The following is a 57671-nucleotide window of genomic DNA, read 5'->3' as shown; positions in this document are numbered from 1 at the left end:
ATCTGGCATCAATCGCCCGGAAAGTGGCCGGTTCGAGCGATAGCCCTCAAGGTATTTCCACCCAAGGTCCGACATCTTTCCATCTCGGTGCGAAATCGGGAAGCGGGAACGAAGGGGATACCGTTACACTTGATTTGACGGGTAAAAACGTTCGGGATTTGTACGCCTATGAAGTAAACTTAAGCTTTGATCCAGAATATTTGGAATTTGTCGAAGCGGCGCCTGGACTCGAAGGATTCACTGTTTCCCCGATCGTGAAGGACGGGGTAATTACATTCCTTCATACGAAGACGGGCAATATTCCCGGGGAAGAGGGCGATACTGAAATCGGCAGTTTTACGTTTAAAGTGAAAAAGGCCGGAGCATCCGAAGTTCGTTGGGACAGCCTGACCGCTGTCGACCACAAGCTTACGGCGCAAGACATCGCTATTGATAAGTCCGTACGAATCGGGAAATCGGTGGATAAACCAACCGCGGCCTTCAGCGATACTCAGGGACACTGGTCTCAAGCAAAAATTGAGGATGCGGTGCGAAAAGGTTTGATCCAAGGGTATCCGGACGGAACGTTCGGTCCCGACAAGCCGATCACCCGTGCTGAGTTTACCGCATTACTGGCCAGAGGACTCGATTTGCGCGAGGAAGCGGAGCTTACATTCGCGGATGCCGACCTTCTTCCGCAGTGGGCGAAATCCGAAATCGCCAAGGCTGTTCATCAAGGATGGATTACGGGCTATGCCGATCATACATTCCGTGCCAACGACAAATTGACTCGTATGGAGCTCGCAACGATGGCAGCCAAGGCTCTCGGCCTTGCCGAAGGAGCGACGACCGGATTGGCATTTGCCGATGCCGGAGAGATCCCGGACTGGGCACAAGGCTGGATCGCAGCCGCCGTGAACGAAGGTCTTCTCCAAGGTCGCGGCAATCATCGCTTCGCTCCGACAGAGCAGGCAACCCGTGCCGAAGCGGTAGTCGTCCTGTTGAACATGCTTCAAGCGGAGTCGTCCAGATAAAAATTTCTAATGCAACGCTCTCAGGCAGCGTAATGAATGCCGGTTGACGTGAATGATACGTTGACCGGCATTTTTTATATAATAGAAGTTCAGGGGACCAGGCCCTCGGGTTAGATGAGGATAATTAACTTTATTATGAATTGGACGAATGTTTTGCAATGATCCTGTTGACCTTAACGTTACGTTAAGGTGTAAGTTTAAGATGTCAGGAGGTGAAACCATGGAATATACCGTACAGAAGCTTGGACGGCTGGCTGGAATCAGCAACCGGACGCTTCGATATTATGATGAGATTGGCATTCTGAAGCCGGCCAGAATCAGCTCGTCAGGATATCGAATCTACGGGGAGGAGGAAGTGAACCGGCTGCAGCAGATTTTGTTTTACCGGGAGCTGGGGCTTCAGCTGGAAGACATTAAGGCGATCATGGCCTCGCCATCCTTTGACCGGGTCCGGGCGCTGAAGGAGCACCATGTGCAGCTTCTTGACAAGAGACGGCAGCTCGATCTGCTGATTGCGAATGTGGAGAAGTCGATTGCCTCCACTGAAGGGAGAATAACCATGAGCGATCAAGAGAAATTCGAAGGCTTTAAGCAGAAGATGATTGACGACAATGAGCAACAATACGGCAAGGAAATCCGTGAAAAATATGGTGACGAGACGGTAGACCGGTCCAATGCGAAATTGAAGGGCATGACGCAGGAGCAGTACGAGGAAGTGACCCGTCTGGCTGACGATCTGTATGCAACGCTTGCCGAAGCGTTCAAACAGGGGGATCCGGCCGGGGAGCTGGCACAGCGTGCGGCGGATTTGCATAAGCAGTGGCTCACGTATTATTGGAGCGATTACAGCAAGGAGGCCCATGCGGGGCTTGCCCAGATGTATATGGATGATGAGCGGTTTACGGCACATTATGATGCGAAGCAGCCGGGAACGGCGGCGTTTCTGCGCGACGCGATATTGATTTACACTGGCATGAAATCTTAAGGACCCATCGCCATGACACGAAGCCAAGTCATCCGCTTCGAAAATCTCCCCTCTGCTTGCGGTTAACCCGCAGTAGAGGGGTTTTCGTTATGTCCGGATATACAGTCCCATAGGCTCCTATTCCCCTAATCCCCGGTCCAACAAGGGCCGATCAATTTCCACAATCTGTTCCTTGTCACCCGCAGGGTAAAAATGGTTAGATGATCTTTGGACTAATTTTCACAAATACTGCACCATAGGTGTTTATCTCATATAAAACGGGGGGAATTATGGAGCTGTTTATTCAACATGCGGTGGATATCATCAATGATTTTCTATGGTCCAAGCTGCTCATTGTACTGCTTATTGCCGGAGGGCTGTATTTCACGTTCGGCACCAAGTTTTTGCAGTTCCGTCTGCTGGGTGAAATGTTCCGGGTGATCCGGGAATCCAAACCGAAAGCCAAAGGCAGCATCTCTCCCTTCCAAGCATTTGCCATCAGTATGGCGGCGCGGGTCGGAACCGGAAATATTACGGGGGTAGCGATCGCGATATCGCTTGGAGGGCCGGGCGCCGTGTTCTGGATGTGGGTCATTGCCATTATCGGATCGGCATCAAGCTTTATTGAAAGCACTTTGGCGCAGATTTATAAGGTAAGGGACGGCGCAGGGGGCTTCCGCGGTGGTCCGGCGTACTACATTCAGCAAGGCCTGAAGAAGCGCTGGATGGGCGCATTGTTTGCCGTGCTGATCACATTATCCTTCGGACTGGTGTTTAATGCCGTTCAGTCGAATACGATCACGATCGCCTTTGAAAATTCATTCGGCTCGAGCCGTTTAACGGTGGGCCTTGTGATGGCTGCCATCTTCGCCGTTATTATTTTTGGCGGTGTGAAGAGAATTGCGAAAATGTCGGAGCTGATCGTTGTCGTGCTGGCTGTTCTGTATGTCGGTGCCGCGCTGTATATCATTCTGGCCAACATTACGAAGCTGCCGGAGGTGCTCACGCTGATTGTGAAAGGCGCGTTCGGTTATGAGCAAATTGCCGGCGGCACCCTCGGGGCTGCCCTAATGAACGGCATCAAAAGGGGACTGTTCTCCAATGAAGCGGGGATGGGAAGCGCCCCGAACGCTGCCGCAACCGCAACGACGAGCCATCCTGCGAAGCAGGGGCTCGTGCAATCACTTGGCGTGCTGATCGACACGCTCGTTATCTGCACAAGCACGGCATTCATCATTTTGTTTACCGGCGCATACAAACAGACCGGACTGGATGGCGTTGCACTGACGCAGGCGGCGCTCGGTATGGAGATGGGGGCATGGGCGTCGGATTTTCTGGCGATCATGATTTTCCTGTTTGCGTTCAGCACGCTTCTGGGCAATTATTATTATGGCGAAACCAATATCGAATTTTTGAAATCGAATCGGGCCTGGATATGGCTCTATCGTGCCTGTGTGCTGGCCATGGTGATCTTTGGCTCCGTCACCAGCGTCAAGCTGGTATGGGACCTTGCCGATTTGTTCATGGGGCTGATGGCTATTGTGAATCTGATTGCGATAACGCTGCTTTCCAAGGTGGCTTTTGCCGCCTTAAAGGATTACTTGAAGCAGCGGCGGGAAGGGCTGGATCCGGTCTTTACCAAAGCGAGCATCAAGGGATTGGAAGATGTAGAGTGCTGGGATGGAAAGCCCGGTTCGCCATGAACGGATGTACTCATTTGATATAAATACAGGATTAATTCGTTACGGTTTGCAGCGGGAAGCTGCAGCCGTAGCGTTTTTTTTTATGTTTTTTCGTAACATTAAGCGAATACTCCCGTTGTCTATATGAGTAGAAGGAGGGAGGTCTGGTGTTTTATGAGCGATCATAGGGGAACCGACGGGGAAGAGCAGGTGCTCTTTGTTGACGAGAAAGGGCAGGAAGAGCCCGGAAAACGGTTCGAGGATCGGCGTAACCGCATGATTTGGCGGACAAGGGTGAAGTTTCTGACGAACGTGCTTGGCGCAGCTATCCTGTTGTTATTGCTTTATAGCATTTATATTTCAGTAATTCACATCTACTTTAATACATCGGAGAGGAATGGGAAGTTTATCCGGTCTGTCATATCGGTTGTCGAGCTTCACGAGGATGGCCTTCGGGTGGAGAAGTCGGGCCATCCATCTACTGAGGTTACCCCGTTCCTTGCCCAGAAAGCAACACTAAAACTGTATCGGGATGTGGGGAAATGGCAGGTGATCACCGGAGAGGTTCACGCGAAACTAAGCATCTCCGGCAAGCTGACCTATTCGGTCGAGAGAACAAGTCCCTATCTTAATCAGGATGACCGGCCTGCATTTATCCTCCCCTATTCCGTTATGTTTGAGGAGACGATGGAGGCAAACCCGAAGACGGAAAGCGATCTTAAACTCCTGGATCAGATCGGAGAAGGTCATGTTGCGCAGCTGTCATTCTCAACGAAAACATTAATGCCGCCGGAGGAGCTGCTCAAGCTTCTTGCGGATTATGATCTTGCCATAACGGGGATGCCGGTATATGCAGGGGAGCTTAAAGAGTTTGAGGTTGGTTATTCGCTGGGCGACAGCAAGGATTACTATGTTTCGCATTTGTCGCTAAAGCCCAGATACGGCTTTAGGGAGGATAACAGCCTGTCCATGTGGCAGATTTATTTTAAGCCGGAAGAAGATCAACATAACATGTCTGAGCATGTGGAGCTTATGAAGTCGGACATCGAATGGATGATCGACAATGTTTCGTATTACGGGGAGGATGAGGATAAACAGCGGCTTGCCTATATTCAGAAAAACGGGGTTCAGGTGTACGGGGCAACGGTCACGGGACCGGTGAAGGAACTGCAGCGGCTTAAAGAGCGTCCAGAGTTTCGCGAATTCCGGCTGGGCCGCATCGAGGTATGGAATTGGGATTGACCAGCAACGGCATTATGGAAGAGGAAGACAGCATGTTAACAAGAGAATCGAAGGGTCTGCCACAAGGGCGTCTAACAGGACGGCGGCAGGCCTCTTTTTTCTGTCTCGGTATTCAGCGAAAGCATGAACCGTAATTATTATTATATCTTTGATATTACTTTGACACGCATAGTAGTGTGTGTTATATTGTTCCCATTCCATCCGTCAGAGGAGGTTCGGAAACGTTGCTTGAATCATTACATAACAGCGATTTGATACGGGGAAACATCGATACGTTTATTCTTCGTGTGCTCATGGACGGAGACAACTACGGATATCAAATCATTAAAGAAATCGCAAGGCGAAGCGGCCAACGATTCGAGCTTAAGGAGCCAACGTTGTACTCCAGTCTGCGAAGGCTAGAGAAGCAGGAGCTCATTCGTTCGTATTGGGGGGAGGAGACCCAAGGAGGACGACGTAAGTATTATCATCTTACACCGCAAGGGCGTGAGCGGTTTTTGCGAAACAGGAGTGAATGGAAGGCTGCGCGGATCGTTATCGATGACTTGATCGGATATGGAGAGGAGCTGAATGACAATGTCGAATGAACATGAACTGGAGGTTTACGTTAATCGGTTATTTGCGAATCATCGGAAGACAAGGGAGACGCTGGAGCTGCAACAGGAGATTCTTAGTAATCTGGAGGCGAGGGTTGCCGATGAAATGGCTCATGGAATGGACCGTCAAGCGGCAATCCGTTTAGCGATCGATGGTATCGAGGGAATCGATGACCTGCTCGATGACAACCCAAGGATGTATGTTACCCGATATCGTTATGAGCTTCTGCAAAGTGCCCTGATCTATATTCTGCTGGCATGGATACTGACTCTGCCTGCACGCATTTTGCCTAGCGGGGTGATGATTCATTCCCTGCTGCTGTGCTTGGTCGCCATCGTTGGCATCATGTATTTGATCGTGTCCTCGCATCTAAAACGAGATGACACGCAAACGGCTGTCGTCCATTCGGCCGGACGGTCGCACTGGCCCAAGACGGCGTGGGCGATCTGGGGGATATTCATGATTGTCGTCTCCGCGTATACGTTTATTTTGCAATTCGGCAGTGATATCTGGTTTGGCCGCCCCCTCAAGGTGGATGGACCCTATTCGCTGTATGTCATCGCAATGCAGCTCGCCCTTCCCTTGACATCGGTGATCGTCCCGATGCTGGTTCATCGGGCCTCCAGATTAACCGACAAACATGAGGTGAAGGAAGCATGAGCAGAAAAAATGTATGGATCGTTGTACTGTTGATTATCGGCATCAGCGGCCTGATCGCGCTGGAAGGCTTCATCAAGCCCAGGGCGAATGCGCAGGCGGTTCGATACGAGGCCGAGCAAAACGATCCGTTAACGCATGACATCCGTCAATCGATACCGTATTTGAACAAGTATATGGGGAATGCGGTGAACTTCGCCAATCTGAACGCATCCCTGCCTTTTCGCAGCATCGGAAGAACCATTCAAATGTACCCTGACCGGCTGACGGCCGAGATTCTGTATCAGGCAAGAGCAGGGGAGCTTGCCCCTGATAAGCTGAATGCATTTTTCATGTATAATTCAACGGCGAATTTTGCGTTGATCGATAACCTCGAGGAGCTGATATTCACTTTTGAAGATCAGAGCTTTACGATTCGGCGAGATGAGGTTGAGACATGGTACCGGGAAGTAGGAAGCGTTGCGCTTCTGCGCGATGCCGACTTATGGAGGGCACACGTCCAGTCCCGCATAGCTGATGAAGACCAAGTCACCGACTTTGTTACGAGTGTTGTGAGGTCAAGTTCGCAAAACAATGATAGATCTTCTATATAGAAGTGCGTAAGGCCCCAGTGTCAGAACTTTTGGAGGAATAACAATGAGCCAAGATGAGAGACGATTGAGCCTCGGTGCTTTTCTGATGAATTACGGTCATCATATCGCGGCATGGCGTCATCCGGAGTCGTCAAAAGTCCGGCCGATCGATTTAGCCTTTTACAAAGATTGCGCTCTTGCCGCTGAGCGCGGAAAATTCGATATGATATTCCTTGCGGACAACAACTCGATTCCACTAATAGAGGATTTAAGAACAAATGTCAGCTTTCTTCAACCTGAAGCCTTAACAATGCTCAGCGCTTTGGCGGGCGTGACCTCACATATCGGCCTGGCGGGGACCGCTTCAACCACCTTCAGCGAGCCCTATAGCTTGGCCAGAAGGCTCTCAACACTGGACCATATTAGCGGTGGGAGGGCGGCTTGGAATGTTGTCACCTCCACAAAGGATGCGGAAGCGAGGAATTTCGGATCAACTGTACTGATGGAGCATGGGAAGCGGTATAAACGGGCGGAAGAATTTATGCGGGCGGTTACCGGACTGTGGGACAGCTGGGAAGAAGATGCTGTAGTGGAGGATCGGGAAGGAGTCGTATTTGCCGCCGATACGGACAAAATCCACCGAGTTCATCACCAAGGAGAATATTTTCGTATCGAAGGACCGTTGAACATGCCAAGGTCGCCGCAAGGCAAACCCGTCATTATCGAAGCAGGCACCTCAGCCGCAGGACAACGGCTGGCTGCGCAAACGGCGGATGTTGTGTTTACGGCTTGCGAGGATAAGGCGGAAGCCATCAGGTACTATCAACGGTTTAAAAGCCTGCTGACCGAGTATGGGCGTGAACCGGATGACGTAAAAGTGATGCCGGGTCTGCTCGTATTCATTGGGGAGAACGAAGAGGAAGCCTGGGAATCCAGGCAGATGTGGAGTGAACTTATTTTGCCAGAGGCTGCGGTTAAATATCTGTCACAGCTATTGAATACCGATCTGAGCGGGTACCCGGCCGATGGGCCATTACCCGACCTTCCTAAGGAAGGAAACAGCAGCCGGGCAGTCATGATTATAGAGTCGGCTAAGCGTAGCGGAATGACCATTCAGGAGCTGGGACGGCATTATGCAGTGGCACGAGGTCATATGACCGTAACTGGAAGTCCTGAACAGATCGCGGATATGATCGAGGACTGGTTCAGGAGCGGAGCCTGCGACGGCTTTAATGTTATGGCGCCTTTATTGCCAAGCGGGCTTGAGCGATTCGTGGATTCGGTGGTGCCTTTGCTGCAGCGAAGGGAAATATTCCGTACGGAATATTCGGGGCGCACATTAAGAGAACATCTTGGGATCGGACTTCGATAGGCGGAAGACCTATCAGGATGATCTCGACATTTATATGAAAAAGGGCATCCGGCACCGGAACGTTGGCGATTCCAGTGCCGATGCCCTTTTTCATTCATGACCTTAAATATTTATCGCGAATCAAATTCATATGGTGAATTTCGTGACCGGCAATGATATAAGCGGCGGCTCGGGCGGAGAGGGGGTAGTTGTTAAAGCTGCCTTGCGCAAGCATCCCTTTCTCCGTCAGACTTCCCACGAGCGTTAAGGTCGACATCCTGACCGCGGAGTAATCACGCAGCACTTCCTTCAGCGGCAGGCTGGCAAAGGGTGAGTTTTGAACGAATGCCTCCCGGTCATAGCCGGAAAATTCCCGGGCGTCCCCGCGGGCTATATGAAGCAGACGATAACTCCATAGACGCTCCCCATCCGCGATGTGGCCCATCACCTGCTTCAAGCTCCATTTTCCCTCGGCATACCGGTACTCTGCTTGCTCCTCCGTTAGATCGCTCAGCGTCTTTAATGTATCGTCATGCAGCTCGTGCAGCACATCCACTATGTTTCCGTCAGGCACCAGGCTGATGTACTTCTCAGCCAAAGGCAAATATTCTGTTGGATCCGGTCTTGTATTCATAACGATCCCCCCGATTTAAGAATTTACTGTCTCATACACAGACTCATATGCAGATAGAGCCGCCAGAATGATGATTCGTTAGGAAGGCTTAGATGTTGTGCTCAATCAAGCGCCTGAATGATCAGTACGCCATTAGGTTGCTTGCGCCCAGATCAAGTGGACGATGCCGTTCCAATAGCGTTCGGATCGAAGCACCTTCAGCGGTGAGTCCTTCACGATGCGAAGGATATCGCGGTTGAAGTGACAGCCGGATATCCGCCGGGCTGCAGGATTGGCCAGATGCTGGGCGAGGCCGATAAGCCGGTTGGCGCTGACCCCATGCTCCAGCAGATAGACGCGGCCGCCGGGTTTGGCCCAGCGGTTCATTCGGCGCAATGCTTCCAAGGGATCCTCGTAGCCGCATAGCGACAGCGTGGACACCACGCAGTCAAAAGACCGCTCCGGAAGCTCCAGCGTCTCGATATCATGCTCAAGAAAAGCCGCCTGAATGCCAAGCTCCACCGCAAATTGCCGCGCGCGGCTCAGCATTTCCGTCGAGAAGTCGACCGCGGTCAACTCGACCTTGTCCCGCTGATAGAACGGAAGGTTCGCACCGGCGCCGACGGCGACCTCAAGCACTTGTCCTGAGACGTCCTGAAGCAGCCGCTGCCGCCATCTCCCGATATAACGCTGCCTGGAGTTTCTTTCGTACATGGCGGCTTGCTTGTTGAACTTCCGGATCAGCGCCCCTTTATTCACGCGGAATTCTCCGTGCTACGCCGGTTTTGATCGCAGCCTTTACAACAAGCTCACGGATAGCCTTTACGACGTTTTGATTGAATACGCTCGGAATAATGTAGGAAGGGTTCCGTTCATCATCCGGTACAGCCGACGCGATAGCCTCCGCTGCTGCAAGCTTCATTTCCTCGTTAATCGTGGTCGCTCTGCAGTCGAGCGCCGCGCGGAAAATTCCCGGAAAGCAGAGCACGTTGTTGATTTGGTTCGGATAATCCGAGCGTCCGGTAGCGATGACGCCAACGATGTCTTCCACCTCTTCGGGCCGGATCTCCGGCGTTGGATTGGCCATGGCGAAGACGATCGGGTCGTCGGCCATCGCCAGTACGTCCTCGCGGCGGAGCAGGCCGCCTGCAGACAATCCGATGAACACGTCGGCACCGCGAATGACTTCCTGCAGCGAGCCTTGCACCTTGTCCGGATTCGTATGCTCCGCATACCACTGCCACATCGAATTGTTGTAATTGCCACCGGCAACTAATGCCCCTTCGCGGTCGACGCCGATGAGATTTTTGACTCCGGCCGAGAGGAGAATTTTACTGCAAGCGACCCCGGCGGCACCGATTCCGCAGACGACCACCTTGATCTGATCAATCGATTTTCCGACGATTTTCAAGGCATTGATGAGCGCCGCATATAATACGACGGCTGTGCCGTGCTGATCGTCATGGAACACGGGGATATCGAGCTCATCCCGCAGCCGCTGCTCGATTTCAAAACAGCGCGGAGACGAAATGTCCTCCAGATTGATGCCCCCGAAGGCAGGTGCCAATGCTTTGATGCAGGAGATGATCTCCTCGGTATCCTGGGTGTCCAGACAGATCGGGAACGAATCCACGCCCGCCAGCTGCTTGAACAGCATGGACTTGCCTTCCATGACCGGCATCGCTGCATAAGGACCGATATTGCCGAGTCCCAATACAGCGCTTCCATCGGAAATGACGGCGACCGTGTTTCTTTTGATTGTCAGGGTATAGGCCTTCTTGGGGTCTTCCTGTATGGCTGCGCAGACACGGGCGACATCTGGCGTATAGACTCGGGAGAGATCATCGCGGTTCTGGATTGGAACTTTGGGCTGTGTCTCGATCTTGCCGCCGAGATGCATAAGGAACGTGCGGTCGGATACGTTGACGAGTTTAACGCCCTTCAAATTTTTGACGGTATGCGTGATCTTGCCGATGTCGACGCTGTCAGTAACCGTAATCGTAATATCGCGGACGGTGATATGGCCGCTGGACTGGATGACGTCGATGGCCACCATATCTCCCCCGGCTTCGAAAATTGCGGATGCAACCTGGCCGAATTTGATGTCCTGCGTGTTCATTTCCAGTCTGAGAATAATGCTCTTTCCTCCGAGTCCGTTTTTTTCCATTGCTACCTCCATGTGTGTTTAATCATTGACATGATTGTTAGTGGGTGTAACGGTGTATAATGTTAACAATAAGATCTTTCGCTAAACGCTGGTCAATTTCCTGTTTCCCGGATCGAACAATCCCGGATCCGCATAAAGAAATTAATGGCAGGGAGCAGCGTATACGGGGATTGGATCCAAATCATTATACGGTGAAGGAGAGAAGACGATGAATGCCCGAATCGAGGAACTCGAGAAACGCCTGGAGAGCAAGCACCATAAAGACCTGTTTCTTCAAATGAAGCATACGCTTCAGGCCGTGGACGATCTGGCTGAAGAGCACCGAAGGTACCAAGCGGTTCAAGCGCTCAGCGGGGTACGGATCGTCGGCTCCGAAGAGAGTGTCTATTTTGATACCCTTAACCAGGTGAAGGAGCTGATCGTGCACACGCTGGAGATGACGATCGAAGACCTGGAGCACAAAGGGGATAAGCGGTACGAGAAGAACTTCAAGGATGGCGTTGAGTGATCTCCTGAAGACGGCCGGCTCGCTTTCGGCACGGCAAGCGTACAAGAGAACTGTTTCATAAGTAGATTTTTCTACTATGGGCAGTTCTTTTTTTGATTTATACCGTGAAAAACGGAAGCCGGGATCGCGCGCACTTGCTTGCTAACCTGTCAGCTGTTGTCGTGGACGAGCTAAGTTTGTCTAATGTGGGATACAATATTATCCAATTCCCATTGGATTGTGTAAAAAATCGTTGTTTTCTATTATGGGATACCGGAAGCAGATCCATTAAAATGATGATAGGGATGGTAAAGCTTGGACATTATAATGATTCTTCCAAGCTTGACAGAACTTAGGTGACGGCTCTGGGCTCGGAGCTACGGACAAAGGAGGGGTGCCAAGGAAGAGGTAAACGACAATCGCTTGCGGCAGTTGTTTGAATTTTACAATTAAAAGGAGGAACATTGTATGACATTAAGTTTGCCGAACAAATCTTGGCTCAAGCATGTAATCATTGCAGGCTCCACGATGCTGTTGATGGCTTTATTCATGGTTTTATTTGCGGATAAGGCGTTTGCCCACGGATATGTTGAATCCCCGGCGAGCCGCGCGCTTCTGTGTAAGCAAGGGGTTAACTCCGATTGCGGCGCGATCGTTTACGAGCCGCAGAGCTTGGAAGCTCCTAAAGGCTGGCCGGCAGCAGGTCCTGCCGACGGCAAGATTGCAAGTGCAGGCGGCGCATTCCCTAAGCTTGACGAGCAGTCCGCTACACGCTGGAGCAAAGTCAGCATTTCCCCAGGAACGACGACGTTCAAATGGCATTTGACAGCTCCGCATGCGTCGGCAAGCTGGAAGTACTACATTACGAAGGACGGCTGGGATCAAAATGCTCCACTGAGCAGAGCTTCCTTCGACCTGACGCCGTTCTGCTCGATTAACTACGGAGGCGTAAAACCGCCAACCGATTACACATCAACCTGTAACGTTCCGGCAAAATCCGGATATCACGTCATTCTGGCTGTATGGGAAGTAGCTGATACGGCGAATGCATTCTACAACGTCATCGATGTCGACTTTGGCGGCGGTAACGGTAACCCGAATCCGAGCGTACCAGCTCCGACAGGTCTGACCTCTCCATCCCAAACGAGCAGCAGCGTTTCCCTGGCTTGGACAGCTTCCACTGGAGCTTCCAGCTACGAGGTTTATCGTAATGGAACACTTGTGGGTACATCCGCAACAACCTCTTATAATGATACGGGCCTGACGGCTGGAACGTCCTACACGTACACCGTGGTCGCTGTCAGCAGCAACGGTAGCAAATCCGCGGCATCTGCACCGCTCTCGGTGTCGACATCCGGCAGCTCCGCGACCTACCCTGCTTGGAGCGCAAGCACCGTGTATCTGGGCGGCGACAAGGTTTCGTACAACGGGAAGAACTATGAAGCAAGATGGTGGACGCTTGGTGAGACTCCGGGATCTGCCGAAGTGTGGAAGCTTCTCCCATAAGCATTTCCTTCGATTATCAAGGATTCTCTAATGTGAATGAATAATGAACTGTCCTTAAGTAGATTTCTCTACTGCGGGACAGTCTTTTTTTATGGATTGTGATGAAAAGCGAAAGCGTTAGGACTCCCTAGCGTTCCATCTTCGATGGGAGGAACGATTCATACATAACACATTTCGGGACGTTCCATGCGACAATAATGAAACAAGAAGGGGCCTCCCGCAGGGTCCCTTCTTGTATTTTCATCGAGCAGTCAAGATAGGCCGTTGCCTTAAGTCTAATCCCCTTACGCCCGGTACACCGTGATGCCCCGTTCCTGGAACGGCCGAATATCGGCATCGGACGCTTCGGTTCCCGTGACGAGGGTGTGAATTGCGCTGTTTGGGGCTACGGTATGCAGAGACAGCTTTCCGATCTTGGAATGGTCGGTAACAACGACGATTTCGCCTGCGGCGCGGATCATGCCCTGTTTGGCAGGAACAAGCAGCGCTTCCGGGTGCATCAGCCCATGCTGCGGGTGCAAGGCAGGCGTTCCGATGAAGGCCTTTTCCACATGCAGCGAACCAAGCACGTGATCGGTAAACATGCCGTTCAGCATATAGCTGGAGGGGTACAGCTCCCCGCCGGTCAGAATGACCTTAATGCCGGGAGCATCCCGCAGCTCAACGGCTACGTTCATATCGTTGGTTATAACGGTAATGTCGGACCGATGAATCAAATGGGTAGCAATATGCAGCGTTGTTGTACCTGAATCGATAATGATATTCTCCCCGTCTTCGACAAGGGAGGCCGCCAGCTGGCCAATTCGGATTTTCTCCTCACGGTGAACGTGGGCACGTTCATTAAAGGACGGCTCGTTCCGCGTCCACTGCTCCATGATGACCCCGCCATGAGTGCGCTTCAGGGCGCCTTCCTGTTCAATCTCCGCCAGGTCCCGGCGGATGGTTGCGGTATGAACGCCGAATTCCTGCGCAAGCTGGGCGACCGTAGCCGTTCGATATTGCCTTACATAATCAATGATTCTTCGCTTTCTTTCATGTGCCAGCAACCAATCATATCTCCCTTCCTGAATCGAGCATAGGCTCACGGCATTTTTATATACAATGCGCATTATTGCTCTTTTATGCTCACCGTTTTAGTCCCCTCTCATTGTACCCTTCTAACGTTAAGCCAATGTTAAAACTGCAGGAGCCGCGCGAATTTACACAAACCGAACCCCAAGCTAACACTCTCCTAATAAAGCGGATCTACAATCAATTTGAATAAAAATGAACAAAAATGATCATTATCTGCTCATTTTATGCGTACAAATAAGCAGGGATTGAAAGGGATTTCATGCATGATGCTTTGTTCATTACGCTGTACAGCATGATCAGATTATTACACAGGTGAGGGGGATCGCATTTGGCATCCATTGAATTCGTGAAGGTAAGCAAATACTTCGACCGTCAGCCCGTCATACAGGATCTGGATCTCAAAATCGAAGACGGCACGTTCACCGTCCTCGTCGGCCCGTCCGGCTGCGGAAAGACCACGCTGCTGCGCATGATTGCAGGGATTGATCCGCAAACCTCCGGAACCGTGCTCATCGATGGCAAGGACGTGACGCGCATTGCTCCAGGCAAACGCGGAGTGGCGATGGTGTTCCAGAATTATGCCATTTACCCGACGATGTCGGTCCGGGAGAACATTGAGTTCGGGCTGGTCAATAACAAGGTACCGAAGGCGGAACGGACCCGGCTTGTCGAGACGATCGGAGAAACGGTCGGCCTCGCCGATTACCTGGACCGAAAGCCTTCCACGCTGTCCGGGGGACAGCGCCAGCGGGTCGCGCTTGCACGGGCGATGGTAAAGAATCCGTCCGTCTTTCTTATGGACGAACCGCTGTCGAATCTGGATGCGAAGCTGAGAGTGCAGATGCGCATCGAGCTGATCGAGCTGCACAAGAAGCTGGGCACCACCTTTGTCTATGTGACGCATGATCAGGTAGAAGCGATGTCTATGGCCGATACGATCGTGCTGATGAATAAGGGAGTCATTCAGCAGGAAGCGCCGCCGGAAGTGGTGTACCGGAAGCCGAGCAATCTGTTCGCCGCCCAGTTCATCGGCGTGCCGCCGATGAATATCGCTCCGCTCGGCGAAGACCGGAGCACATTCGGCTTCCGTCCGGAGAATGCCGTCCTTGCCGCCGAGCCGGGATCGTTCCATTTTTCTGCCAAAGGGGAGATTGCCACGCGCGAAATGCTTGGCTCCGAGACGATCTACCAGGTGAAGACGGGGGATGGGCGGTCCTTTATGGTGAAGTGCCCGGACGATATATTCCATGTCGATCAGGAGGTATACCTTGGCGTGCCGGCCGATAAGCTGTTCTTCTTCGGGGCGGATGGCAACCGCATTGAGGAGCGGGACGCGCGCTACCTGGATTTCCTGGAGCGGCTGCGGGGGCAAAGTCATGGATAAGAAGCGGATTTGGGAAGGATTTCGTCCATACGTTCTCATCGCGCCGGCGATGGCGGGCATCTTCCTGTTCGTCATGTATCCGGTGGGCTACCTGATTTATTTGAGCCTCTTCAAATACAATCTGCTCAACAAAGACAAGAGCCGATTCGTCGGATTGGATAATTTCACGCAGATCCTGGGGCGGGGCGATTTCTATAAGGCGCTGTGGAATACCACGATCTACACCGCCGGCGTCGTGGTGCTGACCATGCTGCTGTCGCTGCTGTTCGCCGTATGGCTGAACAAGAAAGGACGATTCAATTCCATCGTGCAGGCCGGAATTTTTACGCCCCATGTGGTCTCGATCGTTTCGATCTCGCTCGTGTGGCTGTGGCTGATGGAGCCGAATCAAGGACTGCTCAATTATGTCCTCAAACTGGTCGGGCTCCCGCCTTCGGATTGGCTGCAAAGCTCCAAGACCGCCCTGATGTCGATCATCATCGTGTCCGTATGGCAGGCCATCGGCTACTATACGCTCATTATCGTGGCGGCTCTTCAAAGCATATCGCCCAGCATCTATGAAGCGGCTGCGCTGGATAACGCAAGCAAGTTCAAGGTGTTCTACAAAATCACGCTGCCCATGATTTCGCCGCAGCTGTTCTTCATCCTGATTATTATGACCATCGGCTCGTTCAAGGTGTTCGATACCGTTCAGGTCATGACGGGCGGGGGGCCCAACAATGCCACTACGACACTGGTGTACTACATCTACGGCTTCCGTACGACCAATATCGGGTATGCGTCTGCCACGGGCGTGCTGCTGATGGCCGTTATCGGGCTTCTTACCTTCGTTTATTTCCGGCTGCTGGCCAAGAAGGTCCATTATCAATAATCCCCGCCGCGTTAAGGCAGAAAGGAGGAAGAGCTTGAAGACCCTGGAATGGAAGAGCATCGGGCAAGCACTGAGCATCGTGCTGAAGGCCGCCGTACTGATCCTGTTCATTTTTCCGTTTCTGTGGATGATCTCCACGTCGCTGCAGACGCTTCGCGAGACGATGGCGTTTCCCCCGACATGGATCCCTGCTTCGCCGCAGTGGGGCAACTTCGTCGAGGCGATGAATGCCGGGCCGTTTCTGACGTATTTCAAAAACTCCGTCGTCGTGACAGGCTCCATCATTATTTTGCAATTCCTTGTCATGATCCCGGCGGCTTATGCGTTCGCCAAGTATAAATTCCCGGGGAAAACGGTCCTGTTCGGCATGATTCTGCTGGCGTTCATGATTCCCGGCCAGGTCACATTCATTCCCGTCTACCTCATGATGGCGGAATGGGGGCTTGTGAAGACGCTGCTGCCGCAAATCATCCCGTTCGTCTCGAATGCCTTCGGCATTTTCCTGCTGCGGCAGTATTTCATGCAGATTCCGGAGGAAATCATCGAGGCGGCCCGGCTGGATAATGCCAGCGAGTTCAACATTATGCGGAAAATCATGATCCCGATGTCGGGGCCCGCACTCGCAACCATTGCGCTGTTCAGCTTCGTCAGTCATTGGAACGATTATTTCTGGCCGCTCGTCATGACCGATTCGGCCGCGGTTCGGCCTTTGACGCTCGGGATCGCGATGCTGCGGGAAACCGAGGGCATCAGCAACTGGCATATCATCATGGCCGGCAACGTGATGCTGGTCGTACCGATCCTGCTGGTGTATCTATTCTGCTCGAAGCATATCGTGAAGGCGTTCGTGTATTCAGGAATTAAATAAAACACTTCGTAAATCAAAAGGCGACTTTTTGAACAATCTCTTAAATCTGACAGGAAACTACATGCAATTATCGAAACATAATGGAGGAATGAAAAAATGAAATCCAAGTGGTTTACGCTGTTGTCCATCATGGTGCTGTTCAGTTTGCTGGCTGCGTGCGGCGGGGGAGGGGGCACGGCGAATACCGGCAATACCGGTGGTAGCGGCAGTACCGGCGAGAGCCCGGGAAACGGCGCTGCGGAATCCCCGACACGCGGCGAAGGAGTTACGACCGTTCAATTTTGGCATTCGCTGGGCGGCAAGAACGGGGAGTATATGGATGCGCTCATCCAACGCTTCAATGAATCGCATGAAGATATTGAGGTTGTCGGCACCTTCCAGGGAGGCTATGACGAGACGGTAACCAAGCTGCAGCAGGCCATTGCGTCGGGCACGGGCCCGGACGTGAGCATGCTGGAGCGGGCTTACGTGCAGATGTTTGCCGATGCTGAGGTTTTGGAGGATCTGACCCCGTATCTGGAGCAGTCCGGGATCAGCGCCGATGACTTTACGCCGGGGCTGATGGGCCACTCGTACTTCAACGACAAGCTTGTCTCGCTGCCTCTGAATCGGTCCACTCCGATTTTGCATGTGAATAAGACATTGCTTGATGAGCTTGGGCTCTCCGTTCCGGCAACATGGGAGGAGATGAAGGAGGTCGCGAACGCGCTTGTTGTAAAGGAAGGAAACGAGTTTAAGCGGTATGGGGTCAGCATGCCTTATGACACCTGGTACCCGATCGCGATGATTTCGCAGGCCGGCGGGACCTTCTTCAATGAAGATAATACTTCGGTCGGCTTTGCCGATAACGGAGCTGGAGAGAAGGTGTTCTCTTACCTGAAGGACCTGCAGAGCACAGGCGCGCTTTATTATCCGCCGGCCCAGGATTCCGGGAATATTGTGAACAGCATGTTCGTGGAGGGCAAGGTCGGGATGATCTTTCAATCCACAGGCTCGATCGGCGGTCTGGCCAGCACGGTGGATTTCGATTATGTGACGGCTTTCCTGCCGAAGGATGAAGTGCATGCCAATCCGACGGGAGGGGCGAATGTCACGATGCTGTCTTCCTCCAAGAATAAGGACGCCGCGTGGGAGTTTATCCGCTGGATGGAGATGGAGGAGGAAGGCGGACTCGAGTTTATTTTGCAATCAGGGTATTTGCCGTTTACGAAGCAGATGGTGGAATCGGAAAAGATGCAGGAGCTGTGGGCGAAGGAGCCGAACCGCAAGGTTGCTTACGATCAGCTGGAGTTTGCCGTCGATACGAACAAGGATGTAGCATGGCCTGAAATTATGCATGAGTTTTTCTCGGCGATCGAAGCGATCATGTACGACAGTAAGGATATCCCGTCCACGTTGGACACGTTCAAGAAAGAAACGGAGCGGATTTTGGCTCAGTAATCGATAACAACAGGAAAAAAGGAGTGGCAGGACTTATGATCGAACGACTGCAGGAACAAGCCGGCATCATGGTGGCCGCACACCGCGGCTACAAAGCGGCCTATCCGGAAAATACGCTGGCGGCATTTCGCGAAGCGCTGGAGCTCGGCGTCGACATGCTGGAATTCGACCTCCGGCTGTCCAAGGACCGCCAGGTCGTCGTCATTCATGACGCAACCGTCGACCGGACGACCAATGGTACCGGCAAGGTAAGCGACTTTACGCTGGAGGAGCTGAAGGCGCTGGATGCGGGCGGCTGGTTCGGGCAGGCGTTCAAGGGCCACGTCATACCGACCTTGGAGGAGCTGTGCGAGCTGCTGGCGGAATATCCCGAGGTGCTGTGCAACGTGGAGATTAAGCCGAGTCCGGATGCTAAGGAAGCTGCGGATCTGACGATCGCGATATTAGGCCGGCACGGATACCTGGAGCGCTGCGTGTTTACCTGTTTTGATGCTGAGGTGCTTACTTATATACACGATGCTTACGGAATGAAGACCCAAGGCTTTCCCGGAGAGAAAATGTCGCATTTCGTCCCTGGCGAAGACGGCACATATGCAAAAATGTGGGCGATCGGCATTGAGATGTCGCTCTTGTCTCCGGCGATCGTCGCGCGGTTTCAGGAGCAAGGGCTGCTCGTCTGGAGCTACTGCCCGGACGATGAGGAAGGGGTCCGAGCTTCGCTGGAATGTGGCGTAACCGGCATGACCTGCAACGATCCGCTTCCGGCGCTTGCGCTAACCCGAAAGAAGGGTGACCAATGATGAGCTCTTTGTTATCAAACATTAGGAAGCAGACGGCAGATTTGCCGGCGCAGCATCTCGCCAATCTCGATGAAGTCGAGACGATCCGGATAGAATCCGGGGCTTTGTCCGGCGTTGCCGGTTTCTTGGAGCAGAAAGGCTGGACCTCGGTCGTCTTGGTCGCGGATCGCAATACGTACGAGAAGGCCGGCAAATCATTGGAGAAGCTCCTCGTCCGTGCATCGCTTCAGGTGCAGGTAACGCTGCTTCGCCCTGATGCCAAAGATGATGTCATTGCCGATGAAGCCTCGCTGATCCAGGTTATTCTGGATATTCAGCAGAGCCGAGCGGGCGCCGTGCTTGCGGTGGGCGGCGGAACGATTCACGATATTAGCCGGTATGCGGCCTATACAGCCGGCCTTCCGTTCGTCTCGGTGCCGACGGCGGCATCCGTGGACGGCTTTACGTCCAAGGGAGCGCCGATTATCGTGCGGGGGGAAAAAAGGACGATCCCCGCCATCGGACCAAGCGCGATTTTTGCCGATGTCGACATTCTCATGCAGGCCCCCGCACCGCTCACCGCTGCCGGGTTCGGGGATATGCTGGGGAAATACACCTCGCTCTTCGACTGGAGATTCGGCAGCCTGATCGCTGATGAGCCTTACCTGGACCGATCCGCGGACATCACGGCGGCGGCACTCCGCAAATGCGTGGATGCGGCGGGAATGATCGCGGGACGGACCGAGGAGGGAATCCGGATCTTGATGGAGGCGCTGATCGAGTCCGGCCTGGCGATGCTGCTGTTCGGTCAGTCGCATCCCGCATCGGGCTCGGAGCATCATCTGTCCCATTATTGGGAGATGGAGTTTATCCGGCTCGGCAAGAAACAGCTGCTCCACGGAGCCAAGGTGGGCGCAGCCTGCATTGAAATCTCGCGTCTGTACCATGCGATAAAGGAAGAAGGGCTTGAAATCCGCGCAGGGCGTTTCGGGGAAACGGGAACGAAAGCGGAGCAGGAAGCGGACCGCATCCGTCATCGGGTATCCGAGCACTGGAGCGACATCCGGCTGCTTCTGGAACAAATCCCGAGTCCGGCCGAGCTTAGTGAGCTGATGCGTTCGGTCGGCGGCCCGGCATCGGTGTCGGAGCTTCCGATATCCGGCGAGCTGCTCCAGCGGAGTCTTCGCGAAGCGCATCACGTTCGATCGAGCAGGAAGACCTTGCTTCATATCTATAACGAATATGTCCGATAAGTCGAAACTGCTGCGGGCTTATGCCTTAGGGGCGCCTGCCTGTCTTTCTGACGCCTTGTCTTCAATAGCTTGACGGAGGTCACCTGATGGTCAGCCAACCGTCACAAAAAAGCTGTTCCCTTAGCGAACGAATCGCTGTGGTGAACAGCTTTTTTTGTCGTGAAGAGGCTTAACTCATTGCCTACTCCGGCCGTTCTTCGTCAGATGATGGCCAGCCGCCCCACAGACTAACGTGATTGCCGTCCGGATCGGTGAAGCTGAAGCTGTAGCCGCCGTCCTCAATATACCTCATTTCGCTGACGGCCACCCCGCTATTCTGCAGATGCCGGTACACCTCCTGGATCTCATCGACCTGAAGCTGGACGATGGACTGCAGCTTGCCCTGCGAATCGGTAAATTGAAGTCTCGGGATGTCCTCGGTCTGTACGAGGCCAAATCCGACATCGCCGATGCACAGCCAAGCGGCGGGATCTCCAGGGGTATAGGGGAAAGACAGCTGTACCCCCAGCAGCTCCTGATACCATTTCAGCGATTTCTCCACGTCTTTGACCGGCCATTGAATTACGGCAACGCGGTGCGGTGTAATTGCCATGGTTTACTTTCACGCTCCTCATATCAATTGGTTAACTTGTTTCTCATCTACGCCTTCCCATAGGTGTGATCACTCTAAGAAACGGAAGACGATGCGGAAAAAGAAACGGGCTCGAAAAAAAATTTTGTCCTAAAGGCAAGCAAATGTCCGTCAGGATCCCAGAACGTAAAGAACAGCGCCTGTCCGGAACGCTGGACCTGGCGCAGCGTGATGCGGTTTGCGCTGATGGACAGGTAGGCATTGGCAATGGCATACGGGTTGGCCGTTTGAAAGCCGTGAATCAGCGCCTCGAACCAAGCCGGTGAGCCGGAAGGCTCCTGCAGCGGAGAAGGCGGAACGGATGCTCCGTTCTCCGCTTGCAGCTTGGCTAACCGTTTGCGGGCCCGTTTCAATGCTTCCTTCACGGCTCCTTCGGTGCTCTCGATAAGCTGAGCCGCCTCTTTGGCCGTAAACAAGAAAATGTCCACCAGAATGACCAGCACCGTCTGCTTGGCAGTAAGCCGGCCGGCGATCAGTTCGATCGTCTCCCGGATAAGGAAACCGTCCTCCTCGTATTCTCTTTCCGGTAAGTCGTCTCCAGGGAGCATGGCCTGACGGCGCTGCTTGCGATAGCTGTCGATCCAGACGCTGCGGGCGACCTGGTATAGGTACGCCTTGGTATCGGGCGATCCTGCGATCGGGATAGCGATCGATGAAGCTTGATCAGGGATTCCTGCAGCAGCTCCTCGGCATCCCAACTAGAGCCCGATGCAAGTTGTAGACAGTAGCGTCGAAAAAGAGGCACAAACGGGGTTATGAGGCTTGAAAATTCGGAATCGAAAGCCATATGTATTCACTCCTAATCATCCTGCCTTTAACATTCCATAAAGCCTGGAATAAGTCCTGCCGAACCTGCCTCAGGTCTATAGATGATGTGATGAATAGACTATATTGGTCCTTTTTTCCTAAATCCACCAAATGCGTTTCGTATGCGAACGAAGAAGTCGAATTTTGTAAAAAGTGAAATGAAGCTCTTAAATTCCTCTCCTAAGCTGCCGATAACAAACTAAGCGGAGTCTTACAGTCCAGCTTATACCAATATTTTTTCGATACCGCTTGTTCGTTTTTGTTTTTGTAGTGAGCGCGCCTTAACACAAAAAGAGAGCATGCGCAAAAATTTTGGACACAGGAATGAGTAGGACCCCGGAACCATTTTTGGGGAGGATTTTAGAGCCATGCTAAAGAGCCTTAAGCAAAAGATGATAACGATGATTTGTTTGATTCTGCTTGTCAGTCTCGGCACTGTCTTCGCGGTAACCTATAACAGCTCATCCAATTTGCTGGGAGACAGTCTGGACAAGGAAGCGCTCTTGAGCGCCGAGAATCTGGCGCTGCAAATCGACGACTTTCTGAACGCGGAAATTGCGAAGATCGAAACCGTCGGCAAGTTCATTACGGGGGACAAAGAGCAGGATTTGAAGTTGATTCAGAAGGCGCAGGAACAGAATGCCGAATTCGAAACCTTCTTCTTCTCCTATGATCTGACAGGAAAGAACGTAATCAACTTCCTTGGAGAGGTTACCGACGTGTCCGACCGGGTTCATTACCAGGAAGCCGGAAAGGGCGAGGGCAAGATTGTCGTGTCGGAGCCTGTGCTGTCCAAGCGGACCGGAAACAACATCGTGACGATGATCATTCCGCTCATGAAGGACGGGAAGCAGTACGGATATATGGGCTCGACGCTTCCGATTAACGAGGTACAGAAGAAAGTATCAGATCAATCCTTTGGCGAAACCGGCTATGCCTTCTTGTTGAGCCGTACCGGAACGTTCATGTGGCATCCGTCCGAGGAGCTTGTCCTGCAAACCAAGGTTCAGGATGTCGATGCGGAACTGACGAAAGCTTATGAAAAGGTGAGCCAAGGCCAGCCGGGAGAATTCCAATATGCACTGGACGGAACGGCATATACGGCAGCCTATGCCCCGTCCCAATTAAATTGGGGCGTATTCGTTACGGCGCCAAGCAAGGAGCTGAACGCTCCGATCTCCAAGCTATCGGTAACGCTCGTTGCCATCTCGGCAGGAGCGCTGCTTGTATCCATCGCTGCAGCATATTGGGTGACGTCGCAGATTGTGCAGCCGATTCGTAAGCTGAATGCGGCCGTGAAGGAAGTGGCCGCAGGGGATTTGACCAAGACGATTCAAGTGAAGGGCAAGGACGAGGTCGCGGTTCTCTCCGGCGATTTCAACCAGACGGTATCCCATCTGAAACATCTGGTCGATGGAGTGAACGATTCATCCAAGCAGGTGCTGACCGTAACCGAGGTTGTCTCAGGCGGAGTCGATACGGCTTTGAACAGCGTCGACCGGATTGGAACGTCCATTCGCCAAATTGCGAGCGGAGCGAACGCCCATGCTGCAAGCTCTTCCGAGATCGCTGTATCGATGAGCGATATGGCGAGCGGCATCGTGAAAATTGCGGAAACTTCATCCATGGTGTCCGAGGCTGCGCAGGAAGCGGCAACGCAGGCGGAGAGCGGCTCTGTCGTCGTTGAGCAGGCCGTGAAGCAGATCGGCAACATCGGCGAGGGGACATCCAAGGTTGGAACCGCCATCGAGCGTTTGAACGAACGTTCTTCGGAAATCGAGCAGATTTTGAGCTTTATTACGGAGGTCACTTCCCGCATCCGCCTGCTGTCGCTCAACGCTTCGATTGAAGCGGCAAGAGCAGGGGAGCATGGCCGAGGCTTTGCAGTCGTCGCTGAAGAAGTGAAGAAGCTGGCAGGGCAATCGGAAGCGTCCACCGATCAAATTGCGAAGCTGATCACCGAGATTCGGGAAGACACGCTGAACGCGGTCGAAGTGATGGACGTCAGCCGTAAGGATGTACAGGAAGGCATCGCGCTTATTGAAGAGGTGCGCGAGAAGTTCGATAACATCCTGTATGCGACCCGGAACGTGGCTGATCATATTCTCGAGGTTTCGGCGGCTTCCGAAGAGATGTCGGCAGGCTCCGAGCAGGTCAGCGCTTCCATTGAAGAGCTGAAATCGATCGCCGACCATACGTCCAGCGATGCGAAGAATGTGGCAGACGCTGTTGAAGAGCAGATCGTGACGATCAAGGAGATTTCAAATTCGGTTAAGCAGCTTGAGAGCGTAGCCGAGGAGCTTAGCAAAGAGCTGGCAAAATTCAAATTGTAGTCTCCCCGAGCTGCTTGAAAGGGGGGATGCCTGTAGGAAAGCGTTAAGAGAGTCAAGCAGCAAACAGGGGTACGAGGCAAAACAGGCAAGCAAGCAGAAGCAGGAATGCAGATGCAAGAATGTAGCAAGTATGCAGATGCAAGTATGCAAGAAAGCAGAAGTTAGGTAGGCAAGCAAGCAGAAGCTAGCTATGCAAGAAAGCAAGAATTACAACAAGAAGAAAACTGGAGGAATTGAAACCATGGCTAAGAATTGGAAAAAGGTATTACTGGCAGGGGTAGTCAGCTTATCCCTCGTAGCAACAGGCTTTGCGGCAAACGAGGTTCTGAGAACACCGGACGTTTCCGCAAAATCCGCTTCATCCCAAGCACCGGGACAGCTTAAGAAACAAGCGGAATCCCAATTGGATGAAATTATTGAAAGAGGCTATATTCGGGTAGGCATGACCGGAGACTACAAGCCGTTTACATATTTGAATCCGGAGACCAAAGAGTACGAAGGCTACGACGTTGACGCGATGAAAGAGCTGGGTAAAGATCTTGGCGTAGACGTTCAGTTCGTGAACACGACTTGGTCCACGATGATGAAGGATCTGCAGAACGATAAATTCGATATCGCCGTAGGCGGAGTTACTCGTAACACAGCTAGACAAAAAACAGCATACGTTTCCCAAGGCTACATCTCCTTCGGTAAAGCGCCTCTGATCCGCGCTGAAGACAAGGACAAATACTTGACGATTGAAGACATCAACAAGCCTTCCGTACGCATTGGCGTGAACCCAGGCGGTACAAACGAAGTGTTCGTGCGCGAGCATCTGAAGAATGCGAACGTAACCGTTGTTCCTAACAACCTGGACATCCCGCATCTGGTTGCGGACGGCACGTATGACGTAATGATCACCGATACGATCGAAGCGATCACTTATGCGAAGGCTGACTCCAGATTGTACGCTGCATTGACGGATAAGCCTTTCACGAACAGCGAGAAGGGCTACATGATTCCTCGCGGCGACTTCGAGTATGCAAGCTACCTGGAAATGTGGATTGATGAAATGAAGCTGCAAGGCAAATTCGACGCAATCCACAAAAAGTGGCTGGAGTAGGATTTAGCCTCACCGATTAGCAACAGGCACCAATATCTGCCGGCAGAACAGGATGAAACTCCTGATCTGCCGGTATTTTTTTGCGTTCGTCCGCTCGATCCGCATGACCGGTCGCGCCCCTAGCGCCGTTTAGCAACCAAGCGATAAGGGTAGTAAATAGACAAGGTATGAAGCAAGCGTACCTGTTACAGCATCAGGAATTGAAATGGAGGGCGGACGATGAAGTTTGGAAAAGGGTTGGCGGCAAGCGTAAGCATCCTGTTGATATGCATGCTCACGGCTTGCGGCGGCAGTGACACATCCGGGCGCGTGCAGATTGAATTTTTCCAGAACAAGCCCGAAGCCAAGGGCTCCTTCGATGCATTGATTCAGAAGTTTAACGAATCCCAATCCGACATTACGGTCGTTCAAGTCAATCCGCCGGATGCGGAGACGGTCCTGAAGACACGGGTCGTTAAGGACGATATTCCCGACATCGTCGGCATGGGGGCAACCGATACATATTCTCTGCTCGCCCAGAGCGGCATTTTCATGGATATGACCGGCAGTCCGCTGCTGAGCCGGATAGACGAAACCTACGTGCAAATGCTGAAGGACGTTTCCGGCATGGAGGAAGTCATCGGCATTCCATATTCCACGAACGCCAACGGCGTGATGTACAACAAGGAGATTTTCAGCAAGCTGGGCCTGTCCGTTCCGCGCACCTGGGACGAGCTGCTGGCCACCGCGCAGAAGGCAAAGGACGGGGGAACGATCCCGTTCTACTTCACATACAAGGACGATTGGCAGACGGTGCTTCCGTTCAACGCCTTGGCCTCCAATCTGGAAGGCATCGAGTTTTATTTGGATCGCAGGGAAGGGAAGGTCACGTTCGCGGACCGGTACCGTGAGATTGCGGAGAAGCAGCTGGAGCTGATGGAGTATGGCCATGGGGACAACTTCGGCAAAAACTACGCCGACGGCAACCGCGCCTTCGCCAGAGGCGAGTCGGCCATGTACATTCAGGGGACTTGGGCGATTTCCGAAATCCGGAAGGCCAATCCCGAGGCGCCGATCGGCTTCTTTCCGCTGCCGACCGGCGACGATCCGGAATCGAACAAGCTGATTTCGGGAGTGGACACCTTGCTGGCGGTCGCCGAAGAATCCAAGCATAAGGAGGAGGCAATGCGGTTTATCGAATTTTTGCTTGAGCCGGAGAACAGCAAGCAGTACATCTCGGAGCAGACGCTGTTCTCAACCGTCCAGGGCGTTACGCAGGACGATCCGGCCGTGGCTGAGCTTTTGCCTTACCTTGAGCGAGGACAAGTGGTCGATTTTGCCGACCACTACATCCCGGCTGCCGTTCAATTGAACTCCATTATCCAGTCCTTTCTTCAAAATCGGGATATTGACGCCTATCTGAAGAAGCTGGATACGGAATGGGACAAGGTTGCGGACAGGCGCTAGACGTTGAGGAACAGACAGCCCTGACCAACGCCATTCCAATGAACAATGAGGAGGATTCAAGCATGAACAAGCGGCTTATGCCTTACTATTTGATGACCGTACCGGCAGTTGTGCTGTTCTTCGTATTTCTGACCCTGCCTGCGCTGCAGGGCGTGTATTATTCCTTCACAAACTGGAACGGATTCGGCGACCATTATGATTTCATTGGAATCAAAAACTACGTGAATCTGTTCAAAGACGGCAATGTCGGCAACGCTTATTGGTTCACGTTCAAGTTCGCGGTCGTGGTCACGATTCTGATCAATATTCTCAGTCTCCTGATCGCCATGGGACTGAACGCAAAGATCAAGGCGAGGAATTTTTTTCGGGGCATCTACTTTCTGCCGAATATTCTCAGCGTCCTGATCGTCGGCTACATTTTCAACTATTTATTCTCGAACGTCTTTACGATATGGGGGCAGAACCTCGGCATTGGCTGGCTCTCGACCAACCTTTTGGGGAGCGAGCAGCACGCCTGGATCGGCATCGTCATCGTGGCAGTGTGGCAGGGCGTCGCCTATAATACGATTTTGTATTTGGCCGGGCTGCAGACGATTCCGGGCACGTTATATGAGGCCTCGAACCTGGACGGCGCGAACCGCTGGCAGGAATTCTGGAAGATCACCTTCCCGCTGATCGCCCCGTTCTTCACGATTAACATGGTGCTGGCGATGAAGAATTCCCTGATGGTGTTCGACCAGATCGTGGCGCTGACAAACGGCGGCCCGGGCCGTGCGACGCAGTCCATCTCGCATCTCATCTATACGGGGGGCTTCGAGGGCGGCGAGTTCGCGTATCAATCCGCCAACTCGGTCATTTACTTTATTCTCATCGCGGCCGTGTCCATTGCGCAAATCCGGTTTTTACAGGGAAGGGAGGCGGAGATGTAATGCGGACAAGAACCAATTGGCCGGTCATGATCCTCATTGCCTTGGGCACCGTGCTGATCCTGTTTCCGTTATACATGACGGTTACGATCGCGCTCAAATCGCCGGAGGATATGCTGACATCGGTGTTCGGCCTGCCGAAGGAGCTTCATTTCGAGAATTTCGCCAATGCGATCGCCATGACAAACTTCTTCAATGCCCTGGGCAACAGCGCCATGGTAACGACCGCAACGGTCGTCCTGACGCTGCTTACGAATTCGCTCGTGGCCTATGCGATTGCGCGTAACATGAACCGGAAGTTCTTCAAGGGGCTCTACTTTTACTTCATCAGCGCGATGTTCATTCCTTTTCCGATCATTATGCTGCCGCTGGTGAAATTGACGGCCGGCTTGAACATGACCAATCTGGTGGGACTGACGATTCTGCACACCGTCTATGCGCTCGCGTTCAACGTGTTTGTCTATGTCGGCTACATCAAGTCTATACCGGTTGCTCTTGAGGAAGCGGCCCGGGTTGACGGGACGTCCACGTGGGGCACCTTCTGGAGGATCATCTTCCCGATTATGGCGCCGATCAATGCAACGGTGGGCATCCTGATCTGCTTGTCCACCTATAACGACTTCCTGCTCCCGCTCATCATCATCAGCGACACGGATTCCTATACGCTGCCGCTGGTGCAGTACATTTTCCAAGGGCAGTTCAATACCGATTTCAATCTGGCCTTCGCCTCGTACCTGATGGCCATGCTGCCGATGATCATCATTTATCTGTTCGCCCAGAAATGGATCATTAACGGCATTACGCAGGGAGCGGTCAAGTAGGCGGGAGATGGGATAGTAAAAAATTAAATATGCTGTATGCCAAAAAAGCTGTACGCTTTCGCGCTAGTGGTTCATGCGCGGCGTACAGCTTTTATTCGGTTAGTCGCTGGGAAAGCTTGTTCGAGATCCGGCTGCCCGCATGCTGTCTCGGTCCCGGTGCTCCTCAAATCGGGATTGATTAGGGGAGCCGGTCCGCCTTGTCCCGTAATTCTACAATCCCAGCATCATGCGCTTGTCCGAATCCGGATCGCTGGCAACCTCGCTGTGGCGGTTGAAAATCATCGTCGACCGTTCGCTCCGGTCGTACTGTGGCCAATGCAGCGACGGCGTGTCCGGGGATCCGGTGCGGGCGAATGCGGCCCAGGCATCCTGCATCCGTTCTGCAAGCGACTGCGTGTCCCGGTCAACTTCAACGCCAATGTTGCGGAACAGTCGTACCGTGTTGAACACGAACGGGATTTCCAAAGCATGCATCGCTTTGCCGAGAACCGGATGCTCCGGGAGCGTCCAATCGAACCGGTACATCCAGACCGGAGCCTGCCCGCTGTGAGCTGCCGCGAATTGAACGGCAGAGCGCCAGAAATAGAGGTCGGTCATGATTTGGGCATGGCCATCAATGGTGTAAGGATATTGCTTCGTAAAGGCGCCCGCGTCCTGAATCCCGGTCATCGCTTCGACAGCATGCACCAGATGCTCTTCCTTGATCAGCGGCGAGTTAGGCCGGAAGAACAAAGCTCCCTCCTCGAGATTCGTTCCGATGAGCAGCGGCACGGATGCGGCTGACCCGGCCTGCACCGCCTGCAGCGGCTCTAGCGGCAGCGTGTCCGGCTCGACGACAGGCTGGAAGATCATGTTCACGCCGGGCCCGATCCGCTTCTTCAGTCGTTCCCCGGCCTCGAAAATCTGCTGCGCAGTCATGGCCTCCAGCTGATCCAGCCCATCGGCGGTTACGCCAAGCTCCTGGAGCAGGCCGCCGGCAATCTGCTGCGCCTGTCCCGAAGGCAGCGCCTGCGAAGCTCCGCTCTGCATGATCGCTTGATGAAACAGCCCCTTGGCTGCCGGCATGGCGAGCAGCGCGGCAATGCTCATGCTGCCAGCCGACTCGCCGAAGACGGTAACCCGGTCAGGGTCCCCGCCGAATGCGGCGATATTGTCCTTAACCCACGTCAGCGCCGCAATCTGGTCCAGCAGACCGACATTGGAAGAGAGGGCTTCGTGAAAAGGGCTGAGATGGACAAAGCCGAACGGCCCCAGTCGGTAATTGATCGTGACCAGTATGACGTTTCCTCGCGTGGCGAAGGAATGGCCGTCATAAGTCGGCAGGCTGCCCGAGCCCGTTACAAATGCGCCGCCGTGAATCCATACCATGACCGGCAGCGGCTCCCCGGCTTGATGCCCGGGTGCCCATACATTCAGGTACAGGCAATCCTCGGACATCGTCTTCGTAACCGCACCGGTCATCATGCTGGAGGAGGATTCCACGGGCTGCGGGCACATTGGAGAGAACTGGCGTGCATCCAGAATCCCTTCCCAGGCTGCCGGCGGTACAGGAGGGCGGAAGCGAAGTTTGCCGATCGGCGGCTCTGCATAGGGGATGCCTCTCCATATGCGGACGCCGTTCTCCAAACGGCCTTCAATTCGTCCATACTTGGTTGATACAACGGGATTCGTCATATTGTTCTCTACACCCTTTCTCTCTTTCTTGTATCGGTAATTGTGTCTAAACATGAAGGATCCGTCAAGCGGCGCCCGAATTCGGAAGGAGGAACGGTAAAAGTCCGACGTGCATTGTTACTCCCCACCTCTTGCCCTAGATCGAAAATTCTGTGTTTATGGAAGCATCTATATACACTTTACCAAGTTAACGACCGGGTTTCAAAAAATGACATAATCCGTCTTCTTGAGCAGGAATGCGAAGAACGTTGAAGAATGTTATGTAGGTCAGCCATATTTTCAAAAGAAGGCACTACCGTCCTGGCCACCAACAAAAAAACGGTGCGAGGAGATCATCATTCAAGGATAATGGAGGTAATTTAACGTGAACATAGCGATCATAGGCTGTGGAACGATGGGAATGGCTTACGCGGGCAATCTTGCAGCCATGCCTGGAGTCAAGGTTACGGGTGTTGTAGACATTAACGCCGGGCGGGCGGAGAAGGCTGCAGCCGTGTCCGGTGCGAAGGCATATACGGATGTCGATACGCTCCTTCAGCAGGAAGAGTTGGAAACGGTTGCGATTTGCTTGCCGACCTATCTGCATAAACCGTTTGTCCTGAAGCTGGCGGAGAAGGGACTCCATATCATCTGCGAAAAACCTGCAGCGCTCACGCTAGAGGATGCGCTTGAAATGAAGGCTGCATGCGAGAAGCACGGCGTCCGGTTATTCATCGGGCATGTCGTGCGCTTCTTCCCGAATTATGCAAATGCTTACCGTCAAGCGCACTCGGGCGTGATCGGAACGGCGAAGATGGCCCACTTCAAGCGATACGGCTCCTATCCGAAGGGAATGGACGGCTGGTACAGCAATCATGATCAAAGCGGCGGCGTCATTCTGGATTTAATGATTCATGATATTGATTTTGCCTGCTGGCTGTTCGGCGAAGTAGAGTCCGTCTTCGCTTCCGTGATCAAACGGGAAGAGCCTGAGATGGAATATGCCCAGGTCACGCTTCGATTCAAAAGCAGCGCAATTGCGAACCTAACCGGATACTGGGGTTACCCCGGACCGTTTACAACCCAGTTTGAAATTGCGGGAGACCAGGGGATCATCCGGTTTGACAGCAATCAGGTGCAGTCGCTGGATATCAAGCTTGCCGCCGGACCGTCGGGAGAACAGGCAGCCGTTCAGATTCCTTCAAGCCCCAGCCTCCACGATCCGTATTATGATGAGGTGCAGCATTTCATCAAGTGCATTCAAGACGGCAGCGAACCTAGGGTCAGCGCGGCGGATGCCTGCTATGCGGTAGAAATCGCTTTGGCGGCAGAGCGTTCGGCCCGGACGGGACAGCCTGTGATTATGGGAGGGAATGCATCATGAACAAAATTAAAGTCGGATTTATTAGCTTTGCCCATATGCATGCGGTCAGCTATTTGAATTCCATGCAGAAACGGGAAGACGTTGAGGTGGTCGGCATTGCCGATGAGAATGCGGAACGGGTACGCCCTTACTCGGTAGAGCGGGGCATTCCGTATTATGCGAATTACGATGAACTATTGGCACAAGCTTTGGACGCCGTTGTGATCTGTTCCGAGAATGCCCGTCATGCGGAGATCACGAAGCGGGCGGCGGCTGCGGGCAAGCACGTTCTCTGCGAAAAGCCGCTCGGGCTGTCCGAATCCGAGATGCTGGATATGATTCAGACCTGCAAGGACAACGGCGTGCAGCTGATGACGGCTTTCCCGTGCCGGTTCATTACGTCGGTCCGGCAGGCGAAGGAAGTGATCGACGCCGGTCAGATCGGCGAGATCCTGGCGATGAAGGGAACCAACCGGGGCACCATGCCGGGGGGATGGTTTATCGAGCGCGAGCATTCCGGCGGCGGAGCGGTGCTGGACCATACCGTTCACGTAATGGATTTGATGCACTGGTTTACCGGCAGCGTCGCGGAGGAAGTGTACGCCCATGCGGAAACACTGTTTCATGAAACCGATATTGACGATGCCGGCATGGTCCATGTCAAATTTGCAAACGGCGTTGTGGCTGTTCTTGATCCAAGCTGGTCTCGAAACCGGACCTTCCCGACCTGGGGGGATGTCACGCTGGAGATTATCGGTACCAAGGGCGTGATTAACATCGATTCGTTCGCCCAGAAGAACGATGTGTACAGCGATATCACGGGCAAAGCCGCCTGGAGCTTCTGGGGGGACGATATGGATGAAGGGCTCATTAACAGCTTCGTGGACAGCATTCGGGACGGCAAGCCGGTTGCGATTTCCGGTGAAGACGGATATTATTCGGCGCGGGTGGCGCTGGCGGCGTATGAATCGGCAAGCTCGAAACAAACGGTCCGCCTGAAGTAAGGGATTTCCCCGCACCTTCCGGTTCAGAAACCTAAAGTTCCAGCGGTATCTGTTCCGGGACTGCCTCAGTGGCAAATAGGCGAATCAACGGGTTTTAGCTGCATACCGCACCGCATACCCTAAAAATTCGAAGAAAGGCCTCTTTGATTGAAGAGGTCTTTCTTTTTTGGCAAAAAAGATCAAAAATGACGACGCTCGTTTTGTTATCCTTAGGGGCAAAGGAGGGCCCGCCTTGAACACGAAACAGATCATCCAAAAAAGCATTGCGTATATGGAGCAGCATCTGGAGCAGCCGCTGACGCTGGCGGATATCGCCTCGTATGCCGGATTTTCGCCGCACCATTTTCACAGACTGTTCCGGCGAGAGATCGGCTTGAATATTGCGGACTATTTGAGAAGACGCCGGCTGGCTTTGGCAGCGCAGCTATTGCTCCACACCGAGACGCCGATCGTCGATATTTCGCTGCACTGCCACTTTGAGAGCCAGGAGTCCTTTACGCGAGCGTTTAAGAAAATGTACGGCATTCCGCCCGGACGCTACCGGAAAATCTTCTTGCTCCACGCGCAAAGCTCAATCCAAACCAAGGGAGATGATAGCATGAATCAACAAACAAACAATCCATCCGCTCTAAAGGGCTGGTTCCTGAGCGGAAGTCACCCGCAGGATTATGAAATGGGAGTCGATCGGACCGTCGTGCACCAAGGTAGCGCATCCGGTTATTTACGCGCCCTGACGCCGATGGATCCCGGCGCTTTCGCCACGATGATGCAGCAGTTCAAAGCCGATAAATACAGGGGGAAGCGGATGAGATTCTCCGGCTTTGTCAAAACCGACAACGTCGCCGAGTATTGCGGCTTGTGGATGCGTATCGACAACCACGCCGAGGACGTGCTCCAGTTCGATAACATGCACGACCGCCGCATCACCGGAAGCACGAATTGGAACCATTACGCCATTGTGCTGGATGTACCGGAGGAGAGCGCCACGATCTCGATCGGCGTACTCCTGATGGGAGCGGGCCAGGTATGGGTGGACAGCTTCCGATTCGAAGAAGTGGACCTGAGTGTCCCAACCACCCATTTGGACGTACATTATGAGCTGTTGGACGAACCGTCCAACCTGTCATTTGAAGAGTAGGGCGATTGCGCCCATTGGCACTAGAGAAGGGATCTTGGAAGCTTTCGAAAAGCGGGTAGCTTAGATAATTCCCTCAATCACCTTTAAGGAAAAGGAGAGTGCAGCAATGAAGGTCATTACATTATGCGGGTCAACCAGGTTCAAGCCTCAATTCCGAGAGGCCGAGGCGGCCCTGACGTTGAGCGGGCATATCGTGCTCAGCGTCGGTTTTTTCGAGCAGAGCGACGGCATCGACATCACGCCGGAGCAGGAGGCGCGGCTTAAGGAGCTGCACTTCCGTAAAATCGACATGTCGGACGAGATCTACGTCATCGATGTGAACGGATATATCGGTGAGAGCACCCGGGGCGAGATCGAATACGCAAGCTCGCAGGGGAAAGCGGTGCGCTACTATTCCAAGGAGCCGCTGATCCTGCCAGAGGGCTGACGATTAGTGATAGTTGAAGCCGTTAAGGGTCCTCGAAGGGCGAAGGAGTGCAGTCAGGACGGTAGGCGGAGCGTGAGGAGGAAGCGGACCTGGGTGAGGATCATACTTGCTATAGGCGGAACGATACGACGCGGAGGACTTGCGGAGCGAAAGTACGGAGACAAGTGAGAGAAGAGAAACAAGAGGAACAAGAGGAACAAGAGGAACAAGGGACTCCCCTTACGTACCGCCCTCAAGGGCAGCTTACAGCTTTTTGACTTCTCGAAATCCGGAGCATAACAAAAAGGAGGGCAAGAGATGGAATCTTGCCCTCCTTTATTTCCCCAAACATAGGCAGCGGGATGTTGCAGCTCTTCTTGTGCGCACCAGCGGAGCGGACGAATCGATTCCGTAGAAACGAAGTGTTCGCCTGAAAGCTTTCCGAAGGAAAGCTCGCATCGGAAGCATAGGCTGTCGACGGATTTCCCCTATACCAATGACAATTCGAGAAATTCGTCGACAACAGCGATCGCAGGAACGATACGTACGCGAAGCGTCTCCGGCGCGTGATACTCTCGTATTCTTACAGATAAAGCACAAGCGCAATAACCGCTGCCAGCACAATACGGTAAATCGCAAACGGCACCAGCTTGATCCGGTTAATCAGCTTCAGGAAGAAGCGGATCGAGATCAGCGCGAACACGAAGGCCGCCAAGAACCCGGCGATGAAGAACGGCAGTGCATCCATCGTGAAATACTCCCAGTTTTTCAGCAAGGACAGCAGGCTTGCCCCGAACATGATCGGCACAGCCATGATGAATGTGAAGTCGGCCGCTGCGCGGTGGCTCATGCCGAGCATGACGCCTCCGGAGATGGTGGAGCCTGAACGGGAGAAGCCCGGCCAGAGCGATAGACATTGAATCAGGCCGACACTGAAAGCCTGCTTGTACGTAATTTGATCGACCGTTACGACCTTCGCTTCCTTGTTCGAACTCATTTTGTCAGCGAGGATCATAAAGATCGCCCCGAGAACAAGGCCGATCAGCACCGTTTCCGTCGAGAACAGATGCTCGTCGATGAAGTCTTCGAACAATACGCCCAGCACGCCAGCAGGAATCAAGCCGACGATCACTTGGCTCAGCTTCAGGCGGCCGGTACCGGCGGGAGCGCCAGCTTCGGGCTTTTTGCGCTTCAGGCCGAGAAGATCAAGAAAGCGATCTTTAAACACGACAACGACCGCGAGGATCGAGCCAAGCTGAATGACGACCTTAAAGGTGTTGGCTACGTATTTCGTAAGAAACTCTTCGGATTTCAGCCACATGTCGTCCACGATGATCATATGGCCGGTAGAGGAAACGGGAGCGAACTCGGTCAGTCCCTCGACGATTCCCAGAATGATTGCTTTGAGGATAGTTATAAAATCCATGACCTACAGTCTCTCCCTTACTAAAAAATAAAAATGTAAAAATGCAGCGCCGTTAATGATTTATCGCATGAAGAAGCCGGAGGTCGACCGGTCACGCGGACCTCACGTACCATAATTGTTCACATGATGCGATTATTAAGCGGATTTTCTCCGCTTGCGGAAAAAGATAATCAGGAATGCGATAACGGCCACAGCTATTACAGCATAAGCGATATTGGAGTATACGTCCATGAAGGCGACGATATCTTCCCAGGATTCGCCAAGCGCGGCGCCGACCGAGACCAGAATGACGTTCCAGATCAAGGTGCCGATCGTGGTGAAGAGGAGGAACATGCCGAATTTCATGTTGGACATGCCCGCCGGGATGGAAATCAGGCTCCGGATCAGCGGAATCATGCGGCAGAAGAGCACCGTCCAGTAGCCGTATTTATCGAACCATGCATCCGCTTTGCGGATATCTTCTTTTTTCACACGGAGAATATGTCCCCAGCGATCCACGATCTTCTCGAGCCGCTCCACGTCCAGCAGGCGGCCGATACCGTACAGGATGACGGCTCCGACGACGGAACCGATGGTCGCGGCGAGAATAACGCCGGGGACGCTAAGCTTGGTATAGGTGGTCATAAACCCACCGAAGGTGAGAATCACCTCGGACGGAATCGGAGGAAACACGTTTTCCAGGGCGATCATCAGGAATATCCCGACATAGCCGAATTGCTCCATAATATCCGTAATCCAGTTTTCCAAAAGTTACACCTCTTTCACATAGTTAAAGGCCTGGGAGCGTCGATCGCTGGTCCTCTTAGATCAGGGTCTGCTTCAGCTTGCGCAAATACTGGCTTCGAATAAAGTAGAAGTACAGGATCTGCATCATGAGGAAGCTCAGCAGCACGATACCCATTTCGGCCGCAATGGACAGATAGAAATAGCTTTGCAGCGCGATGAACGCAAAGATGCTGTGCGTGATCGCAAGTCCGATCGGAACGAAAAAGAGCAGAGCCAGCTGTCCGGTGACGATTCGCCGAAACTCCCTGTCCGTCATGCCAAGCCGCGAGATGGTGGCATAATGCCTGCGGTCATAGTCAAGATCGGCATACAGGCGGAAATACAGGAAGCTGCCGGCAGCGATAAAAAATACGGTTCCGACGAGCAAAGCGGCAAAAAGCAGCATATTGTACAGGCTATCGCGCAGGGCGAAGAGGGTTCCGCTTACGGTAAGCGCGTAAGGACGGTTCATTTCATAACGGACGGCCCCTCTGGGCGCAAGCTGGGATGCGACGCCCTCCGTCTGCCGGAAATCCTCGATGTAAAAGCCGGTGTACCGTTCTGTCCGGGAAGGAGGGATGCGCTCAAACATGTTATCGCTGATGACCAGACCGCCAAAGCGGTCGTCTCCATCCAGCTTCGGAAGCAAATATTCCGGGACGCCGGCATGCTCCGAATACCCGACCTCGCGCAGCCGGATATCCGTATCCGGAATCTGGTACGATACATGGTGCCGGGTCCGGATATAGGCCCGGTCGTTCTGCGATGCGACAAGGACAAGGGCAGCGTCAGCCTCCAGCGGAGGCTCGTTAAACGGCAGTCCGGCCATCAGGACAGCCTCCTTGTAGTCGGAGAAGGACAGCAGGGTGAGCGGGACCTCCGACCGGGAAGAATCGGGATTGGCTTCGGTATATTTAACGTGAAACGACAACGTTTCAAACGGTATTTTACGTTCATCCAGCTCCTGCCGGATGGTCTGAAGATGCTCCCTCTCGGCGGTGTTTCCTTCCTTGGCGATGTAGCCGATGGAGGCAGGGAAATCCTCGTTAAATTGCTTGGTGAGCACCGGGATGGAGGCGAACACGCCGACCGAGCAGAACGAGACGGCCAGCACGATGGTGACCATGGCAAACATCTGGGCATTGTCCTTCAGCCTGTAGTGCAGGCTGGACAGCAGGATCAGCTTGGTCCGTTTCCAGGTAAATCGGCGGCTGTTCTTCATTCGCCGCACCAGGGCTACGCCAAGCTGCGAATAGAACAGGTAGGTGCCGAGCATCGTCATTAAGGTTACCGGAAACATCCGCAGAGCAAGCGTAGACGCCGTGGTCGTGGCCGCCAGCGTGTAGCTGACGATCAGCAGGACGGCTGCGAGAACGGACAGCCAGGGCGACGTCTTCGGAGCTGTCTTCGGACGCTGCCCGGATTGGAACAGGTCGATGAGCGCCTTGGGCCGCATGAGCCTGGAGGTGAACATTGAAATCACGATGAACAGCAGCACATAGCTGGCGATGGTCAGCCCCAGCGCCCGCAGCGACAGGCGAAACGGCAGGGGAGGCACCCCGAGAAAAGCCGAGCCGGCCATGAGGAACAGCTTGCCGGTGATGATGCCGGACAAGATCCCGGTCGCGATGGCGCTTATGCCGATGATCATGTTTTCCAGGAACACCATCTGGTTGAATTGGCGGTCAGTCATGCCGTGCATGAACAAAATGCCGAACTCGCGCTTTCGCGTCTTCAAAAACGCCCCCACTGAATACAGCACGAAGAAGAACGAGAACACGTACATGATAAGCTCGGCGCCAACCATGGCCTGAATAACAACCGGATAGAACATTTGCCGAGAAAGCTCCGGATGAAACAAAAACAGGGAGCACACAAAGAAAATCATGACCGAAAATGCACTGCTCAGGAAGTAGGCTGCATACGTCCGTTTATTCCTCAAGACATTTCTAAAAGCGAATTGTCGAAAGGTCATGGCTTCCTCCTCCCAGCAGGGCGAGCATATCGATAATTTTCTGGAAAAAAGCCTGGCGGTTGTCGCCGCAATACATTTCATTATATAATTGCCCGTCCTTGATGAACAAGACGCGGTCGCAATAGCTGGCGGCAACCGGGTCGTGCGTCACCATCAGCACGGTGGCGGAAGCCTCCCGGCTGGCGGCGGACAAGGTCTGCATGACGTCCTTGGATGCCTTGGAATCCAGATTCCCTGTCGGCTCGTCGGCCAGGATGAGGGACGGCTCTTGAATGAGCGCCCGGGCAATGGCGGTCCGCTGCATCTGCCCCCCGGATATTTCATAGGTGCGCTTGTGCAGGATAGGCTCGATAGCGAGCTGACCGCAGATTCGTTTCAGTTTAGCTTCCATTTCAACTAAAGGCATCCCCTCCATGGTTAGCGGCAGCACGATATTTTCCTCGACTGTCAACGTATCGAGCAGGTTGAAATGCTGGAACACGAAGCCCAGCTCCCGGCGCCGGAACAGTGCCATCTCGGTCCGGTTCAGCAGATGGGGATTGCGTCCGCCGATGATGACCTCGCCCGCCGTCGGCTGATCGATGGTGGCGATCAGGTTCAGCAGCGTCGTTTTGCCGCTGCCGGACGGGCCCATGATCCCGACGAACTCTCCTTTTTCAACCGCGAAGTGAATGTTGTTCAGCGCTTGGAACGCCACTTTGCCTTCGTAGATTTTGGATAGGTGCTTGACGCTAAGGATCGGCATAACTTCACTCCTTGTGTACGTTGCTATCATTGTAAAATACCTGCATCCGGCTCCGCCATGTCCGTAACTTACAGTTTCCTTACAACCTTGTAAGGTTTTTTTAGCGAACGGAACGTTCAAAAATAATGCGGACCGTGGTGCCCTCACCCACCTTGGATTCAATCTCCAAAGCATGACCGAGCTTGTCCAGTATCTGTTTCACAAGATAAAGCCCCATGCCTGTCGACTCCTGGAACCGGCGTCCGTTCTCTCCGGTGAAGTAAGGGTCAAAGACGCGCGGCAAGTCGCTTGCGGGAATGCCTATGCCTTCGTCCCGGATTTCCAGCACGGCCTGCTCACCTCGCGCATAGCCGGTCAGATGGACCGTGCCTTGCTCCTTTAGCGTATACCGAACCGCGTTCGTCAAAATCTGCGTGAGCACGAAGGACAGCCACTTCTCGTCCGAGGCGGCCGTCAAGCCGCTCTCGATCCGTACGGCGGGATAGATTCGGCGCCGGATGAACAGCCGTTTCTGTTCGGAGGTTACCCCGCGGACGACCTGCTCCAGCGGCAGCTGCTCAACATAGAAATCATGCTCGAAGGTATCGAGCCTTGCAGTGTATAAGACAAGGTCGAGGCCTTTTTTGAGCCGGTCGAGCTCGTCGCCGATGGCGGCGAAGCGCGGGTCGTCATCGTCCTGAAGGATCAGGTGGATGACCGAGATCGGTGTTTTCATCTGATGAGCCCACTGGTTGATAAAGTGGAGATGTCCCTCGATTTTATGCTTATAGTTGTGCAGTTCGGTCGAGTACTGGCGGAATTGGCTGCGCAGAAGCTGCTGCAGGGCTTCGGCAAGCGGCGTATGGGAGGATTCGGCCGAGGATTCGCCGGTAACGGCTTCGCCCGCGATCGGCTGGGCAAGCCGGCGGTAGAAGGAGCGGTTGGCGATATAGCGGAATGCCAAATAGCCCAGCAGCAATAGGAGGCTGATCATGTAGGCGTACAGGACGACCTTGCCGTTGCGGTAGCCGTCCAGCCGGTAGATAAGCGATACGAGCAGCAGCTGGGCGATGTAGACGACGATTAAAGGACGCTGCTCTTGCAGGAACAGTCTCATGCGTCATCCCTCCAGTTCGGTATGAGGCGATAGCCGCGCCCGCGTACGGTTTGGAGTCCTTCTTGGATGCCAAGCGCCGCCAGTTTTTTGCGAACACGGGTGATGTACACATTTAGCGTATTATCATCAACGAAGGCCTGGTCATCCCAGATTTTCTCAAGCAGGCGGTCACGGCTGACAACCTGCTCGGGCTTCTTCATCAGCTCGTCCAAAATTTTAGCCTCCGTATGGCTGAGCTCGGTATGAGCCTGATCCAGCGACAGGGAGAGACGCTCGACGTCCAGCGTAAGGCCAGAAACGGACAGCGTCCGTTCGTTGTGCCCGGCGGCGTAGGAGCCGTAGGCGCGGCGAAGCTGGCTCTTGATCTTGGCCATGGCGATCTCGTAATCGAACGGCTTGGTAATGTAATCGTCCGCACCGTTTTCAAGCGCCATCACTTGGTCCATCTTGCCGTCGCGGGCCGAAATGAAAATAATCGGGCAGGTGGAGAGGCTCCGGAACTGACGGCACCAGTAATAACCGTCGTACTTGGGCAGATTGATATCCAGCAGCACGAGATGGGGATCGAAGTCCTCGAATTGATCGCGGACCGTTTCGAAATCATCCACGGACTGGGTCGTATATCCGAATTTATGAAGATGCTCTTTCAGCAGGCTGACGAGACGGGTGTCGTCCTCAACAATCAAGATTTTGAACATATCGATAAAATTCCCTTCAATTGACATTGTACTAACGTCTGTTATTGTACCAAATTGTCAGGTTACAGGGAAAAGCAAAGGGACTGTCCAACCGGATTTTTTGGAAATGAAAAACCCTGAAGACAGCCCCTATGCAGGCTCGAAGTATGGCCACCAGGCCTCACGAGCGCAAATACGAAGAACGATGGAGATTATCTCGCTTCGGTCCCTATTCCGCCGGCCATTCCGCGCGAAATGCACTTCCCTTACCGAGGGTGCTGGCGGCGGTCAAGCTCCCGCCGTGCGCAGTCATGATGGAATGGGCAATGGCCAGTCCGAGGCCAGCCCCGCCCTGGATGCGGGCTCTTGATCGGTCAATGCGGTAAAAACGTTCGAACAGATGGGGAAGATGCTCTTCCGGAATGCCGGGCCCATTATCGCTTACGATGAGCACGGCGTGATCTCCTTGCTGCTTCAAGGCTACGGTAATAGCGCCATCGATTGGGTCGGTGTGCTGGACAGCGTTTTGAAAGAGGTTGTAGATGACCTGCTTCAGCTTGTCGGGGTCGCAGCGGCCTTGGACAGGAAGGGGCTGAAACGCTACGGCTCTGTTCTGGGCGAGCATTCGCAAATGCGGCTCCATTTCGCGGAGCAGCAGATCCAGTCTTGCGTGTTGAACCTGAAGCTTCGGCCTCTGGTCAAGCTTGGCCAGCAGCAGCAGATCCTCGACCAGCTTCTTCATTCGCCGGGATTCCCCGTGCATGCTGGAGAGCGCCGCATGCAGCTGTTCCGGGTGATCGGCCGCCCCGCGCAGCAATACTTCCAGGAAGCCGTGAATGGAGGTAAGCGGCGTTCGCAGCTCATGCGAAGCATCGGCAACAAACCGCCGCATGTGCTCTTTCGCCTCCCGTTCGGCTTCGAAAGCATGCTCCAGCCGTTCGAGCATGCCGTTGAACGACTCGGCCAGACGGTCGATTTCCTGCTGGCCTTGGGCTGCCGGAAACCGTTCCGCCAGATTCCCGGCATCGGTGCGCTTGACCGTATCCACGATCCGGTTCAGGGGCAGGAGCGTCCGGCGAAGCAGAGGCAGATACAGCGCCACGCCCCCCGCCATCGCGAGAAAGGCGAGCAGAGCGAAGATGACCAGCTGCCGCATCAGCACGGCATGCAGCGCGTCCGTATCGATCCCGAGCTGAAGCAGGCCGGTGGGGGATCCCGGAGTTCCCAGCGGCCGGAATACGATCAGCTGCTCGTTGCCATCGGCATCGTCGACAACCTTGTATTTCACGGGCCGGTGCTCCTTGAACTCCTGAAGGATTTGACTATAGGTATCTGGTGATAGCTTGGGAGCGGACCGTCCGCTGCTATCCGAGGACAGATCGGTATGGCTGCCGTTCGTTTCTATTCGGGCAAGCGACATGTTCGGCAGAAACATCAGAGGTCTCTCCGAACGCGGCGGAGATGTCCAGCCCTTGCCTGCATGATCCGCCGTATCCTTCGAACCGCCTGTCATTTCGTCCTCCGTATTGTCGGCGCCGGGGCCGGATATCGCTTGCCGCGCGGCGTTCCCAAGATCCGGATCCCACAGCTCCCTTGGGATCGAGCGAAGCTGCAGGGCCAGCGCTTCCGCCTGGTTCTGCAGCATGGCGTTCTTCATCCAGACATATTGCAGCATGCCGATCAGAATCAGCAGCACCGCGAGGACAATGAGGGATCTGGACAGCAGCTGCATGCGCAGCGATCTAGGCCCTTTGAGCCGCAGCCGTCGCTTGGTTTGCTGGCTCATGGCAGGTCCACGCGGTATCCCGCCCCGCGCAGGGTCCGGATGATGCGATGCTCCTTGTCCCCAAGCTTCTCACGCAGCGATCGGATGTACACTTCCACGATATTATCCTCTCCGCCGAAATCATAGTTCCATATGATATTCAAAATATTCGTCTTGCTAAGCACGGTGCCGTGCTTGGTTACAAGCAGCTTCAGCAGCTTATATTCCGTAGGCGACAGCCCGAGGGCCACTCCGCGAAAAGCGATTTCCTTCTTGCGATCGTCAATGACAAACGGCCCCAGCCGAATTTCTCCGAGCAGGCTGGGGAACTGATTGCGAAGCCGCGCCTGGATGCGGGCAAGCAACTCCTCGAAGCTGAACGGTTTGGCCATATAATCATCGGCCCCGATCAAGAGTCCTTTGACTCGGTCATCGATTTCATCCTTCGCCGTCAGCAAGATGATCGCAATGTCCGCTTCTTCCTCCTTTAACCTGCGGCACACCGTTAGACCGTCGGTTCCGGGCATCATGACATCAAGAATAATGACATGCGGCTGATAGCTGTGCACGGCCGCCAGCGCGCTTTCCCCGTCAAACGCCGTCTTTACATCAAAGCCCTCATTGCGTAATCCGAGCTCCAAAAATTGCAGGATATGCGGCTCGTCATCGACGAGCAATACGCGAATTCCGTTGAATGATTCCATCTCTTACAGCGCTCCCCTATCTGTTAGCTAAAGCCTATCATAAGTAGTCTAACTGAAGCCGAGCTGAACCTAACCTGAAAAAAAACTAAAAAATCGACTGCTGCATTAAAACGGAGACAGGGAAAAATAGGATGTTGATATATAATCTGTTATCAGCGATGCTATCTTGAAGTCGAGATGATCTGGGCAAGTCACCTGTTCATAGGGAATTTGCGGGATAGGTTAAAGGGGGAGACTGAACATGATAGGCAAAGTATATATGCCGGAGAACTATGGGAAAGGCTCTTTAGACGGAGGAAGAATTGCCGAGCTGAAGCCGATCGGCCTCTCAGGGGAAGGGTCAGCCGTGAATCGTGTCGGGCCGATATTCTACTGGTCTTGGTTTCGTTCGCCTATCGAAGGCACTGTGGGAGAACATCCTCATCAAGGATTTGAAATCGTAACTTATATGATACAGGGCACTGCGGTGCATCAGGATTCGCAAGGCCTGCGCGGCGAAACGGGAGCCGGAGGCCTGCAGCTGATGAGAGCGGGCTCGGGGCTGAAGCATGAGGAGCATTATACCGGACCGGATGCGGAAGGCTTTCAAATTTGGCTTGAGCCTTATCTGCGCGATTCGCTGAAGCAGAATCCGGCCAGCCGGCAGTATCGGCAGGACGTGTTTCCGGTGAATCGAATTCAAGGGGGCTCGGTGACGACGTTAATTGGCAGCGGTTCCCCGGTCGACGTATCGGTGGATGCAAGGATGCTGGATATTCAGATTTTAGCCGGACATGAAGCCAAGTATGAATTGAAGCCCGGAAGGTATGCTGCCGCATTGACGGTTCGGGGGAAGGGCAAATTCAATTCAGGAGAGGACGAGCTGGTTTTCCATCATCGGGACTTTGTAGTCATGAAATCAGAGGAGGGAGAATGGCTGACCCTTAAGGCTCAGGACAATCTGCGCATGATTCTTATCGATGTGCCGGAAGATCCTGGATACCGGCTGTACGCCAAGAGGCCATAAAGCCCTAAAGATTACAAAATTGTAGTGGAATAAGATATAAGTCGTGCGATAAACTAGAGTTTGTCTGATAGGAAAACGATCGGACAAGCTCTGATTTTATCCCTTCCGCATTCGAATACTACCGTAAGAATAAAGACCCAGCATACCGAAGAACGTTTAGGACGCTTCCGGTGCATGGGTTATTTTGGCATTTATTTCTTCAAATATGTGTTATTTATTCAAAATACAGGTCTAAAAAGCGACTAAAGTCCTCCTCTTTACCAATACTTGGCATGCTGTTTTATGAAAATAGTTGCATGCGTCCTGAGACATAGCCTGTCTATAATGATTGCGGGATCACGAAATATGACAATTTCGTCATTCCTAAAATCAAACGAGACGGGGGAGATTCATATTTTCTCGAAAACAAGTGTTAAAAGATTGATGGCCGGAGCACTACTGTCAGCAGCTGTTCTTGGTTCTTACGGATATGGGTCTGTGAATGAGGTTGCTGCTGCAAGCGTGCAGTCTGCAGCTAGCGGCGTAGCGAATGCGAATGTATATATGCGCAGCCAGCCTTCGACGTCGGGCAAAGTGCTTGACCGTGTCTATAAAGGCGACAGCGTTCAAATTCTGGGTGTCAGCTCGGGATGGTATAAAATTAAAAATTCGGACGGCAAACAAGGGTATGCTTCTTCCAAGTTCATTACCCAGAAAAGCGGCTCCTCAAACTCCAATTCCGGAAGCGGTTCGGAAAGCGCTGCCAAGCCGTCCGCCAATGCCAGTGTTGAAAAAGTCATCAGCGCAGGCATGAAGTACCTGGGTACACCATACGAATTCGGCTCCAACCGCAGCTCAACCAAGACCTTTGACTGCTCGGCATTCGTCCGCCGCGCATATATGGACGGAGCCGGCATTACACTCCCGGGCAACTCCCGGACTCAAGGCCAATGGATCAAGGATAAAGGAACCGATGTATACAACATCAGCCAATTGAAGCGGGGCGACCTCGTGTTCTTTATGAGCTACAGAGGCTCTTCGGCATCCGCGTATGCCGGTGTAAATAAAGCAACTCAGCGAATTACGCACGTAGCGATTTACTTAGGCGATAACAAGCTGCTGCATACGTACTCCAAAAAATCCGGAGGCGTCCTGGTAGGCGAGTTCAGCAGTTCCTGGAAGAACCGCTTCCTCTATGGCGGCAGCGTACTGTAACACCAATATGAATCGTCATATCTTTATCATATGTGTCTGACAATAGGGCCGTTCCTTGAATGGATGTTCGTATCCAAGAAGGGGCGGCCCTGCTGTGCGTAGGGAAGGCATAAGACGGGTATTTGCAATTGAAAGCCGTATTCAGTATGGTGTACATAACTTTCATTGCATCAGAGGCTATACACCACATGAACAGGAGTGATCAGAAAATGAATGGCGGACAGCGTTCCAACATCAAGCCGGGACTTGAGGTGGATATCGTATTGAAGCAGGATCAGCGAACAGGGAAGCTTACACGCGGCGTGGTTAAGGACATATTGACCAATTCTCCCAGCCACCCGCACGGCATCAAGGTTCGGCTGCAGGATGGACAAGTCGGGCGCGTTAAACATATCTACGAGCCGTAAACGCCTCGGCCCATGGGCCGAGAAAGATTCTTTAAATCGATGATGCACAGCGTCTTACCGATGATGGCCATTCGTGGTCCGGTTTTTGGTGCAGGCCCGCGTTGCCGCTTGAAAGTCCTTGAAAGTCCCTCATAGAGTTCACGATATGGTCATGTGAAGCTAAGTTTGGAAGCCGTTATTGGAGCTCCTCCATGTGGGAGGGATTTCCAAAAACGGTTTTTTTTAATTGAGCATGCAACATTGTTCCCGCTTCGGCCGTCTGGAGGTTGAGGTGATCAAATATGCGAAAATACCTGATAGCTGCGGCTATTGTGATGCTATTTATAACGGGATGCGCCCAGAAAGGAGAACCTGCGCCTGCCAAGCCTGAGCCTGCCTCAGATCAAGCAGTCCGGCCCAGCCGTACCGAAATGAAGGAAGGGGATTTCGTCTACCGACTGGTCAGCGAAAGCGAGCGTTACGGTCAAGGAGAGAAGCTAAAGATTTATGCAGAGCTTGAATATGTCGGGGAACAGGATGAGATTACCATTGGCCATGCCGCCTCTCCTTTCTATTTTCCGATGAAGGAGCTGACCCGAAATTACAGCATTGACTATATGATGAACGAGCCGTACATTACAACGACCCTGAAGAAGGGGGAGCCGTTGCGGGAGGATTATACAGGCAGCGGAGGTTATAGCGAACAGGATACGAAGGATTATCAAAATTTCATACGTTCCTTGAAGGATGGATTTCCCGAGGGACGTTATGTCGTGTATGGCTCGGCTGATTTCGTGATTCACCCGGCCGAAGGAGAGACGGGCGAAGAACCCGAAAAGTACAAGATTCAGGCGGAGATTGAATTTGAGGTAAGCCCGTAAGCAAGGCGGCGGGGGTGGACCGGAAGAAGGTTATATCGAAGTCTAGACTTAAAATAAGGGGCTCCCGGGTCGAGAAGAACCTTGAGGGAGCCCCTTATTTGTCTCGTGCTTAAAGGCTTATTGGAAGCCTTGATGTGTATTCGGGAAGCCTTGGCCGAAGGTAGGCTGGATATGCTGGGCTTGATTAGCCCGCGCCGAATATTCCACTTGCTTCACCAGCTGAGAGATTTGCTGGAACTGCTGAATCGCTGTCTGGTGCCCTTGCAGCGCGGACTGGATCATTTGCGTTGCTTGACGCTCGCGTTGTGCAAGCTCTTCCAGTCTGGCGGCGTTCTGCTGCTCCTGCTGCATCATCTGCTGGTACATGGCGGAAGCTTGCTGCGTTTGCTGCGTCAGCTGCTGCAGCAACTGCTCACACTGGCGGATTTGCTGCGAAATTTGCGTGTTGTTCGTTGAATACATGCGCGTATTCCTCCTCAAGAGTTTGTAGGTATGAACCCTTGATTATTGTGCGGAACAACACGGGGAAACATCCGGTCTACAGGGATAGAGAGCCTTCCAATATGTGGACGAATTCCTCCAGGAACTGCTGATCCTCTTGATCGAATCTTCCCTTCAACGGACTGTCGATATCCAGAACACCGTAAAGCGCTCCGTCAACGACGATCGGAACGACAATTTCGCTGTTGGATGCGGCATCGCACGCAATATGTCCCGGGAATGCATGTACATCCTCTACCAGGACGGTGGATTGCTTGGCAGCGGCGGTTCCGCATACGCCGCGGCCCATCGGAATCCGGATGCAGGCCGGCAGACCCTGGAAGGGACCGAGCACCAGCTCCTTGCCGTCATAGAGGTAGAAGCCGACCCAATTGGTATCTGTTAAAAAATGCTTCAGCAAGGCCGAGGCGTTTGAGAGATTGGCAATCGCATTGGGCTCGTCATGAATCAATGCCTTCAATTGTTGAAGGACCTGGGCGTACTGCTCGCTCCGGGTACCCTCGTATGGCGTATTTTGAAACATCGTGTTCCCCGTCCTTCCTTAATCATGTTATCGTTCACTCACGATAGTATAAGTATAAGATATTCGTCAAGCATTGGCATCCGGTCCGGGCCGTATCGATCAGAATCCGCTGATTCCCCGCACCTTCCGAGGGGTAATGAATGACAGAATAGGTGCCAACCTAATGTCAAGGAGGAGAGGATCAGAATGCGTGCAGACGTACAAAATTTGTTTATCGGTATTCACATGCTATATCACGCTCACGAACGGGACCTTACCGTCAGCGAAATGCAGCCCGAGCTCGAACGCCACGGGTATAAGGTTGGTGACCGGGAGGTCAAGAATGAGCTTGAACGCTTGACGCAGGAAAATTTCCTGACGGCTCATGGGGATGCATATAGTCTGACGGGGGCTGGCATCGAAGAATTCAAAGAGCTTCAGAGCAAGCTGAAGGAGCTCTGCAACGAGGTGCTGAAGCCGGTCAACGCGAAGAAAGCGGACACCATGGCTTAACGGACGGCTCCCCTTTTTCGAAAAAAACATGAAAGCAGCCCTGGATGATGGTCAGGCCTAGGCCGACGCGGGGCTGCTTTTTTGATTGCATGCTCCGTAATTCAAGATGTCTACACGCTTTCAAGCGAACGGTCCATCGGTACGGCGCTCATTTCTGCTTGATGCAGCCGGGGCTGCGGGCTGGCCTGGGGTTGACCCATATACTCCCGCAGAAACGATTGGACTCCGTCTCTGTAGCCTTTCGGGTCAATATGATAGGCATTGGCATGAATAGCTCCTTCGACAAGCAGCAGCTTCTTCGGCTCAGGCTTCGCCTCATACATTTCAAGACTCATCCGGGTTGGCACGTAATTGTCCTTCGCCCCATGAATAAACATGACGGGCAGCGTGCTTTCCCGCACTGCGCGAATCGGGCTGACCTGATTTAGGCTAAAGCCGGCTTTCCGCCGTATTCGGGCATCGACCCAGGATAGGAAAGGTCTGGCCGGGATTTTATTAAGCGAGGACAGCTGATGGCGGATGAGGTCCGTCAGGTCGGAATAGGGACAATCCGCTATGACAAGCTTCACTTGCGGATCCGCAATCGATAAATATTCCAGTACGGTGCCTCCGCCAAGGGATTGCCCATGCAGTCCAACGGCTATATCCTTCCCGTATTGTGAGGTAAGCCAGCGAATCCATGCCTGGATATCGTATTTTTCATAATATCCATACGTCGTGTATTGTCCTTCGCTGAGGCCGTGCCGGCGCTGATCAATCAGCAGCACATTGTAGCCTTCCTCCGTGAACATATCGATAAACTGGGTGGATACCGCCCGGGAACCGGTATACCCGTGAACGATGAGCATCCAGTGCTTAGAGCCGGGATTCGCTTCGATGGATGCGCCGCACAGCTTCAACCCGTCAAAGCTGGTTATGTTCACCTCTTGTTTGCTCAGCGAATCATACTTTTCACGCGTGTACAATCCCGCCTGCTCAAGGACGGTGAACAGCTTCAGGTCATTTTTGACTTTCATCCGCGTGATTTGGAGATATCCGATCTCCGTGATGGCTGCGGCGATAAGAGCAACAACGATCAGAACGACTAAAGTAATATACATATCGAATATCCCTCCTCTGTTCTATGCTGATGAACGGGGGATGCTACGCATATTGACGGATGCCTCCCGAATCCATCAATATAGATAGCATCGAAGCCCTCATGCGGATGTTTGCACATCCCGGGCCAAAGGAATCTTAAAGCTATACATCTTTAATACACGCAGTTAGTATCACCGAAAACGTTAAATACAAGTCAGCATTTTTGTAAAGGGGTGGACGCGGTGTATGCATGTGAAGGTCATATTCCGGAGCTCGCGGGCGATCGGGTCCGGCTCCGCAGGCTTACTGAGGATGACGCTGCGGATATGCTCCGGTGCTGGTCCGATCCAGATACGAGGAAGTATACCGAGCTGCCGGCTATGCACGCGGCTGCGGATGCGGCGGCGCTCATCGCATGGCTAAACGCCATGTCGGAAGAGGAGGATGCGCTCAGGTGGGGCATTGAGCTTACCGGCTCCGGACGGGTCATTGGCAGCTGCGGACTGAACCAATGGCAGCTGGCTGGGGCGTACCGGGGGGAATTCGGCTGCGAGCTGGCTAGCGATTGTCAGGGAAAAGGCTTTATGACGGAAGCGGCCGAGCTTGCGATGAGGTTTGCTTTTCAAGAGATGGGCCTGAATCGGATCGAAGCCTTTGTTCAACCGGGCAATGCGCGAGCGGTACGGTTTTTTGAGCGTTTAGGCTATACGCGGGAAGGCGTATTGCGGGAGTACCGGCATACCTCCACGGGATATGTAGATGCAGTAGTTTTTTCAATGTTGAAAAGGGATTGGAATCATCGCAAGGGAGAGGTTGGATAGGCATGTTGATTCAGTACAGGAGGGGAAGCTCTCTCCTTCATCGATACGATCCGTTAAGCAAGCTGGTCATTCTGCTGTGTACCGCGGTCATCGCCATGATGCTGGACCAGGCCTGGCAGCAGGGGGTGTTTCTGCTTCTATGCATCGGCACGGCGCGATTCGCCGGGCAACTAACCTGGAGAAGCTTGCTTCTGGGCATCCGGCTGATTGCCGTCGTGGCTATCCCGTATTTCATCTTGACCGGCTTGACGGTGAAGGGGGAAACCGTGTGGATGCAATGGGGACCTTTGACGATTACGACCGAAGGGCTGAATGCCGCGGGAGCGATGACGCTGCGGATGTTTACGCTGTTTTTATCCTCGATGGCTTATATCGTTACGACCGACCCGCGGGAGCTGGTGGCAGAGCTGAATCGCAGGCTTGGCGTTCCGTACCGTTTTGCCTTCGGCATTTCCGCCGCGCTCACGTTTATTCCGCTCTTGGAGCAGGAGGGAGCACAGATTCGGGCAGCTCAGCAGGTTAGGGGACACCAGCCTCCCAAGGGGCTCATGAGCCGAATCCGCTATGTGCTGGCATTCGTATCATCCGTGCTGTTAAATGCGCTGCGGCGGGTTCAGCAGACAGCCGGTGCAATGGAGGCCAAGGGCTTTGGAGCATATCCGGACAGAACGTTTCGCCAGACGGTTAACATTTCGCCGATGCATGTAATTTCTGCATTCGCCTACGTCTTGTTAACGGCATTATTGGGGTGGATTGTTTAAATTGTTAACCAGATTATATTAAAATGTGGTTGACGATAAGCACGGATATATGCAAAATATGACTTAGCAAAGCGTCCAGCTCGGCCCGAAATCTGTAGTCTAGCAGCTTAATTTTCGGACTAGCATATTCGGTTGGCTGCGGGACCCCTGTGAACCCTATCAGCTCGCGCTGGCCGATTTGGACGGTACCTAAGGAGGATTAATTTTGAATCATTCATCAACGAATCGAAAATGGTTTGCATTCACGACCCAGGAAATTATTCTGATGGCGATGCTGGCTGCGGTCAACGCCGTCATCACCGTGTATATCGGGCCGGTCAACAAGCTGCTGAGCAGCCTTGGCGGACCGATCGCGACATCGACGACCACAGGCATCTACATGGTGTACGGCCTGTTGGCTTATTACATCATCCGTAAACCCGGAACGGCGGTTGTCACTTATGCGATCGGAGGGACGATCCAGGCCATGACGGGAACGGTTTACGGCATTGCGTCATGCTTTGTCGCCGCCGCATGCTACATGGTCATCGCGGAGATTATATTTGCGGCTGTGCGTTACCGGAATTGGAGCACGGGTGTGCTTATGCTGGTCGGCGGCGCGATGGTGCCGCTCTGGTTCGTGTTTGCCGCGAATATGTTCGGCTACACAGCATGGCCGATCGGTGTTCTGGGGATTGCGCTGGTTGTGCGGATCCTGAGCGGCATCTTCCTGTGCGGCCTGCTGACGAAAGTGCTGGGCGAAGCTTTGGCGAAGACGGGGCTGCTGCGCAGATTTGCCGTCAGCGCGAAGGGATGATTCGCTTGATCGGAACGAAGGTGGAGTGCCGGGACGTCGGTTTTATGTACGACGGCGAGGAGCGGCCGGTCCTGCATCAGCTTAGCTTCACGGTGCAGCCGGGCGAGTGGACGGCCGTGATCGGGGCAAGCGGAAGCGGTAAATCCACGCTGTGCCAGCTGCTCAGCGGTCTTCTTCCGCGAAGCGGGGGCGGAACCCGGGAAGGCGTTCTGCTGCTGGACGGGATGGATCCTGCCTCAGCCCCGCTCGCCGATGTTACGGAGGCGATGGGGGTGCTGTTTCAGGATCCCGATGCGCAGCTTGTCCAGGGCATCGTCGAGGATGAGGCAGCATTCGGGCCGGAGAACCTGCGGGTTGCGCCGGAAGAGATCGAGCGGCGCATCGCGGCCTCCTTGACCGCGGTCGATCTGCTGGACCGGCGGTCCGATCCGGTGCGCAGCCTGTCCGGCGGACAGCGCCAGCGCACCGCCATTGCCGCGGTGCTGGCGCTGCAGCCGCGGCTGTACGTCTTCGACGACGCCTGCGCGAGCCTGGATACGGCTGCGCAGGCGAGATTCCTGCAGCTGTGCGAAGCGCTGCAGGGCGAGGGCCGGACGCTCATTACGGCGTCCGGCCGCTTTGACGATGCCGCGCGCGCCGCGCAGCGCGTCATCGTCCTGGACGGCGGCACCTTCGTGCTCGACGGGCCGCCGGAGGAGCTGCTGCGCCGCTGCGGGGAGCAGCTGGCGCAGCTGGGGCTGCTGCCTCGTCCCGCAGGGGAGGCAGCTGGCGGCGCGGCCGCGAGGGGCGCCGTGGCGCCGCAGGTAGCTCGCGGCGGAGCCGCCCCGCCAATCGCCCCGCCAATCGTCGCGCCTGTCACGGCGCCAGCGGAAGATGCCGCAGGCATGCAAGGCGCCGCGTCACAATCGGCGTCGGCTGCGCCCACCACCGCGGCCGCGCCAAATGCGCCCGCCGCAGCACCCGCAGCCAGGCCCCCTGAGCCGCTGCTCGAGCTGCGCTCGCTCCATTACAGCTATCCCGGCGGGCGGGAGGCGCTCAGCCCTGTCGATGCCGTTCTGGAGGCTCGCAGCTGGGCGCTTCTGACGGGAGAGAACGGCTCGGGCAAGACGACGCTGAGCCGTTTGATCATGGGCCTTTTGCCGGCGCCGAAAGGGAGTATTCTGTGGCGGGGGGAAGATCTCACCGGGATTCCGGTGCATCGCCGGGCCGAGCGGATCGGCTATGTGTTCCAACAGCCCGAATATATGTTTACGGCTCCGAATGTCTGGGAAGAGCTGGTCTACAGCCTGCATGGCGGTCTGTCTGCAGCCAAGCGCCCGGAGATGACAGACGCCGAGCGGAGCAGAGCGAACCATCTGCTTGAAACGGCAGGCTTAGCCAAGCGCCTTCATATGTCCCCTTATCTGCTCAGCCAAGGAGAGAAGCGGCTGCTCAGTCTGATCAGCCAAATGATCCTTGCCAGGCCGCTTTATATTTTGGACGAGCCGACCTCCGGCATGGATTATGCCGCTATGGAGCGCATCGTCCAGCTCTGCCGGTTTGTCATTGACGAGGGCGCTGCGATCCTGATGATTACGCACGATCCGGACATCATGCGGCCGTACGCCGATTCCGTGATTCATCTTCGGGGCAGAAACCAAGAAGAGTCTGTGCATATCCCCAAGCAGCATTTATAATAGAAATATTACATGTGCGAAAAGCGCTCCTGCATTTTTGGGAGGCGCTTTTTATACTGTGGTCAGCTCTTTTTCGCATATCCTTAATCGCCGGGGGATGGGCGCCCTGGGGCGGGCGGTCAAGAGCTGTTCAAAGTAAAGGGGACGAAGGATACGTGAATGCACTGAAACAAAATAAGCGGGGCTATATCCTGGTCGGTATTTTGCTGTCGACCTTTATGGCCGCGATCGAAGGAACGGTTGTCGGTCCTGCAGGACCGGCGATTATTAGCAGCTTCGGCAGTGTTAGTCTAATGAGCTGGATCTTTACGGCGTTCTTGCTAACGATGGCCGTCACGACGCCGATTTTCGGCAAGGTTAGCGATCTGTACGGGCGAAAGCCGGTATTTCTGTACGGCTCCCTCATATTCCTGGCGGGGTCGCTGCTGTGCGGCCTCTCGCAGAGCATGACGCAGCTCATTATTTTCCGGGCGATCCAGGGGATTGGGGCCGGGGCGGTTATCCCCGTGACCTTTACGGTTATCGGGGACATCTACAACCTGGAGGAGAGAGGGAAGGTTCAGGGAATGATCAGCTCCGTATGGGGCATTTCTTCCCTGATCGGTCCATTGATTGGAGGATACTTTGTCGACTTTCTGTCCTGGCACTGGATTTTTGTATTCCATATGCCGTTCGGCGTTGTTTCCATCTGGTTGATTCTCCGCTATTTCCGGGAAGAGCGTACAACCCGCCAGGTTTCGATCGATTATACCGGCGCGGCATTGTTTGCGGTCGGCATGACGGCGCTTCTCTTCGCGCTGGCTGTCGGAGGGGGAGAGGGCTATTCCTGGACATCCCCGATGATGCTCGGCCTTATCGGAGGTTCCGTGGTGCTTCTCATTGCCTTTTTGATCGTAGAGAGCCGCGTAAAGGAGCCGATGCTGCCGCTGAATTTATTCAAGATCCGGGATATTTCCGTGTCCACGCTGGCGAATATTCTCGTAAGCGCACTGATCATCGGATTAACCACTTATTTGCCGCTATGGATTCAAGGCGTCAGGGGAGGCAATGCCACCTTGTCAGGTCTGTCGCTGGCTCCGATGTCCATCGGCTGGCTGATCGGATCGGTGATCGGGGGACGCCTGATCGTGAAGACGGGATCCCGCAAAACCGCTTTGATCGGTGTCGTTTTTCTCATCATCGGGGCCGTCGGGCTGGCATTTATGCATAAGGAGACGGCACTCGCCCTGCTGCTGACGTTTACGTTCATTTACGGGCTGGGCTTCGGGTATATTTCGACATTGTTTCAGATTATTGCCCAGTCATCGGTCGGTTATCAGGTGCGGGGAGCCTCGACGGCGCTGAATTCCTTTATCCGGACCTTTGGCCAGACGGTTGGCGTTGCGGTGTTCGGATTATGGGTGAATGCCGGGATTGCAAACCGGCTTGCAGCTGAACCGGATGCGGTCGGCATTACCAGTGACGATATTAACAAGCTGCTTTCTCCGCACGGGACGGCGGAGCTTCCGGAGGGAGCAGGCGGATTGCTGAGCGGCATTTTGGAAGGAAGCTTGAACTCTTTGTTCATCGGCATGGCCGTCATGGCTGTTGTTTGTATGCTGATTGTAGCGGCCTTCCGCAATGCGCCTCCTCAGCCTGAGGATGAGACCGACGGAGAGGCGTCACCGGGGAACTGACCACGCGGCTGTTTCATTAACATAGACACAGACTGAATTTGCATGAGCGAAATGTCCGATGGATGTATTCATAAAATGTTCGTTAGGACTTTTTAAGATGCGGCTATATTAATCATTGAAAAATACGAAGAACCCTGTCTCCCATGGAGGACAGGGTTCTTTCCTATGTTGTCCTTTTTTCAGGACACTACCGACGTGCCGAAGAATGGGCTTGCTTCGCATATTCCCCCATTTTTCGAAGGAGCCGGATGAGCTGGAGCTTCTCCTCTTCATTTAACCCTTCCAGCGCATATAAGATCTGGCGTTCATGCTCAGGATAAAGCCTCTGCATAAGAGCTTCGCCTTGCGGGGTCAGCTCGGCATAGATCACCCGTCGGTCCTCGGGGCAAGGGCTGCGCCGCACGAGCCCCTTCTCTTCGAGTCGGTCGACGACATAGGTCACGTTGCCGCTCTGCAGGAGCAGCTGGGATCCGATCTGCTGAATAGGCAGGCGGCCTGCATTATGCAATATTTCCATGACGGCAAAAGACGTCGGGTTTAAGCCTTCGGTTTTACCGCCGTTTACGACATGCTCGCTCACGCTTTTGAACGAGTTGGCAAGCACTTTGTAAAGGCTCATCGCCAGCTGAGTCTTTCGATCCATGGATACCTTCATTAATTTTCCCCGCCTTTAACTTGGATATGACATGTCCACCATAATTCCTTCAAATCTAAGATTACTCGAATCACAGGCCGTTGAAACATGCGATTTGTCACAGTCCAATAAAAATATTTTCAATATCCGGCCCGGTGCCCTGCTACGTCTCCGGTCCGAACGGCCAATCAGAATTGATCCTCTTGCAACGAATTCCATCCCTTTACGTATTACCTGAAATAGGAATTCAAATGGATGGGGGATTTACGAGATGGAAATGATACGGGAGAATCATGAATCACAACCAGACCCCGTTCTCGCCGTGAACATTCAGGAAGCCGGATATGAGCCCGGGCGGCCGCGGATACGCGATATCTCGTTCCGGGTCGCTCCCGGCGAGCTGCTCGGGCTGATCGGCCCCAACGGCGCAGGAAAGAGCACGACGATCAAAGCGGTCCTTGGTTTACTGAAAGATTGCAAAGCCGAAGTCAAGATTGCCGGCGATCCGCCAAGATACGCATATGTCCCGGAGCAGCCCGTATTTTACGAGGATTTGACGCTTTGGGAGCACCTGGACCTGGCTGCGGCCGCATATGGGATCGACGATGGACGGTTCGAGGAGCAGGCGGAGACGCTTCTACGGCAGTTTGGCATGGAGTCGGTACGTCATGAGCTCCCCGGAGGCTTCTCCAAAGGGATGAAGCAGAAGATGATGCTCATGATCGGCTTCCTGTCCAAGCCGGATGTCTATATTGTGGACGAGCCGTTTATCGGACTTGATCCAAGGGCAACGAGGGATTTTCTGAACCTGCTTTTGGAGGAGAGGCAGCGCGGGGCAGGTGTACTGATGTCCACCCACGTCCTAGATACCGCGGAAAGAATCTGCGACAGCTTTGTCCTCATTTCACAAGGTCAAGTAGCGTCACAGGGAACACTGGATGACATCCGGCTCGCAGCGGACCTTCCGGGTGCCTCTTTGTTTGACTGCTTCGATGCACTGACATGAACGGGGAGGAGGACATGATGGTACGGTCGCGACATGTGAAGAACCCGGGCTCCCTGTTCTGGACAAGAGTACGATCCCATTGGAAGCATCAGCGTGCAAGTCTCGCTACCGTGGCAGATTGGACGGTAATGCTGTACATCATTGTGCCGGGTCTGCTGCTTGGCGGAGGGCTTTATCGGGAGCTATGGACAAGACCGATTCCCGTCTGGGTTGATTATATCCCGGTGCAGGGAGCTGCTTCGCTTCTGCTGCTGATGTTCTTCGGCAGGGTGCTGCTGTTTCTCGAGGAGGCCGACGTGCTGTTCCTCCGCCAGCATCCGCAATGGATCAAGGGCTTGATGGTCCGCGGGATGGGATACAGCATTTGTGTTTCCGCGGTTAAAGGGCTGCTGTTCACGGGGCTTGCCCTCCCGTTTCTTGTAAGAGGCTATGGATTTGGCGAAGCGACATTAATCCCCCTGCTGCTGGCAGCCGCAGCCTGCGCCTGGTGCGCCAATCTGGCGGGTAGGATAATCCGTTCTCGTTATAAGGGATGGGCAAGGCGGCTTGGGGGCTATTTCAGCCGCTGGCTCTTCTTCGGCACGTTCATGGTAGGCGTGACCTTCGGGCTTAAAACGCCGCTTGTTTTATGGTTTGGCGCTGTGATTTTTCTCGTGCTGCTGCTCCTGCTCGGCAGGTACCGATTGCGCATGAAGGGAGACTTCATCTCCGATACGCGGGAGGATGCGAGCACGCGTATCCAATTAACCGAGATGATTATGATCCAAGCGGTCGGCAAGCCCCCAAGCATCCGGAGCAAGACCTGGTTGTTCCGCAAATCGGGGCGCATTTTTAAGGGGGCCGCAGAGAAGCGGCTGGCGGATGCCGGTCTGAAGGCGATCCTGCGCAAGTCTGAAAATCTGGCCGTGTACCTCCAGATCACATTGCTCGGAGTT

General features: G+C 53.8%; 57 protein-coding genes (2 of these 57 running past the window's edge). 37 read left to right on the top strand and 20 right to left on the bottom strand.

Going from position 1 to position 57671, the window contains the following annotated elements; translation table 11 throughout:
• The 8 genes from NST44_RS01680 to NST44_RS01645 form a co-directional block, all read left to right on the top strand.
• On the top strand, window positions 1-1013 hold the final stretch of the coding sequence (locus tag NST44_RS01680) for a polysaccharide lyase family 8 super-sandwich domain-containing protein (protein WP_340897496.1). It extends 3925 nt beyond the left edge of the window; only the last 1013 of its 4938 coding nucleotides appear in the window; its start codon lies off the left edge, out of view; it ends in the stop codon at window positions 1011-1013.
• A 220-nt stretch (window positions 1014-1233) separates the two neighbouring features.
• A complete protein-coding gene (locus NST44_RS01675; protein ID WP_340897494.1) occupies window positions 1234-1998 on the top strand; it encodes a MerR family transcriptional regulator in 765 nt (254 codons plus the stop codon).
• Between the two features lie 269 nt (window positions 1999-2267).
• Window positions 2268-3680, top strand: a complete 1413-nt coding sequence (locus NST44_RS01670; protein ID WP_340897492.1) for an alanine/glycine:cation symporter family protein — start codon at window positions 2268-2270, stop codon at window positions 3678-3680.
• Window positions 3681-3833: 153 nt separating this feature from the next.
• The gene (locus NST44_RS01665) at window positions 3834-4901 is read left to right on the top strand and encodes an anti sigma factor C-terminal domain-containing protein (protein ID WP_340897491.1); all 1068 of its coding nucleotides are present in this window, start codon (window positions 3834-3836) and stop codon (window positions 4899-4901) included.
• A 224-nt stretch (window positions 4902-5125) separates the two neighbouring features.
• Window positions 5126-5488 (top strand): PadR family transcriptional regulator, encoded by a 363-nt coding sequence (locus NST44_RS01660; RefSeq protein WP_007132481.1) that lies wholly within the window; start codon window positions 5126-5128, stop codon window positions 5486-5488.
• Complete coding sequence (locus NST44_RS01655) at window positions 5478-6158, top strand: permease prefix domain 1-containing protein (RefSeq protein ID WP_340897488.1); 681 nt, start codon at window positions 5478-5480, stop codon at window positions 6156-6158. The genes NST44_RS01660 and NST44_RS01655 overlap by 11 nt, the downstream gene beginning before the upstream one ends.
• Complete coding sequence (locus NST44_RS01650) at window positions 6155-6748, top strand: DUF4825 domain-containing protein (protein WP_340897486.1); 594 nt, start codon at window positions 6155-6157, stop codon at window positions 6746-6748. The genes NST44_RS01655 and NST44_RS01650 overlap by 4 nt, the downstream gene beginning before the upstream one ends.
• 43 nt (window positions 6749-6791) lie before the next feature.
• Complete coding sequence (locus NST44_RS01645; protein WP_340897483.1) at window positions 6792-8099, top strand: LLM class flavin-dependent oxidoreductase; 1308 nt, start codon at window positions 6792-6794, stop codon at window positions 8097-8099.
• A gap of 94 nt (window positions 8100-8193) precedes the next feature.
• On the opposite strand, the gene NST44_RS01640 is transcribed toward NST44_RS01645, so the two are convergent.
• From NST44_RS01640 to NST44_RS01630, 3 genes are all read right to left on the bottom strand, one after another.
• Window positions 8194-8712, bottom strand: coding sequence for a DinB family protein (locus tag NST44_RS01640; protein ID WP_340897482.1), 519 nt, complete (start codon window positions 8710-8712; stop codon window positions 8194-8196).
• 132 nt (window positions 8713-8844) lie between these two features.
• A complete protein-coding gene (locus NST44_RS01635) occupies window positions 8845-9450 on the bottom strand; it encodes a class I SAM-dependent methyltransferase (RefSeq protein ID WP_340897480.1) in 606 nt (201 codons plus the stop codon).
• Window positions 9443-10858: an NAD-dependent malic enzyme gene (locus tag NST44_RS01630; RefSeq protein ID WP_007132475.1), complete on the bottom strand. Its 1416-nt coding sequence runs from the start codon at window positions 10856-10858 to the stop codon at window positions 9443-9445. Before NST44_RS01630 ends, NST44_RS01635 begins: the two co-directional genes overlap by 8 nt.
• Window positions 10859-11066: 208 nt before the next feature.
• Here NST44_RS01630 and NST44_RS01625 point away from each other — a divergent pair, with 208 nt between their 5' ends.
• Entirely contained in the window at window positions 11067-11366 is a 300-nt protein-coding gene (locus NST44_RS01625) for a hypothetical protein (RefSeq protein ID WP_007132474.1), read from the top strand.
• A gap of 447 nt (window positions 11367-11813) precedes the next feature.
• Window positions 11814-12851: a lytic polysaccharide monooxygenase gene (locus NST44_RS01620; protein WP_007132473.1), complete on the top strand. Its 1038-nt coding sequence runs from the start codon at window positions 11814-11816 to the stop codon at window positions 12849-12851.
• A gap of 284 nt (window positions 12852-13135) precedes the next feature.
• Here the strand turns inward: NST44_RS01620 and NST44_RS01615 are convergent, their stop codons facing one another.
• Window positions 13136-13897 (bottom strand): DeoR/GlpR family DNA-binding transcription regulator, encoded by a 762-nt coding sequence (locus tag NST44_RS01615; RefSeq protein WP_340897478.1) that lies wholly within the window; start codon window positions 13895-13897, stop codon window positions 13136-13138.
• A gap of 356 nt (window positions 13898-14253) precedes the next feature.
• Between NST44_RS01615 and NST44_RS01610 the strand changes: the two genes are divergently transcribed.
• The 6 genes from NST44_RS01610 to NST44_RS01585 all read left to right on the top strand — a co-directional run bounded on the left by NST44_RS01610 (window position 14254) and on the right by NST44_RS01585 (window position 20520).
• Window positions 14254-15309 carry an ABC transporter ATP-binding protein gene (locus NST44_RS01610; protein ID WP_028407394.1) on the top strand — a complete coding sequence of 352 codons (1056 nt, stop codon included), beginning with the start codon at window positions 14254-14256 and terminating at the stop codon, window positions 15307-15309.
• On the top strand, window positions 15302-16180 hold the full coding sequence (locus tag NST44_RS01605; RefSeq protein WP_007132470.1) for a carbohydrate ABC transporter permease: 879 nt from the start codon (window positions 15302-15304) through the stop codon (window positions 16178-16180). The genes NST44_RS01610 and NST44_RS01605 overlap by 8 nt, the downstream gene beginning before the upstream one ends.
• A gap of 127 nt (window positions 16181-16307) precedes the next feature.
• Window positions 16308-17048 (top strand): carbohydrate ABC transporter permease, encoded by a 741-nt coding sequence (locus tag NST44_RS01600; RefSeq protein ID WP_232239462.1) that lies wholly within the window; start codon window positions 16308-16310, stop codon window positions 17046-17048.
• A gap of 96 nt (window positions 17049-17144) precedes the next feature.
• Entirely contained in the window at window positions 17145-18488 is a 1344-nt protein-coding gene (locus NST44_RS01595; protein ID WP_340897475.1) for an ABC transporter substrate-binding protein, read from the top strand.
• Window positions 18489-18523: 35 nt separating this feature from the next.
• On the top strand, window positions 18524-19288 hold the full coding sequence (locus NST44_RS01590) for a glycerophosphodiester phosphodiesterase family protein (RefSeq protein WP_340897473.1): 765 nt from the start codon (window positions 18524-18526) through the stop codon (window positions 19286-19288).
• Entirely contained in the window at window positions 19288-20520 is a 1233-nt protein-coding gene (locus NST44_RS01585; RefSeq protein WP_340901401.1) for a sn-glycerol-1-phosphate dehydrogenase, read from the top strand. Before NST44_RS01590 ends, NST44_RS01585 begins: the two co-directional genes overlap by 1 nt.
• 181 nt (window positions 20521-20701) lie before the next feature.
• On the opposite strand, the gene NST44_RS01580 is transcribed toward NST44_RS01585, so the two are convergent.
• The 3 genes from NST44_RS01580 to NST44_RS01570 form a co-directional block, all read right to left on the bottom strand.
• Complete coding sequence (locus NST44_RS01580) at window positions 20702-21112, bottom strand: VOC family protein (protein WP_340897472.1); 411 nt, start codon at window positions 21110-21112, stop codon at window positions 20702-20704.
• Between the two features lie 74 nt (window positions 21113-21186).
• Window positions 21187-21699: a sigma factor-like helix-turn-helix DNA-binding protein gene (locus tag NST44_RS01575; RefSeq protein ID WP_232239457.1), complete on the bottom strand. Its 513-nt coding sequence runs from the start codon at window positions 21697-21699 to the stop codon at window positions 21187-21189.
• Window positions 21624-21938: a sigma factor gene (locus NST44_RS01570; RefSeq protein ID WP_232239458.1), complete on the bottom strand. Its 315-nt coding sequence runs from the start codon at window positions 21936-21938 to the stop codon at window positions 21624-21626. Before NST44_RS01570 ends, NST44_RS01575 begins: the two co-directional genes overlap by 76 nt.
• A gap of 388 nt (window positions 21939-22326) precedes the next feature.
• Between NST44_RS01570 and NST44_RS01565 the strand changes: the two genes are divergently transcribed.
• The 5 genes from NST44_RS01565 (at window position 22327) to NST44_RS01545 (ending at window position 28586) form a co-directional block, all read left to right on the top strand.
• On the top strand, window positions 22327-24291 hold the full coding sequence (locus tag NST44_RS01565; protein ID WP_340897466.1) for a methyl-accepting chemotaxis protein: 1965 nt from the start codon (window positions 22327-22329) through the stop codon (window positions 24289-24291).
• 241 nt (window positions 24292-24532) lie between these two features.
• A complete protein-coding gene (locus tag NST44_RS01560) occupies window positions 24533-25393 on the top strand; it encodes a transporter substrate-binding domain-containing protein (protein WP_007132462.1) in 861 nt (286 codons plus the stop codon).
• 219 nt (window positions 25394-25612) lie between these two features.
• Window positions 25613-26839 (top strand): ABC transporter substrate-binding protein, encoded by a 1227-nt coding sequence (locus NST44_RS01555; protein WP_028407399.1) that lies wholly within the window; start codon window positions 25613-25615, stop codon window positions 26837-26839.
• A 62-nt stretch (window positions 26840-26901) separates the two neighbouring features.
• Complete coding sequence (locus NST44_RS01550) at window positions 26902-27768, top strand: carbohydrate ABC transporter permease (RefSeq protein WP_028407400.1); 867 nt, start codon at window positions 26902-26904, stop codon at window positions 27766-27768.
• Window positions 27768-28586: a carbohydrate ABC transporter permease gene (locus NST44_RS01545; RefSeq protein WP_028407401.1), complete on the top strand. Its 819-nt coding sequence runs from the start codon at window positions 27768-27770 to the stop codon at window positions 28584-28586. The genes NST44_RS01550 and NST44_RS01545 overlap by 1 nt, the downstream gene beginning before the upstream one ends.
• 210 nt (window positions 28587-28796) lie before the next feature.
• On the opposite strand, the gene NST44_RS01540 is transcribed toward NST44_RS01545, so the two are convergent.
• Window positions 28797-30260, bottom strand: a complete 1464-nt coding sequence (locus tag NST44_RS01540) for a carboxylesterase/lipase family protein (RefSeq protein ID WP_028407402.1) — start codon at window positions 30258-30260, stop codon at window positions 28797-28799.
• 364 nt (window positions 30261-30624) lie between these two features.
• On the opposite strand from NST44_RS01540, the gene NST44_RS01535 reads away from it, so the two are divergent.
• The 4 genes from NST44_RS01535 to NST44_RS01520 all read left to right on the top strand — a co-directional run bounded on the left by NST44_RS01535 (window position 30625) and on the right by NST44_RS01520 (window position 34171).
• Window positions 30625-31623: a Gfo/Idh/MocA family protein gene (locus NST44_RS01535; protein ID WP_007132457.1), complete on the top strand. Its 999-nt coding sequence runs from the start codon at window positions 30625-30627 to the stop codon at window positions 31621-31623.
• Complete coding sequence (locus tag NST44_RS01530) at window positions 31620-32606, top strand: Gfo/Idh/MocA family protein (protein ID WP_028407403.1); 987 nt, start codon at window positions 31620-31622, stop codon at window positions 32604-32606. The genes NST44_RS01535 and NST44_RS01530 overlap by 4 nt, the downstream gene beginning before the upstream one ends.
• Before the next feature lie 232 nt (window positions 32607-32838).
• On the top strand, window positions 32839-33744 hold the full coding sequence (locus tag NST44_RS01525) for a helix-turn-helix domain-containing protein (RefSeq protein WP_028407404.1): 906 nt from the start codon (window positions 32839-32841) through the stop codon (window positions 33742-33744).
• Between the two features lie 106 nt (window positions 33745-33850).
• On the top strand, window positions 33851-34171 hold the full coding sequence (locus NST44_RS01520) for a hypothetical protein (RefSeq protein WP_028407405.1): 321 nt from the start codon (window positions 33851-33853) through the stop codon (window positions 34169-34171).
• A 562-nt stretch (window positions 34172-34733) separates the two neighbouring features.
• On the opposite strand, the gene NST44_RS01515 is transcribed toward NST44_RS01520, so the two are convergent.
• The 8 genes from NST44_RS01515 to NST44_RS01480 form a co-directional block, all read right to left on the bottom strand.
• Window positions 34734-35576, bottom strand: a complete 843-nt coding sequence (locus NST44_RS01515; protein ID WP_007132453.1) for an undecaprenyl-diphosphate phosphatase — start codon at window positions 35574-35576, stop codon at window positions 34734-34736.
• 135 nt (window positions 35577-35711) lie between these two features.
• Window positions 35712-36323, bottom strand: coding sequence for a DedA family protein (locus NST44_RS01510; RefSeq protein ID WP_251535946.1), 612 nt, complete (start codon window positions 36321-36323; stop codon window positions 35712-35714).
• Between the two features lie 55 nt (window positions 36324-36378).
• Window positions 36379-38316: an ABC transporter permease gene (locus NST44_RS01505; protein ID WP_144878033.1), complete on the bottom strand. Its 1938-nt coding sequence runs from the start codon at window positions 38314-38316 to the stop codon at window positions 36379-36381.
• Complete coding sequence (locus NST44_RS01500) at window positions 38291-39061, bottom strand: ABC transporter ATP-binding protein (protein WP_251535944.1); 771 nt, start codon at window positions 39059-39061, stop codon at window positions 38291-38293. Before NST44_RS01500 ends, NST44_RS01505 begins: the two co-directional genes overlap by 26 nt.
• Before the next feature lie 100 nt (window positions 39062-39161).
• Complete coding sequence (locus NST44_RS01495) at window positions 39162-40157, bottom strand: HAMP domain-containing histidine kinase (RefSeq protein ID WP_340897459.1); 996 nt, start codon at window positions 40155-40157, stop codon at window positions 39162-39164.
• A complete protein-coding gene (locus NST44_RS01490; RefSeq protein WP_007132448.1) occupies window positions 40154-40855 on the bottom strand; it encodes a response regulator transcription factor in 702 nt (233 codons plus the stop codon). Before NST44_RS01490 ends, NST44_RS01495 begins: the two co-directional genes overlap by 4 nt.
• Before the next feature lie 208 nt (window positions 40856-41063).
• Entirely contained in the window at window positions 41064-42620 is a 1557-nt protein-coding gene (locus NST44_RS01485; protein WP_340897458.1) for a sensor histidine kinase, read from the bottom strand.
• The gene (locus tag NST44_RS01480; protein ID WP_340897457.1) at window positions 42617-43303 is read right to left on the bottom strand and encodes a response regulator transcription factor; all 687 of its coding nucleotides are present in this window, start codon (window positions 43301-43303) and stop codon (window positions 42617-42619) included. Before NST44_RS01480 ends, NST44_RS01485 begins: the two co-directional genes overlap by 4 nt.
• Before the next feature lie 241 nt (window positions 43304-43544).
• Between NST44_RS01480 and NST44_RS01475 the strand changes: the two genes are divergently transcribed.
• The 4 genes from NST44_RS01475 (at window position 43545) to NST44_RS01460 (ending at window position 46770) form a co-directional block, all read left to right on the top strand.
• Complete coding sequence (locus tag NST44_RS01475) at window positions 43545-44309, top strand: pirin family protein (RefSeq protein WP_007132445.1); 765 nt, start codon at window positions 43545-43547, stop codon at window positions 44307-44309.
• 345 nt (window positions 44310-44654) lie between these two features.
• On the top strand, window positions 44655-45503 hold the full coding sequence (locus tag NST44_RS01470) for a C40 family peptidase (protein WP_144878039.1): 849 nt from the start codon (window positions 44655-44657) through the stop codon (window positions 45501-45503).
• Between the two features lie 209 nt (window positions 45504-45712).
• Entirely contained in the window at window positions 45713-45910 is a 198-nt protein-coding gene (locus tag NST44_RS01465) for a YwbE family protein (RefSeq protein WP_007132443.1), read from the top strand.
• A 281-nt stretch (window positions 45911-46191) separates the two neighbouring features.
• Window positions 46192-46770 (top strand): hypothetical protein, encoded by a 579-nt coding sequence (locus NST44_RS01460; protein ID WP_144878040.1) that lies wholly within the window; start codon window positions 46192-46194, stop codon window positions 46768-46770.
• Window positions 46771-46887: 117 nt separating this feature from the next.
• Here the strand turns inward: NST44_RS01460 and NST44_RS01455 are convergent, their stop codons facing one another.
• Together NST44_RS01455 and NST44_RS01450 are read right to left on the bottom strand one after the other, a co-directional pair.
• Window positions 46888-47232: a hypothetical protein gene (locus NST44_RS01455; RefSeq protein ID WP_007132441.1), complete on the bottom strand. Its 345-nt coding sequence runs from the start codon at window positions 47230-47232 to the stop codon at window positions 46888-46890.
• A gap of 76 nt (window positions 47233-47308) precedes the next feature.
• Entirely contained in the window at window positions 47309-47794 is a 486-nt protein-coding gene (locus tag NST44_RS01450; RefSeq protein ID WP_007132440.1) for a GAF domain-containing protein, read from the bottom strand.
• Between the two features lie 186 nt (window positions 47795-47980).
• Between NST44_RS01450 and NST44_RS01445 the strand changes: the two genes are divergently transcribed.
• Window positions 47981-48286 carry a hypothetical protein gene (locus NST44_RS01445; RefSeq protein ID WP_007132439.1) on the top strand — a complete coding sequence of 102 codons (306 nt, stop codon included), beginning with the start codon at window positions 47981-47983 and terminating at the stop codon, window positions 48284-48286.
• A 110-nt stretch (window positions 48287-48396) separates the two neighbouring features.
• Here NST44_RS01445 and NST44_RS01440 read toward each other — a convergent pair whose 3' ends face one another.
• Entirely contained in the window at window positions 48397-49386 is a 990-nt protein-coding gene (locus tag NST44_RS01440) for an alpha/beta fold hydrolase (RefSeq protein WP_144867622.1), read from the bottom strand.
• Window positions 49387-49608: 222 nt separating this feature from the next.
• On the opposite strand from NST44_RS01440, the gene NST44_RS01435 reads away from it, so the two are divergent.
• From NST44_RS01435 to NST44_RS01415, 5 genes are all read left to right on the top strand, one after another.
• Entirely contained in the window at window positions 49609-50187 is a 579-nt protein-coding gene (locus NST44_RS01435; protein WP_144867620.1) for a GNAT family N-acetyltransferase, read from the top strand.
• Window positions 50188-50189: 2 nt separating this feature from the next.
• A complete protein-coding gene (locus tag NST44_RS01430; RefSeq protein ID WP_007132436.1) occupies window positions 50190-50948 on the top strand; it encodes an energy-coupling factor transporter transmembrane component T family protein in 759 nt (252 codons plus the stop codon).
• Window positions 50949-51213: 265 nt separating this feature from the next.
• Entirely contained in the window at window positions 51214-51744 is a 531-nt protein-coding gene (locus NST44_RS01425) for an ECF transporter S component (RefSeq protein ID WP_050954094.1), read from the top strand.
• Window positions 51741-53420, top strand: coding sequence for an ABC transporter ATP-binding protein (locus tag NST44_RS01420; RefSeq protein WP_340901399.1), 1680 nt, complete (start codon window positions 51741-51743; stop codon window positions 53418-53420). Before NST44_RS01425 ends, NST44_RS01420 begins: the two co-directional genes overlap by 4 nt.
• A 155-nt stretch (window positions 53421-53575) precedes the next feature.
• Window positions 53576-55096, top strand: coding sequence for an MDR family MFS transporter (locus NST44_RS01415; protein WP_007132433.1), 1521 nt, complete (start codon window positions 53576-53578; stop codon window positions 55094-55096).
• A 187-nt stretch (window positions 55097-55283) separates the two neighbouring features.
• Here NST44_RS01415 and NST44_RS01410 read toward each other — a convergent pair whose 3' ends face one another.
• The gene (locus NST44_RS01410; RefSeq protein ID WP_007132432.1) at window positions 55284-55751 is read right to left on the bottom strand and encodes a MarR family winged helix-turn-helix transcriptional regulator; all 468 of its coding nucleotides are present in this window, start codon (window positions 55749-55751) and stop codon (window positions 55284-55286) included.
• A 250-nt stretch (window positions 55752-56001) separates the two neighbouring features.
• On the opposite strand from NST44_RS01410, the gene NST44_RS01405 reads away from it, so the two are divergent.
• Complete coding sequence (locus NST44_RS01405; protein WP_007132431.1) at window positions 56002-56736, top strand: ABC transporter ATP-binding protein; 735 nt, start codon at window positions 56002-56004, stop codon at window positions 56734-56736.
• 14 nt (window positions 56737-56750) lie between these two features.
• Window positions 56751-57671: the 5' portion of an ABC transporter permease gene (locus NST44_RS01400; RefSeq protein WP_244152784.1), read on the top strand. The gene runs 375 nt beyond the window's last position; 921 of the gene's 1296 nt are visible here — the first part of the coding sequence; its start codon is at window positions 56751-56753; the stop codon falls past the right edge of the window.

Source organism: Paenibacillus sp. FSL W8-0919 (genome assembly GCF_038003785.1).
Lineage (GTDB): Bacteria > Bacillota > Bacilli > Paenibacillales > Paenibacillaceae > Paenibacillus_AQ > Paenibacillus_AQ lactis.
The sequence above is the reverse complement of the archived record's forward strand: the minus strand, read 5'-3'. Positions and strand labels throughout refer to the sequence as shown.

What these genes read in the sequence shown, in the direction of transcription:
- NST44_RS01575 (WP_232239457.1), bottom strand. Translation starts at nt 21,699, where the DNA reads ATGCTCCCTGGAGACGACTTACCGGAAAGAGAATACGAGGAGGACGGT.
- NST44_RS01420 (WP_340901399.1), top strand. Translation starts at nt 51,741, where the DNA reads ATGATTCGCTTGATCGGAACGAAGGTGGAGTGCCGGGACGTCGGTTTT.
- NST44_RS01460 (WP_144878040.1), top strand. Translation starts at nt 46,192, where the DNA reads ATGCGAAAATACCTGATAGCTGCGGCTATTGTGATGCTATTTATAACG.
- NST44_RS01570 (WP_232239458.1), bottom strand. Translation starts at nt 21,938, where the DNA reads ATGGCTTTCGATTCCGAATTTTCAAGCCTCATAACCCCGTTTGTGCCT.
- NST44_RS01650 (WP_340897486.1), top strand. Translation starts at nt 6,155, where the DNA reads ATGAGCAGAAAAAATGTATGGATCGTTGTACTGTTGATTATCGGCATC.
- NST44_RS01625 (WP_007132474.1), top strand. Translation starts at nt 11,067, where the DNA reads ATGAATGCCCGAATCGAGGAACTCGAGAAACGCCTGGAGAGCAAGCAC.
- NST44_RS01455 (WP_007132441.1), bottom strand. Translation starts at nt 47,232, where the DNA reads ATGTATTCAACGAACAACACGCAAATTTCGCAGCAAATCCGCCAGTGT.
- NST44_RS01560 (WP_007132462.1), top strand. Translation starts at nt 24,533, where the DNA reads ATGGCTAAGAATTGGAAAAAGGTATTACTGGCAGGGGTAGTCAGCTTA.
- NST44_RS01540 (WP_028407402.1), bottom strand. Translation starts at nt 30,260, where the DNA reads ATGACGAATCCCGTTGTATCAACCAAGTATGGACGAATTGAAGGCCGT.
- NST44_RS01520 (WP_028407405.1), top strand. Translation starts at nt 33,851, where the DNA reads ATGAAGGTCATTACATTATGCGGGTCAACCAGGTTCAAGCCTCAATTC.
- NST44_RS01665 (WP_340897491.1), top strand. Translation starts at nt 3,834, where the DNA reads ATGAGCGATCATAGGGGAACCGACGGGGAAGAGCAGGTGCTCTTTGTT.
- NST44_RS01655 (WP_340897488.1), top strand. Translation starts at nt 5,478, where the DNA reads ATGTCGAATGAACATGAACTGGAGGTTTACGTTAATCGGTTATTTGCG.
- NST44_RS01490 (WP_007132448.1), bottom strand. Translation starts at nt 40,855, where the DNA reads ATGTTCAAAATCTTGATTGTTGAGGACGACACCCGTCTCGTCAGCCTG.
- NST44_RS01430 (WP_007132436.1), top strand. Translation starts at nt 50,190, where the DNA reads ATGTTGATTCAGTACAGGAGGGGAAGCTCTCTCCTTCATCGATACGAT.
- NST44_RS01620 (WP_007132473.1), top strand. Translation starts at nt 11,814, where the DNA reads ATGACATTAAGTTTGCCGAACAAATCTTGGCTCAAGCATGTAATCATT.
- NST44_RS01550 (WP_028407400.1), top strand. Translation starts at nt 26,902, where the DNA reads ATGAACAAGCGGCTTATGCCTTACTATTTGATGACCGTACCGGCAGTT.
- NST44_RS01470 (WP_144878039.1), top strand. Translation starts at nt 44,655, where the DNA reads ATGACAATTTCGTCATTCCTAAAATCAAACGAGACGGGGGAGATTCAT.
- NST44_RS01440 (WP_144867622.1), bottom strand. Translation starts at nt 49,386, where the DNA reads ATGTATATTACTTTAGTCGTTCTGATCGTTGTTGCTCTTATCGCCGCA.
- NST44_RS01580 (WP_340897472.1), bottom strand. Translation starts at nt 21,112, where the DNA reads ATGGCAATTACACCGCACCGCGTTGCCGTAATTCAATGGCCGGTCAAA.
- NST44_RS01485 (WP_340897458.1), bottom strand. Translation starts at nt 42,620, where the DNA reads ATGAGCCAGCAAACCAAGCGACGGCTGCGGCTCAAAGGGCCTAGATCG.
- NST44_RS01475 (WP_007132445.1), top strand. Translation starts at nt 43,545, where the DNA reads ATGATAGGCAAAGTATATATGCCGGAGAACTATGGGAAAGGCTCTTTA.
- NST44_RS01565 (WP_340897466.1), top strand. Translation starts at nt 22,327, where the DNA reads ATGCTAAAGAGCCTTAAGCAAAAGATGATAACGATGATTTGTTTGATT.
- NST44_RS01495 (WP_340897459.1), bottom strand. Translation starts at nt 40,157, where the DNA reads ATGAGACTGTTCCTGCAAGAGCAGCGTCCTTTAATCGTCGTCTACATC.
- NST44_RS01585 (WP_340901401.1), top strand. Translation starts at nt 19,288, where the DNA reads ATGAGCTCTTTGTTATCAAACATTAGGAAGCAGACGGCAGATTTGCCG.
- NST44_RS01505 (WP_144878033.1), bottom strand. Translation starts at nt 38,316, where the DNA reads ATGACCTTTCGACAATTCGCTTTTAGAAATGTCTTGAGGAATAAACGG.
- NST44_RS01605 (WP_007132470.1), top strand. Translation starts at nt 15,302, where the DNA reads ATGGATAAGAAGCGGATTTGGGAAGGATTTCGTCCATACGTTCTCATC.
- NST44_RS01670 (WP_340897492.1), top strand. Translation starts at nt 2,268, where the DNA reads ATGGAGCTGTTTATTCAACATGCGGTGGATATCATCAATGATTTTCTA.
- NST44_RS01450 (WP_007132440.1), bottom strand. Translation starts at nt 47,794, where the DNA reads ATGTTTCAAAATACGCCATACGAGGGTACCCGGAGCGAGCAGTACGCC.
- NST44_RS01405 (WP_007132431.1), top strand. Translation starts at nt 56,002, where the DNA reads ATGGAAATGATACGGGAGAATCATGAATCACAACCAGACCCCGTTCTC.
- NST44_RS01465 (WP_007132443.1), top strand. Translation starts at nt 45,713, where the DNA reads ATGAATGGCGGACAGCGTTCCAACATCAAGCCGGGACTTGAGGTGGAT.
- NST44_RS01530 (WP_028407403.1), top strand. Translation starts at nt 31,620, where the DNA reads ATGAACAAAATTAAAGTCGGATTTATTAGCTTTGCCCATATGCATGCG.
- NST44_RS01410 (WP_007132432.1), bottom strand. Translation starts at nt 55,751, where the DNA reads ATGAAGGTATCCATGGATCGAAAGACTCAGCTGGCGATGAGCCTTTAC.
- NST44_RS01545 (WP_028407401.1), top strand. Translation starts at nt 27,768, where the DNA reads ATGCGGACAAGAACCAATTGGCCGGTCATGATCCTCATTGCCTTGGGC.
- NST44_RS01425 (WP_050954094.1), top strand. Translation starts at nt 51,214, where the DNA reads ATGGCGATGCTGGCTGCGGTCAACGCCGTCATCACCGTGTATATCGGG.
- NST44_RS01500 (WP_251535944.1), bottom strand. Translation starts at nt 39,061, where the DNA reads ATGCCGATCCTTAGCGTCAAGCACCTATCCAAAATCTACGAAGGCAAA.
- NST44_RS01445 (WP_007132439.1), top strand. Translation starts at nt 47,981, where the DNA reads ATGCGTGCAGACGTACAAAATTTGTTTATCGGTATTCACATGCTATAT.
- NST44_RS01590 (WP_340897473.1), top strand. Translation starts at nt 18,524, where the DNA reads ATGATCGAACGACTGCAGGAACAAGCCGGCATCATGGTGGCCGCACAC.
- NST44_RS01480 (WP_340897457.1), bottom strand. Translation starts at nt 43,303, where the DNA reads ATGGAATCATTCAACGGAATTCGCGTATTGCTCGTCGATGACGAGCCG.
- NST44_RS01600 (WP_232239462.1), top strand. Translation starts at nt 16,308, where the DNA reads ATGATCTCCACGTCGCTGCAGACGCTTCGCGAGACGATGGCGTTTCCC.
- NST44_RS01630 (WP_007132475.1), bottom strand. Translation starts at nt 10,858, where the DNA reads ATGGAAAAAAACGGACTCGGAGGAAAGAGCATTATTCTCAGACTGGAA.
- NST44_RS01555 (WP_028407399.1), top strand. Translation starts at nt 25,613, where the DNA reads ATGAAGTTTGGAAAAGGGTTGGCGGCAAGCGTAAGCATCCTGTTGATA.
- NST44_RS01595 (WP_340897475.1), top strand. Translation starts at nt 17,145, where the DNA reads ATGAAATCCAAGTGGTTTACGCTGTTGTCCATCATGGTGCTGTTCAGT.
- NST44_RS01640 (WP_340897482.1), bottom strand. Translation starts at nt 8,712, where the DNA reads ATGAATACAAGACCGGATCCAACAGAATATTTGCCTTTGGCTGAGAAG.
- NST44_RS01675 (WP_340897494.1), top strand. Translation starts at nt 1,234, where the DNA reads ATGGAATATACCGTACAGAAGCTTGGACGGCTGGCTGGAATCAGCAAC.
- NST44_RS01645 (WP_340897483.1), top strand. Translation starts at nt 6,792, where the DNA reads ATGAGCCAAGATGAGAGACGATTGAGCCTCGGTGCTTTTCTGATGAAT.
- NST44_RS01515 (WP_007132453.1), bottom strand. Translation starts at nt 35,576, where the DNA reads ATGGATTTTATAACTATCCTCAAAGCAATCATTCTGGGAATCGTCGAG.